At 74.1% G+C, this 56,503-nt stretch carries 53 protein-coding genes and 1 pseudogene (1 of these 54 cut by a window edge); 24 read left to right on the forward strand and 30 right to left on the reverse strand.

The window, feature by feature from the left end:
• Positions 1–58: 58 nt before the first annotated feature.
• The 3 genes and pseudogenes from ACA514_RS39590 to ACA514_RS39600 form a co-directional block, all read right to left on the reverse strand.
• Positions 59–493, reverse strand: coding sequence for a hypothetical protein (locus tag ACA514_RS39590; protein WP_375046443.1), 435 nt, complete (start codon positions 491–493; stop codon positions 59–61).
• A gap of 241 nt (positions 494–734) precedes the next feature.
• Positions 735–1,406: an HAD family hydrolase gene (locus tag ACA514_RS39595; RefSeq protein ID WP_375046546.1), complete on the reverse strand. Its 672-nt coding sequence runs from the start codon at positions 1,404–1,406 to the stop codon at positions 735–737.
• A gap of 75 nt (positions 1,407–1,481) precedes the next feature.
• Positions 1,482–2,534, reverse strand: a pseudogene (locus tag ACA514_RS39600) (homocysteine S-methyltransferase family protein); the annotation flags it as partial.
• A 144-nt stretch (positions 2,535–2,678) separates the two neighbouring features.
• Between ACA514_RS39600 and ACA514_RS39605 the strand changes: the two are divergent.
• The 3 genes from ACA514_RS39605 (at position 2,679) to ACA514_RS39615 (ending at position 4,919) form a co-directional block, all read left to right on the forward strand.
• Positions 2,679–3,137, forward strand: coding sequence for a universal stress protein (locus ACA514_RS39605; RefSeq protein WP_375046444.1), 459 nt, complete (start codon positions 2,679–2,681; stop codon positions 3,135–3,137).
• 179 nt (positions 3,138–3,316) lie between these two features.
• A complete protein-coding gene (locus ACA514_RS39610) occupies positions 3,317–4,159 on the forward strand; it encodes a PAC2 family protein (RefSeq protein ID WP_173093413.1) in 843 nt (280 codons plus the stop codon).
• Positions 4,160–4,385: 226 nt separating this feature from the next.
• The gene (locus ACA514_RS39615) at positions 4,386–4,919 is read left to right on the forward strand and encodes a TrmH family RNA methyltransferase (RefSeq protein ID WP_375046445.1); all 534 of its coding nucleotides are present in this window, start codon (positions 4,386–4,388) and stop codon (positions 4,917–4,919) included.
• Positions 4,920–4,956: 37 nt separating this feature from the next.
• Here the strand turns inward: ACA514_RS39615 and mshC are convergent, their stop codons facing one another.
• The 10 genes from mshC to ACA514_RS39665 all read right to left on the reverse strand — a co-directional run bounded on the left by mshC (position 4,957) and on the right by ACA514_RS39665 (position 15,656).
• Positions 4,957–6,186, reverse strand: coding sequence for a cysteine--1-D-myo-inosityl 2-amino-2-deoxy-alpha-D-glucopyranoside ligase (gene mshC, locus ACA514_RS39620; RefSeq protein ID WP_375046446.1), 1,230 nt, complete (start codon positions 6,184–6,186; stop codon positions 4,957–4,959).
• Positions 6,187–6,301: 115 nt separating this feature from the next.
• Positions 6,302–7,246 (reverse strand): ABC transporter permease, encoded by a 945-nt coding sequence (locus ACA514_RS39625; RefSeq protein ID WP_375046447.1) that lies wholly within the window; start codon positions 7,244–7,246, stop codon positions 6,302–6,304.
• 6 nt (positions 7,247–7,252) lie between these two features.
• Entirely contained in the window at positions 7,253–8,224 is a 972-nt protein-coding gene (locus ACA514_RS39630) for an ABC transporter permease (RefSeq protein WP_375046448.1), read from the reverse strand.
• Positions 8,221–9,333 (reverse strand): ABC transporter ATP-binding protein, encoded by a 1,113-nt coding sequence (locus tag ACA514_RS39635; protein ID WP_375046449.1) that lies wholly within the window; start codon positions 9,331–9,333, stop codon positions 8,221–8,223. The genes ACA514_RS39630 and ACA514_RS39635 overlap by 4 nt, the downstream gene beginning before the upstream one ends.
• A complete protein-coding gene (locus ACA514_RS39640; RefSeq protein WP_375046450.1) occupies positions 9,330–10,589 on the reverse strand; it encodes an ABC transporter ATP-binding protein in 1,260 nt (419 codons plus the stop codon). The genes ACA514_RS39635 and ACA514_RS39640 overlap by 4 nt, the downstream gene beginning before the upstream one ends.
• Before the next feature lie 109 nt (positions 10,590–10,698).
• Positions 10,699–12,465, reverse strand: coding sequence for an ABC transporter substrate-binding protein (locus tag ACA514_RS39645; RefSeq protein ID WP_375046451.1), 1,767 nt, complete (start codon positions 12,463–12,465; stop codon positions 10,699–10,701).
• A gap of 221 nt (positions 12,466–12,686) precedes the next feature.
• Positions 12,687–13,451 (reverse strand): NRDE family protein, encoded by a 765-nt coding sequence (locus ACA514_RS39650; protein WP_375046452.1) that lies wholly within the window; start codon positions 13,449–13,451, stop codon positions 12,687–12,689.
• Between the two features lie 53 nt (positions 13,452–13,504).
• Positions 13,505–14,281, reverse strand: coding sequence for an SCO1664 family protein (locus tag ACA514_RS39655; RefSeq protein WP_375046453.1), 777 nt, complete (start codon positions 14,279–14,281; stop codon positions 13,505–13,507).
• A gap of 90 nt (positions 14,282–14,371) precedes the next feature.
• Positions 14,372–14,920, reverse strand: coding sequence for a DUF3090 domain-containing protein (locus ACA514_RS39660; RefSeq protein ID WP_375046454.1), 549 nt, complete (start codon positions 14,918–14,920; stop codon positions 14,372–14,374).
• 10 nt (positions 14,921–14,930) lie between these two features.
• Entirely contained in the window at positions 14,931–15,656 is a 726-nt protein-coding gene (locus tag ACA514_RS39665; RefSeq protein WP_375046455.1) for a histidine phosphatase family protein, read from the reverse strand.
• A 77-nt stretch (positions 15,657–15,733) separates the two neighbouring features.
• On the opposite strand from ACA514_RS39665, the gene corA reads away from it, so the two are divergent.
• Positions 15,734–16,714 carry a magnesium/cobalt transporter CorA gene (gene corA, locus ACA514_RS39670; protein ID WP_375046456.1) on the forward strand — a complete coding sequence of 327 codons (981 nt, stop codon included), beginning with the start codon at positions 15,734–15,736 and terminating at the stop codon, positions 16,712–16,714.
• Between the two features lie 16 nt (positions 16,715–16,730).
• On the opposite strand, the gene ACA514_RS39675 is transcribed toward corA, so the two are convergent.
• Positions 16,731–17,381 carry a hypothetical protein gene (locus tag ACA514_RS39675; protein WP_375046457.1) on the reverse strand — a complete coding sequence of 217 codons (651 nt, stop codon included), beginning with the start codon at positions 17,379–17,381 and terminating at the stop codon, positions 16,731–16,733.
• Between the two features lie 102 nt (positions 17,382–17,483).
• Positions 17,484–18,302, reverse strand: a complete 819-nt coding sequence (locus ACA514_RS39680; RefSeq protein ID WP_375046458.1) for an undecaprenyl-diphosphate phosphatase — start codon at positions 18,300–18,302, stop codon at positions 17,484–17,486.
• A gap of 275 nt (positions 18,303–18,577) precedes the next feature.
• Here ACA514_RS39680 and ACA514_RS39685 point away from each other — a divergent pair, with 275 nt between their 5' ends.
• The 3 genes from ACA514_RS39685 to ACA514_RS39695 all read left to right on the forward strand — a co-directional run bounded on the left by ACA514_RS39685 (position 18,578) and on the right by ACA514_RS39695 (position 22,402).
• A complete protein-coding gene (locus tag ACA514_RS39685) occupies positions 18,578–19,531 on the forward strand; it encodes an aldo/keto reductase (protein ID WP_375046459.1) in 954 nt (317 codons plus the stop codon).
• A gap of 70 nt (positions 19,532–19,601) precedes the next feature.
• Positions 19,602–21,617, forward strand: a complete 2,016-nt coding sequence (locus ACA514_RS39690; RefSeq protein WP_375046460.1) for a helix-hairpin-helix domain-containing protein — start codon at positions 19,602–19,604, stop codon at positions 21,615–21,617.
• Between the two features lie 143 nt (positions 21,618–21,760).
• Complete coding sequence (locus tag ACA514_RS39695; RefSeq protein ID WP_375046461.1) at positions 21,761–22,402, forward strand: hypothetical protein; 642 nt, start codon at positions 21,761–21,763, stop codon at positions 22,400–22,402.
• A 78-nt stretch (positions 22,403–22,480) separates the two neighbouring features.
• On the opposite strand, the gene fabI is transcribed toward ACA514_RS39695, so the two are convergent.
• On the reverse strand, positions 22,481–23,269 hold the full coding sequence (gene fabI / locus ACA514_RS39700) for an enoyl-ACP reductase FabI (protein ID WP_375046462.1): 789 nt from the start codon (positions 23,267–23,269) through the stop codon (positions 22,481–22,483).
• A 6-nt stretch (positions 23,270–23,275) separates the two neighbouring features.
• Complete coding sequence (locus tag ACA514_RS39705) at positions 23,276–23,980, reverse strand: beta-ketoacyl-ACP reductase (protein ID WP_375046463.1); 705 nt, start codon at positions 23,978–23,980, stop codon at positions 23,276–23,278.
• A gap of 238 nt (positions 23,981–24,218) precedes the next feature.
• Between ACA514_RS39705 and ACA514_RS39710 the strand changes: the two genes are divergently transcribed.
• Entirely contained in the window at positions 24,219–25,718 is a 1,500-nt protein-coding gene (locus tag ACA514_RS39710; RefSeq protein ID WP_375046464.1) for a TldD/PmbA family protein, read from the forward strand.
• Positions 25,719–25,723: 5 nt separating this feature from the next.
• On the forward strand, positions 25,724–27,100 hold the full coding sequence (locus tag ACA514_RS39715) for a metallopeptidase TldD-related protein (protein WP_375046547.1): 1,377 nt from the start codon (positions 25,724–25,726) through the stop codon (positions 27,098–27,100).
• Positions 27,101–27,273: 173 nt separating this feature from the next.
• On the opposite strand, the gene ACA514_RS39720 is transcribed toward ACA514_RS39715, so the two are convergent.
• The gene (locus ACA514_RS39720) at positions 27,274–27,486 is read right to left on the reverse strand and encodes a dodecin (RefSeq protein ID WP_285919753.1); all 213 of its coding nucleotides are present in this window, start codon (positions 27,484–27,486) and stop codon (positions 27,274–27,276) included.
• 64 nt (positions 27,487–27,550) lie between these two features.
• On the opposite strand from ACA514_RS39720, the gene ACA514_RS39725 reads away from it, so the two are divergent.
• From ACA514_RS39725 to ACA514_RS39750, 6 genes are all read left to right on the forward strand, one after another.
• Positions 27,551–27,883, forward strand: a complete 333-nt coding sequence (locus ACA514_RS39725) for a DUF3099 domain-containing protein (protein WP_375046465.1) — start codon at positions 27,551–27,553, stop codon at positions 27,881–27,883.
• Positions 27,884–28,266: 383 nt separating this feature from the next.
• Positions 28,267–29,484 (forward strand): hypothetical protein, encoded by a 1,218-nt coding sequence (locus ACA514_RS39730; protein WP_375046466.1) that lies wholly within the window; start codon positions 28,267–28,269, stop codon positions 29,482–29,484.
• Positions 29,485–29,661: 177 nt separating this feature from the next.
• Positions 29,662–31,674, forward strand: a complete 2,013-nt coding sequence (locus tag ACA514_RS39735) for a substrate-binding domain-containing protein (RefSeq protein WP_375046467.1) — start codon at positions 29,662–29,664, stop codon at positions 31,672–31,674.
• A 148-nt stretch (positions 31,675–31,822) separates the two neighbouring features.
• Positions 31,823–32,974 (forward strand): acyl-CoA dehydrogenase family protein, encoded by a 1,152-nt coding sequence (locus tag ACA514_RS39740; RefSeq protein ID WP_375046468.1) that lies wholly within the window; start codon positions 31,823–31,825, stop codon positions 32,972–32,974.
• A 35-nt stretch (positions 32,975–33,009) separates the two neighbouring features.
• Positions 33,010–33,765 carry a 3-oxoacyl-ACP reductase FabG gene (fabG, locus tag ACA514_RS39745; protein WP_375046469.1) on the forward strand — a complete coding sequence of 252 codons (756 nt, stop codon included), beginning with the start codon at positions 33,010–33,012 and terminating at the stop codon, positions 33,763–33,765.
• Between the two features lie 20 nt (positions 33,766–33,785).
• Positions 33,786–34,406: a TetR/AcrR family transcriptional regulator gene (locus ACA514_RS39750; RefSeq protein WP_375046470.1), complete on the forward strand. Its 621-nt coding sequence runs from the start codon at positions 33,786–33,788 to the stop codon at positions 34,404–34,406.
• Here the strand turns inward: ACA514_RS39750 and ACA514_RS39755 are convergent.
• Positions 34,400–35,197 (reverse strand): helical backbone metal receptor, encoded by a 798-nt coding sequence (locus ACA514_RS39755; protein ID WP_375046471.1) that lies wholly within the window; start codon positions 35,195–35,197, stop codon positions 34,400–34,402. The genes ACA514_RS39750 and ACA514_RS39755 overlap by 7 nt on opposite strands.
• Positions 35,190–38,408, reverse strand: a complete 3,219-nt coding sequence (gene icmF, locus ACA514_RS39760) for a fused isobutyryl-CoA mutase/GTPase IcmF (protein ID WP_375046472.1) — start codon at positions 38,406–38,408, stop codon at positions 35,190–35,192. The genes ACA514_RS39755 and icmF overlap by 8 nt, the downstream gene beginning before the upstream one ends.
• Before the next feature lie 53 nt (positions 38,409–38,461).
• Here icmF and ACA514_RS39765 point away from each other — a divergent pair, with 53 nt between their 5' ends.
• From ACA514_RS39765 to ACA514_RS39780, 4 genes are all read left to right on the forward strand, one after another.
• Positions 38,462–38,998 (forward strand): MarR family transcriptional regulator, encoded by a 537-nt coding sequence (locus ACA514_RS39765; protein ID WP_375046473.1) that lies wholly within the window; start codon positions 38,462–38,464, stop codon positions 38,996–38,998.
• A gap of 143 nt (positions 38,999–39,141) precedes the next feature.
• Positions 39,142–40,413, forward strand: a complete 1,272-nt coding sequence (locus ACA514_RS39770; protein ID WP_375046474.1) for a hydroxyacid-oxoacid transhydrogenase — start codon at positions 39,142–39,144, stop codon at positions 40,411–40,413.
• 82 nt (positions 40,414–40,495) lie between these two features.
• Positions 40,496–41,341 carry a tryptophan 2,3-dioxygenase gene (locus tag ACA514_RS39775; RefSeq protein WP_375046475.1) on the forward strand — a complete coding sequence of 282 codons (846 nt, stop codon included), beginning with the start codon at positions 40,496–40,498 and terminating at the stop codon, positions 41,339–41,341.
• Complete coding sequence (locus tag ACA514_RS39780) at positions 41,331–42,647, forward strand: FAD-dependent oxidoreductase (RefSeq protein WP_375046476.1); 1,317 nt, start codon at positions 41,331–41,333, stop codon at positions 42,645–42,647. The genes ACA514_RS39775 and ACA514_RS39780 overlap by 11 nt, the downstream gene beginning before the upstream one ends.
• Here ACA514_RS39780 and ACA514_RS39785 read toward each other — a convergent pair.
• Positions 42,588–44,066: a DHA2 family efflux MFS transporter permease subunit gene (locus ACA514_RS39785; RefSeq protein WP_375046477.1), complete on the reverse strand. Its 1,479-nt coding sequence runs from the start codon at positions 44,064–44,066 to the stop codon at positions 42,588–42,590. The two genes, ACA514_RS39780 and ACA514_RS39785, sit on opposite strands and share 60 nt — an antisense overlap.
• A 76-nt stretch (positions 44,067–44,142) precedes the next feature.
• Between ACA514_RS39785 and ACA514_RS39790 the strand changes: the two genes are divergently transcribed.
• Entirely contained in the window at positions 44,143–44,370 is a 228-nt protein-coding gene (locus tag ACA514_RS39790) for a hypothetical protein (protein WP_375046478.1), read from the forward strand.
• A gap of 16 nt (positions 44,371–44,386) precedes the next feature.
• Here ACA514_RS39790 and ACA514_RS39795 read toward each other — a convergent pair whose 3' ends face one another.
• From ACA514_RS39795 to moaA, 3 genes are read right to left on the reverse strand one after another with little or no spacing between them, the layout of a single operon-like run.
• Positions 44,387–44,710 carry a DUF6457 domain-containing protein gene (locus tag ACA514_RS39795; RefSeq protein ID WP_375046479.1) on the reverse strand — a complete coding sequence of 108 codons (324 nt, stop codon included), beginning with the start codon at positions 44,708–44,710 and terminating at the stop codon, positions 44,387–44,389.
• Between the two features lie 50 nt (positions 44,711–44,760).
• Positions 44,761–45,363: a molybdenum cofactor guanylyltransferase gene (locus tag ACA514_RS39800; protein WP_375046480.1), complete on the reverse strand. Its 603-nt coding sequence runs from the start codon at positions 45,361–45,363 to the stop codon at positions 44,761–44,763.
• A 3-nt stretch (positions 45,364–45,366) separates the two neighbouring features.
• Positions 45,367–46,356, reverse strand: a complete 990-nt coding sequence (moaA, locus tag ACA514_RS39805) for a GTP 3',8-cyclase MoaA (protein WP_375046481.1) — start codon at positions 46,354–46,356, stop codon at positions 45,367–45,369.
• A 112-nt stretch (positions 46,357–46,468) separates the two neighbouring features.
• Between moaA and ACA514_RS39810 the strand changes: the two genes are divergently transcribed.
• Positions 46,469–46,591 carry a hypothetical protein gene (locus ACA514_RS39810; RefSeq protein WP_375046482.1) on the forward strand — a complete coding sequence of 41 codons (123 nt, stop codon included), beginning with the start codon at positions 46,469–46,471 and terminating at the stop codon, positions 46,589–46,591.
• Here the strand turns inward: ACA514_RS39810 and ACA514_RS39815 are convergent, their stop codons facing one another.
• From ACA514_RS39815 to ACA514_RS39830, 4 genes are all read right to left on the reverse strand, one after another.
• Entirely contained in the window at positions 46,592–47,422 is an 831-nt protein-coding gene (locus ACA514_RS39815; RefSeq protein ID WP_375046483.1) for a hypothetical protein, read from the reverse strand.
• A 4-nt stretch (positions 47,423–47,426) separates the two neighbouring features.
• On the reverse strand, positions 47,427–48,620 hold the full coding sequence (locus ACA514_RS39820) for an RtcB family protein (RefSeq protein ID WP_375046484.1): 1,194 nt from the start codon (positions 48,618–48,620) through the stop codon (positions 47,427–47,429).
• A gap of 114 nt (positions 48,621–48,734) precedes the next feature.
• On the reverse strand, positions 48,735–50,576 hold the full coding sequence (locus ACA514_RS39825; protein ID WP_375046485.1) for a SelB C-terminal domain-containing protein: 1,842 nt from the start codon (positions 50,574–50,576) through the stop codon (positions 48,735–48,737).
• Positions 50,577–50,818: 242 nt separating this feature from the next.
• A complete protein-coding gene (locus ACA514_RS39830) occupies positions 50,819–51,349 on the reverse strand; it encodes a MarR family winged helix-turn-helix transcriptional regulator (RefSeq protein WP_375046486.1) in 531 nt (176 codons plus the stop codon).
• 99 nt (positions 51,350–51,448) lie between these two features.
• Between ACA514_RS39830 and ACA514_RS39835 the strand changes: the two genes are divergently transcribed.
• Positions 51,449–52,891 (forward strand): MFS transporter, encoded by a 1,443-nt coding sequence (locus ACA514_RS39835; protein WP_375046487.1) that lies wholly within the window; start codon positions 51,449–51,451, stop codon positions 52,889–52,891.
• Between the two features lie 109 nt (positions 52,892–53,000).
• Positions 53,001–54,887 (forward strand): propionyl-CoA synthetase, encoded by a 1,887-nt coding sequence (locus ACA514_RS39840; RefSeq protein ID WP_375046488.1) that lies wholly within the window; start codon positions 53,001–53,003, stop codon positions 54,885–54,887.
• A 19-nt stretch (positions 54,888–54,906) separates the two neighbouring features.
• On the opposite strand, the gene ACA514_RS39845 is transcribed toward ACA514_RS39840, so the two are convergent.
• Both ACA514_RS39845 and selD read right to left on the reverse strand, forming a co-directional pair.
• Positions 54,907–55,176 (reverse strand): GlsB/YeaQ/YmgE family stress response membrane protein, encoded by a 270-nt coding sequence (locus ACA514_RS39845; protein WP_375046489.1) that lies wholly within the window; start codon positions 55,174–55,176, stop codon positions 54,907–54,909.
• A gap of 84 nt (positions 55,177–55,260) precedes the next feature.
• On the reverse strand, positions 55,261–56,253 hold the full coding sequence (gene selD, locus ACA514_RS39850) for a selenide, water dikinase SelD (RefSeq protein WP_375046490.1): 993 nt from the start codon (positions 56,251–56,253) through the stop codon (positions 55,261–55,263).
• Positions 56,254–56,428: 175 nt separating this feature from the next.
• On the opposite strand from selD, the gene ACA514_RS39855 reads away from it, so the two are divergent.
• Positions 56,429–56,503 carry the beginning of an AMP-dependent synthetase/ligase gene (locus tag ACA514_RS39855; protein ID WP_375046491.1) on the forward strand. The gene runs 1,770 nt beyond the window's last position, so 75 of the gene's 1,845 nt are visible here — the first part of the coding sequence; it begins with the start codon at positions 56,429–56,431; the stop codon falls past the right edge of the window.

The following is a 56,503-nucleotide window of genomic DNA, read 5'->3' on the forward strand; positions in this document are numbered from 1 at the left end:
CGCGCAGGGGACGTCCCGGCCCGCCGCCGGACCCGGACGGGCGTCCGGGGCACGCGTGTCAGGAGATGCCGCGGTTCCGCAGGATCTTCTCGATCTCCGCCAGCTCGGGGTCGCCGGACGGCTGCGCGCCGCCCACCTCCCCCTTGGGCTTGGCCTTGCCGCCGCGCCCGGCCGCCTTCGGCCCGCCCGCGCCGCCCGCCGCGCCCTTCCCGCCGTCGTCGCCGCCCGCGCGGCGGCTCAGCATGGCGCCCGACGTCAGGTAGAGCAGGACGGCCAGTCCCGCGACCCCCGCCCCGGCCCACTTCACCGGGCTGAACGCCAGATCGACGAAGAACTCGGTCACCCCGGTCATCGCCGCGGCCAGCGGCACCAGCGACAGCGCGGCGCCGCGCATCCCCGACGCCGCGCCGCGGCGCCGGTAGACCCCCCAGCTGATGACCAGCCCGACCAGGGTCACCCCGAGGCTGATCAGGTCGATCGCCGTATCGCTCATGCCGGCCCCTCACTCCGTACGGTGCTGCTGTGCCGCCGCTGTCCTTCCATCGTCACACGTCCGGGGGCCGATCCCGCTCCTCCCGGCGAACGGTTTGCGGACATCGTGGTCTCCTCCTCGGGCGTGACCCGTCCCCTAGGGATCCCCCGGCGGCGTCGATGGAGATCAACATCGCGCAACGGTTGCACGTCGAACCGGTCGAGCGGGCCGCCCGGCGAACCCCTCCGGACGCCGCCGGACCTCACCCGACCAGCGAGGACAGCCGTTCCACTGTCACCTCGCGCAGCGAACCGACCACGGTGCGGCCGGGCGCGAGCGGGATCGGCAGGACGCACGGCACGGCGACGGTGACGCAGCCGGCCGCCTCCGCCGCGGCCACCCCGTTCGGGGAGTCCTCCAGCACCACGCAGCGGCCCGGGACGGCGCCGAGGCGCGCCACCGCGGTCAGGTACGGCTCCGGATCGGGCTTGGTGCGCGCGACCTCGTCGCCCGCGACGCTGAGCACGAAGAACTCCCGTCCGACGGCGTCCAGCACCGGCTCGATGAGCCTGCGGTGGCTGGAGGACACCAGCGCCGTGGTGACGCCCGCGTCCTTCAGCTCCACCAGCAGCTCCTTGGCGCCCGGCATCAGCGGGACGCTCTCGCTCAGCCGCTCGTGCATGCCGTCCAGCATCCGCCGCCCGACCTCCTCGGGCGCGGCGTCCGCCCCGGTCAGCCTCAGCATGTAGTCGGCGGCGACGCTCAGCGAGCCGCCGACCAGCGCCCGCTGGTGCTCCTCGCTCCACTCACCGCCGAGCCACGCCACGACCTCCGCCTCGACTTCGAGCCAGACCCGCTCGGAGTCGACGAGCAGCCCGTCCATGTCGAACAGCACGGCCTGCAGGCCGCCGCGCCCGTCCCCCAAATCGTCCATCCTTCCCTCGTCGCCACCGTCGCGCGCCGGACCACCGCCGCGCGCCGGAATCTCAGGTGTTGAAGTACTTGGCCTCCGGTCGCGGCGCTGGCGCGGGAAGGTGAACCGCTCGCGCCGCGACCCGTCCTCGTTGAGGACGACCAGGTCGTCGCCCTCCGACACGGCCGGAAAGTACCCGTACACGACTCCGGCCTCGATCAGGCCCTCGGTCTGGACACGGTCCAGCCACATCCGCAGCCGGGGCCGCCCCTCGGTCTCCACCAGCTCCTCGTAGGTCGGGCCGTCGCCGCCGCGGGACGGCTTGAGGCCCCACTGGCCCATGAAGGTGGCGCGCTCGTCGAGGAAGGCGGCGTAGTCGGCGAGGGTAACGCCCTTGGCGACCCGGTCGCCCCAGAACGGCGGCTCGGGGACCTTGTTGTCGGTGGCGACGTCGGAGCGGGCGGGCATGTTCTCCGGCTCGGTGACCTTGAGGGTCGCGCCCCGCCGCACCTTCCGCTCGCGCAGCGGCGGCAGGCTCGCGCCCTCCTCGCCGCGCTTGACGGCCATGAACGCGTCCATCAGCCGCAGGCCCTCGAACGCGTCGCGGGCGTAGCGGACCTCGCCGTCGTACAGCGCGGCGAGGTCCTGCTCGACGTAGGCGCGGGTGAGCGCGGCGCCGCCCAGCAGCACGGGCCACTCCCCCGCCAGGCCGCGCGCGTTCAGCTCCTCCAGGTTCTCCTTCATCACCACGGTGGACTTCACCAGCAGCCCGGACATGCCGATCACGTCGGCGCGGTGCTCCCGCGCGGCCTCCAGGATCGCCGACATTGCGGCATCGGCGGACGCGCGGGCGATCCGGGCGCCCGCCTCCGCCAGCTCGAAGATCCGGTCGGTGATGCCGTACTCGCCGAGGTTGGCGCCGAAGGTGTTGGTCTCCACGCAGTCGACGCCCGCCGCGAGGTACGCGTCATGGACGGAGCGGACGATGTCGGGCCCGGTGACGTTGAGGATCTCGTTGCAGCCCTCGTATCCCTGGAAGTCGTCCAGGGTGGGGCCGGCGTCCTGGAGCATCGTCCCCATGCCCCCGTCGGCCACGACGACGCGCTCCTTCAGGGCCTGACGCAGGGAGGGCGGGACGGGAGTGCTCATGGGATGCCAGTTTATCGGCGGGTCCCCGGCGCCCTCCGATCCGTCCACATGGCGGAACTGGACGGGCCGTGCAAGAAGACGGTGACGGATGGGTCACCCGACCGATAACGTGCCCCCAGTTACTACCAACCGGTAAGGAGCGGCATGAGCGCGTACCGCATGATCCTCGTCGGCACCGACGGCTCGGAGACCTCGTTCCGCGCGGTCGACCGGGCCGCGCAGCTGGCCGCCGCGACCGGCGCCACCCTGCTGCTCGCCTCCGCCTACAGCCCGATGCCCGAGCGCGAGCGCGCCAGCGCCGCCGACCGGCTCGGCGATCTGGCCTACAAGGTGCAGGGCTCCACCCCCGCCGACGACGCGCTGCGCGCCGCGCGCGAGCGGGCCGTGGCGGCGGGCGCCCGCGACATCCAGCAGGAGTCCGTCGAGGGCGACGCCGTCGACGTCATCAGCCGCCTCGCCAAGGAGCGCGGCGCCGAGCTCGTGGTGATCGGCAACCGCGGCCTCAACAGCCTCGCCGGCCGCATCCTCGGCTCCGTCCCGGCGAACCTGTCGCACCGCTCCCCGTGCGACGTGCTGATCGTGCACACCACCGACGGCAAGTGATCCGATCGTGACCTCCGTTCCGCCGCGGGCGTACAGCGCGGGGGTCTGGCGGCGGAACGGTGGGGTAGGTCACTGTCAGGACGTAGGCTGACAGCCACCGATCATGAGCGGGGCCCCCGGCCCCGGGAATGAGACCCCCGCCGGTGACGCTGTACCCAGGCGTCGGAAGGAGGCAGCGCGTGATCGAGCTGGAGAGCGTGCCGGAGCTGGTCGAACCGGTACTCGTGGCCGCCTTTGAGGGATGGAACGACGCCGGGGAGGCCGCCAGCGGGGTCATCCAGCACCTGGAGTCCAGCTGGGACGCGGTACCGGTCGCCGAGCTCGACCCCGACGACTACTACGACTTCCAGGTCACCCGCCCGATCGTGGAGATGGTCGACGGCGAGACCCGCGACATCACCTGGCCCACCACCCGGATCTCCTGGGCGCGGCTCCCCAACGGCAAGGACGTCGTGCTGATCCACGGCATCGAGCCGAACATGCGGTGGCGGTCGTTCTGCCGCGAGCTGGTCGGGCTGATGCTGGAGCTGGACGTGCGCAACGTGGTGCTGCTCGGCGCGCTGCTGGCCGACGCGCCGCACACCCGCCCCGTGCCGGTCACCGGCGCCGCGTCCGAGGCCGGGCTGGTCAGCACCCTGCACCTGGAGCCGGCCCGCTACCAGGGCCCCACCGGGATCCTCGGAGTGCTGCAGGACGCCTGCGCGAAGGCCGACCTGGACACCGTGTCGCTGTGGGCGGCGGTCCCGCACTACGTCGCGCAGCCGCCGTCGCCGAAGGCGACGCTGGCGCTGCTGCGCCGCGTCGAGGACCTGCTGGACGTCACCGTCCCGCTGGGCGAGCTGCCCGAGGAGGCGCGGGCCTGGGAGAACGGCGTCAACGAGCTCGCCGAGGAGGACTCCGAGGTCGCCGAGTACGTGCGGACGCTGGAGGAGCAGAAGGACGCCACCGAGCTGCCCGAGGCCAGCGGCGACGCGATCGCCCGCGAGTTCGAACGCTACCTGCGGCGCCGCGACCCCGGCTGACCGGGCGTCACTCCCCGGGCTCGTCGGGGCGCTTGACCGAGGCGAACACCACCAGCGCGACGAGAACGCCCGGCAGCATCAGCACGACCAGTTCCATGCGCATGCCGCGGACTCTACCGGGCTACACTCCCCTGGTTGAGAGACCCGCCGGTGATGGCCCGCGCACGCCGACAAGTGCGCCCACCATGAGCATCAGCGATGTGAGGGGCGCCGCCCTTCGGAGGCGGTGACCCGCCCCTCCCGGCCGCCCGCGATCCGCGTGCGGCCCCCGCGCGAGCTGCGCCGGCAGCGCCGCGGCCGCGCCCATTCCTGCTGGGACCATCTGATCGCCGCGCCGCTGTGGCCGCTGCACGGCGCCAACCTCGGCACCCTGCTGCGGACCTGCGACGCCGTCGGCGCCTGCCTGGCCGTCCCGCGGTTCCCGTGGGTGCCCGCCGCCCTCGAACGCGGCAACACGCTGCGCCGCCCGGCGTGCGTGCACTGGGTGAACGACCCGGTCGGCTGGCTGGAGCGCGCCCGCGGCGCCGGCACCCGGGTGGTCGGGGTGGAGCTGGCCGACGAGGCGGTGCGGCTCGCCGACCTGCCCGCCGCGCGGACCCGGACCGTGGCCGTCCTCGGCCACGAGCGGCACGGGATCCCCGCCGAGGCCCTCGATCTGCTGGACGAGGCCGTCGAGATCCCGATGGTCGGCGACGGCAGCAGCCTCAACGTCGCCGTGGCCGGCTCGCTCGTCCTCTACAAGCTGGCGGGCCTGCTGTGACCGGCCGTGCGCGGGCCCGGCGCATTCGGGGCGCCGGTCACAGGGTGATGCCGAGCAGGGCGTCGGCGAGGGCCCGGACCTGCGCGGGCGACGCCTCGTCGGCGCCCTCGGCGCCGGCCCACGCGTCGATCGCGGCGAGCGCGGCCGGGGTGTCCAGGTCGTCGGCGAGGCGCTCGCGGACCGTGTCGGCGACCGCGCCGGCCGGCGGGCCGGCCGCGCGCGCGGTCGCGGCGCGCCAGCGGTCCAGGCGGGCGGCGGCCTCGCGCAGCTGCGCGTCCGTCCACTCCCAGTCCGCGCGGTAGTGGTGGGCCAGTAGCGCCAGCCGGATCGCCATCGGGTCGACGCCCGCCTCGCGCAGCCTCGACACGAACACCAGGTTCCCGCGCGACTTGGACATCTTCTCGCCGTCCAGGCCGACCATCCCGGCGTGCACGTAGGCGCGGGCGTGCGGGCGCTCGCCCGTCGCGATCTGCGCGTGCGAGGCGCCCATCTCGTGGTGCGGGAACGCCAGGTCCGAGCCGCCGCCCTCGACGTCGAAGCCCATCCCGAGGTACTCGATGGAGATCGCCGAGCACTCCACGTGCCAGCCGGGGCGGCCCTCCCCGAACGGGGAGTCCCAGCCGGGCTCGCCGGGCCGCCGCGCCATCCACACCAGCGCGTCCAGCGGGTCGCGCTTGCCGGGCCGGTCCGGGTCGCCGCCGCGCTCGGCGAACAGCGGCCCCATCTCCTCCCGCGAAAGCCGGCTGACCTGCCCGAACGCGGGGTCGGCGGCGACCGGGAAGTACACGTCGCCGTCGATCTCGTAGGTGGCGTCCCGGCCGCGCAGCTTCTCGATCATCTCGACGATCAGCGGGATCGACTCGACCGCGCCGACGTAGCGGTCCGGCGGCAGGATCCGCAGCGCCGCCATGTCGTCGCGGAACAGCTGGATCTCCCGGTCGGCCAGCTCCCGCCAGTCCTCCCCGGTCTCCCGGGCACGTTCCAGAAGGGGGTCGTCGACGTCCGTGGCGTTCTGGATGTAGTGCACGGTGTGCCCGAGGTCACGCCACACCCGGTTGACGAGGTCGAACGCGAGGTAGGTGTTGGCGTGGCCGAGGTGCGTCGCGTCGTAGGGGGTGATCCCGCAGACGTACATCCGCGCGGTGGCGCCGGGGGCCGTGGGCCGCACCGTGCCCGTTCCGGTGTCGTACAGGCTGAGCCGCCGCGCCGTGGCGGGCAGTCCCGCGTCGGTGAGGCTGGGGACGTCGGAGGCGGGCCACGATCGCATACGGAAAGCTTATCCATGCCCACCTCGCGGAATTACTCCGAGATCGGGTTGACCGTCCCGAGTGTCCGCATCGTGACCGCCCCGGGCGGCCCCCCGTCCCCCGCGCGGGACGGGGTCAGGACAGCCGCACCCGCGGGTCCAGGAACGAGTAGCCGATGTCCACCAGCAGGTTCGCCACGATCACGAAGAACGTCACCATCAGCGTCACCCCGATGATCACCGGGGTGTCGCCGAGCGAGATCGACTGGTAGACCAGCTGCCCCACCCCCTGCAGCCCGAACACCTTCTCGGTGACGATCGTGGACCCGATCAGCGCGCCGAGGTCGATGCCGAACTGGGTGACGACCGGGGTCAGCGCCGCCCGCAAACCGTGCCGGTAGACGACGCGGCGCCGCGACAGGCCCTTGGCGCGGGCCGTCCGGACGTAGTCCTCCCCCAGCACGTCCAGCATCGCGCCGCGCGTCAGCCGGGTGTACGCCGCGACCATCAGGAACGCCAGCGCGATCCACGGCAGGATCATCCGGCGCCAGAAGTGCATCTGCAGCGGCGGCCCCGCCTCGAAGAAGTAGATGCCCGCCTCGCTCAGCTTGGTGGAGAACACGAACAGCAGCACCAGCGCCATCACGAACGGCGGCGTCGACAGCCCGACCAGGACGAACACCGTGACGAACCGGTCGGACAGGCTGCGCGCCCGGGTCGCCGACAGCACCCCGGTGACGACGCCGCCGACGAACCAGATGATGCCGGCGCCGAACACCAGCCACAGCGTGGTCGGCAGCCGGTCCCCGATCAGGGTCGTCACCGGCTCCCCGTTGATGTAGGAGTCGCCGAGGTTGGCGTGCAGCAGCCGGCCGAGGAACTGCCCGTACTGCACGATGACCGGCTGGTCCAGGCCCAGGTTGCGGCGGATCTGCTCGAGGGTGTCGGTGGTCGCGCGCGGCCCGCCGATGACCCGCTCCACCGGGACGGGCGAGACGTGCAGGAACACGAACACCAGCGTGGACACCAGCCACAGCACGACGATCGCGTACAGCAGGCGGCGGATGACGAAACGGATCATCGGCGCTCACTTCCCCCCGGTCGCCCGGTCGCCGCGCGGGTCCAGGGCGTCCCGGATCCCGTCGCCGAGCAGGTTGAACGACAGCGTGGTCAGCAGCAGCAGGACGCCGGGCACCGCCAGCAGCCACCACGCGGTCTGGAACACGTCGCTGCCCTCGCCGAGCATCGACCCCCACGACGGCATCGGCAGCCGCACCCCGACGCCGAGGAACGACAGCGTCGCCTCGAACACGATCGACGTCGGGATCAGCAGCGAGGTCAGCACGGTGACCTGCGCCACCAGGTTCGGCAGGACGTCCACGAACATGATCCGCGCGTTCGAGGAGCCGAGCGAGCGGGCCGCCTCGATGAACTCCTTCTGCTTCAGCGACAGCACCTGGCCCCGGATGATCCGGCCGAACGCGGCGAACGAGAAGAACGCGATCACCAGGATGGTCAGCGTGAGGCTGGCGCCGACCGAGGAGATCTGGAACGTGGTCGCCAGCATGATCGCCACCAGCAGGTAGGGCAGCGCGAGGGTCATGTCCATCAGCCGCGCCAGCAGCGTGTCCATCACCCCGCCGACGAACCCGGCGAGCACCCCGACCAGCGTCCCGACGATCGAGGCGAGCACGGCCGACAGGATCCCCACCACCAGCGAGATCCGCGCCCCGTAGGCGGCGCGGACCAGCACGTCGCGGCCGAGCTGGTCGGCGCCGAGCCAGAACGTCCCGGACGGCCCGCGCGGCTGCCCGTTCACGTCCAGGCCCGTCTTGGGGAACGTCGCGTCGTAGGGGTGGCCGGTCAGGTCCGCCCACACCGGCGCGAGGATCGCGAACAGCGCGATCAGCACCAGCACGACGATGGACACGACCGCGAGCCGGTCGCGCCGGAACCGCGCCCACGCCAGCTGGAACGGGGTGCGGCCCTGCACCCGGGCGGGCACGGTGCCCGCCTCCGGGTCCACCTCCTGCGCCTCGAGATCGGTGTAGCTGCTCATTCCTCGACCTCCGGGAGTTCCGGCTGGGTGGAGACCTGCGCGATCGCCGCCTGCTTGTGGGCGAGGCTCTCGCCCGGCTCGACCGGGAAGTGGCAGGCGGTCACGTGGTCCTCGGGATCGCCCTCGCGCGGGATCAGCGGCGGGTCCTCCCGGATGCAGCGGTCCGCGGCCTTCGGGCAGCGCGGATGGAACCGGCAGCCCGGCGGCGGCTCGATCGGCGACGGGACGTCCCCGGTGAGCACGATCCGCTCGGCGCGCTCCGCCTCGTCCGGGTCGGCGATCGACGCCGCCGACAGCAGCGCCGCCGTGTAGGGGTGGCGGGGCCGCCCATACAGCGTCTCCGCCTCGGCGGCCTCGCCGACCTTGCCGAGGTACATCACCGCGACCCGGTCGCTGACGTACCGGACGACCGACAGGTCGTGCGCGATGAACACGTACGTCAGGCCCATCTCGTCCTGCAGGTCCTTCAGCAGGTTGATGACCTGCGCCTGGATGGACACGTCCAGCGCCGACACCGGCTCGTCGCACACGATCAGCTTCGGCTTGAGCGCCAGCGCCCGCGCGACCCCGATCCGCTGCCGCTGCCCGCCGGAGAACTCGGCCGGGAACCGGTTGTAGTGCTCGGGGTTCAGCCCGACCAGCTCCATCAGCTCCTGCACCCGCCGCTTGCGCTCGGCGCCCGCCGCGATCGAGTGCACCGCGAACGGGTCGCCGATGATGGAGCCGACCCGGCGGCGCGGGTTCAGCGACCCGTACGGGTCCTGGAAGATCATCTGGACGTCGCGGCGGAACGCCTTCAGGCCCGCCCCGCCCAGCCGGGTGATGTCGTCGCCCTCGAACATGATCCGGCCCGCCGTCACCCGGTGCAGCCCGGTGATGCAGCGCGCCAGCGTCGACTTCCCGCAGCCGGACTCCCCGACGATCCCGAGGGTCTCGCCGCGCCGCACCTCCAGGTCGACGCCGTCGACCGCGTGCACGCGGCCGACCTCCTTCTTGAAGACGATCCCCTGCCTGATCGGGAAGTGCTTGTGGACGCCGTCGACCGAGACCAGGACCTCGCCCTGCCCGGCGCCCCTCCCGCCGCTGCGCCCGCTCGCGTCGTGGTTCACCCGGCGCCTCCGTCCCCGCGCGTGCCGTCCCCGCGCGGCCCGTGCCCGCGCGTGCCGTCGTCGTCGCCCGCGTCCGCACCGTCCCGCGGACCGCCGCCGCCCTCGCCTTCCGCGCCCGTCTCCGGGGCCTGCGTCCCGGGGGCCTGCGTTTCCGGGGCGGCGGCGTCGACCGCACCGGACGCCTCGGGCGCGCCGCCGCGCGCGGCCGCCGCCGGGCGCGCCCGCACGCGGCCCGCCTCGACCGCCCGGAGCCGCAGCCGCTCGGCGTCCTCGCCGAGCCCGACCGCCTCGTGCGGCAGCCAGCACGCCGACACGTGCGACGGGTCGTCGTCGCCGGTGACGGGGTCCAGGGCGGGCTCGTCGGTGACGCACCGGTCCATCGCGTACTCGCAGCGCGGATGGAACACGCACCCCGACGGGATGTTGATCAGGCTCGGCGGCTGCCCGGGGATCGGCCGCAGCCGGTCCGCGCCGGCGGCCGCGGACGGCGTCGACTGCAGCAGCCCCTTGGTGTAGGGGTGGTGCGCCCGGTAGTACAGGGGGCGCCGCCGGGCCTTCTCGGCGGCCTTCCCGCCGTACATCACCAGCACGTCGTCGGCCATGTCGGCGATCACGCCGAGGTCATGGGTGATCATGATGAGGGCGGTGTCGTACTCGCGCTGCAGCCGCCGCATCAGGTCGAGGATCTGCGCCTGGACGGTCGCGTCCAGCGCGGTCGTCGGCTCGTCGGCGATGATCAGTTTCGGGTTCAGCACCAGCGCCATCGCGATCATCGCGCGCTGCCGCATGCCGCCGGAGAACTGGTGCGGATACTCCTCGGCGCGCTGCGCGGGCTGCGGGATGCCGACCGTGCCGAGCATCTCCACCGCCCGCCTGCGGGCCGCGCGGCGGTCGGTGTCCGGCTCGTGCGCGCGGATCATCTCCTCGATCTGCCGGCCCACCCGGTACAGGGGATGCAGGCTGGACAGCGGGTCCTGGAAGATCATGCCGATCTCGGCGCCGCGGATCTGGCGCATCCGCCGCTCCCCCGCGGTGAGCAGGTCCGCGCCCTCGAACAGGGCCTGCCCGCTCACCTTCGCGCCCGGCGTCAGGCCCATCAGGGTCTGGGTGCTGACGCTCTTGCCCGAGCCCGACTCGCCGACGATGCCGAGCGTGCGGCCCCGGTCCACCTCGAACGAGACGCCGCGCACGGCGCGCACCACCCCGTCCGGCGTGCTGAAGGAGACCCGCAGGTCGGTCACCTCGAGAAGACTCATCGACGCCCCTTCGCGTCCGCGTTCGCCCGGCCGGCGGCCCGCGCCCGCACGGCGGGGGCGGGCCGGTGCCCGGGCGCGGCGCCGCCGGCGGGCGCCCGGGCGCCGCCGGCTACGAGAGCTTCATCTGGTTGAGGTCGTACGCCTGGTACTGCGGCAGGTACAGCGCGTTCTTCACCCGCGACGAGTGGAAGATCGGGTACTTCTGGTTCATCAGCGGCACGACCGCGGCGTCCTGCATGATCTGCCTGTCGGCCTGCGCCCAGAACCCGGCGGCCGTGTTGACGTCCTTGGCCTTCAGCGCCTGGTCGATGAGCGAGTTGACCTTCGGGTTGTTGTAGTCGCCGTAGTTGGTGGAGTTCGGCCCGTACTGGCGGCCGTCGAACAGCGGCACGATGTTGGTGCGGCCGTTGTTGCCGTACCAGTCCGGCACCCAGCCGGGGCCGGCGATGTCCCACTTGCCGGCCTTGGCGTCGGCGGGGGTCACCAGCGTGGTGTTGTAGAAGGTGCCGTTGGTGTCGGGCGTGAGGTTCGCGGTGATCCCGCACGCCTTCAGGTTCGCCTGCACCGACTGCGCGACCTTCGGGTGGTTGCTGGAGACCCGGTAGGGGAACTTCAGCGTCAGCCCGTTGGGGTACCCGGCCTGCGCGAGCAGCTGCTTGCACTTGTTCGGGTCGCCGGCGTTGCCGGGCGTCGGGTACAGGTTGAACGGCTGGTAGCCGACGCTGCGCGGCGGGATGACCTGGTTGAGCACCTCGCTGACGTCCGGCCCGCCGTAGATCTGGATCAGCGCGGTCTTGTCGACCGCGTAGTTGATCGCCTGCCGGACCTGCGCCTTGCCCAGCGCCTTGCCGTTGTTCGGGCTGAGGGTGTTGAAGACGATGTAGGGGTTGCTGGACGACCCCTCCATGATCTTGAAGTTCGGGTTGGACTTCAGGCTCGGGATCCGGGAGGTCGGCACCGGCTGGTCCCAGGCGAGGTCGGCGGAGCCCTGCTCCATCTGCTGCTGGACGACGTCGGGCGAGTCCTGCCCCATGGTGACCTGGATCCGGTCGGGGTTCTGCGCCCGCGTCGGGTCGGAGGCGGCCTTCCAGTTCTTGTTGCGGTCGAGGACGTACTGCTTGTTCGGCGTGTAGGAGACGATCTGGTACGGGCCGTCGGAGACCGTGTGCTGGCGGAACTGCGGGCTGTCGGGGATGTACCGGTCGTACTCGGCCGGGGCCGCCGCCGCGAACTGCAGCGCGAGGATGTTGGTGAAGTCGCTCGCGGGCTGGACCAGCTTGATGACGAGGGTCTTGTCGTCCTTGGCCGTCAGCCCGGCCACGTCGTGGCCGTTCTGGTAGGCGGCCAGGGCGGACGCGTTCTTCGGGTCGACGTCCCCGTAGCCCTTGCAGAACGAGCTCATCCCGGCGATGGTCTCGGTGTAGTACGCCTTGCCGCCCGACGGCTTGGCCGGGTTGCAGACCCGCTTGACGCCGCGGATGAAGTCCTGCGCGGTGACCTCGCGGGGCGGGCTGGTGTTCCACAGCACGCCGGTGCGCAGCTTGATGGTGTAGGTCTTGCCGTCCTGGCTGAGGCCCCCGTTCTGCGCGGTGGGGATCTCCTGCGCGACGTCCGGCTGCACCTTGATGGCGTCGTCGAAGTCGTTGGCGGCCTTGAACCCGAACAGCGTCCGGGCGAACTGGCGGGCCAGCATGTTGCCCCAGGTCGTGTAGACGCTGGAGGTGTCGAGGTGGTCCACGTCGGAGGACCCGACGACCTTCAGCGTGCCGCCGGCGCTCCCCCCGCCGCCGCCCCCGCCGCCGCCGCAGGCCGCCAGGCCGAGCACGGCCGCGCCGAGCCCGGCGGCGACCGCCGCCCCCCGTCTCCCTGCTGTCATCTGCGCACTCCCCCGTCTGCTGATGACCGACTGCCAGGGCGATCCGCTGGCCGGGCCGGCGCGGCCCCGCCACGAAGATCGCATTAGGTAGTCAAATTAGCACTCAGCGTCATGGTCGCGGGGACACGGGGAGGAAAACGCGGCGGGCGGCGGGTCGCGGGCGGGTCAGAGGCGGCGGGTCAGAGGCGGCGGGTCGGAGGCGGCGGGTCGCGGGTGGCGGGTCAGAGCACGCGCGACCAGGCCGCCCCGTCACCGGGGGCGGCGGAGAAGTCGTAGCGGACACCGCCGGGGGCGAGCGCCGCCAGGCTGACGGAGGTGGTGCCCCATACGCGGCCCTCGCCCATGTCCAGCAGCGGAAGCAGGGCACGGTGGTCGGCGCGGGGCAGGCCGTCGCCCTCCAGCAGCGGCAGCCACGCTCCCCACGCCGTCCGGACGTCCTCCCCCGCGCGCGGCTCGGGCCGGGGGGCGGCGGCCAGCCGCGGCCGGAAATGGGCGAGCCGCGCCCCCATGTAGGCGTCCTCGGTCCCGCCCTCCTGCTGCCCCTCGCCCTCGAGCCCGCTGTTGACGATCATGTGCAGGCCGGGGCCGAGGTCGCGCTCGACGAGTTCGGCGCCGTCCCAGCTCCACAGCCGCACCCGGTCGGGCTCGGCGCCGACGAGATGGAAGGGGTCGAACGCGGGGAGGCCGAGCTCGCCGAGCTTGCCGTCGGCGGCCATCCGCAGCGGCAGCTCGCCGCGCGTGGCGCGGCCGTCCTCGGGCGCCATCCGGCCGCGCCCGTTCAGCACCAGCGCGACGCGCGGCGCCGCGGGGTCCACGGCGAACCAGGTCCCGCCGGCCCGCAGGTCGCGGCCGCCGACCAGGCCGGGCCGGTCCGGCCAGTGCCGCCCCGGCGGCTCCCACTCCCGCGCGACGAACTCGTCCCGGACGCCCGCGAGGAGCACCGGGGCGGCGGCGGAGGGGTCGACACTGATGATCGCCGTACACATGCCCCTCATTGGAGCACTCCCCCCAAACCCACCCGAACGCCGGGGTACGGGACCTACAGGGGCGGCCAGGGGATGGCGGGCCAGTCCTCGGGCGGGTAGGGGTGGATGCGGTGCTTGAGCATGAGCTCGACGCGGCGGCGGGTGGCGTCGACCTCGTCGGCGGTCAGCAGCTCGGCGAGGCGGGCGGCCAGGGGGCCGCCGCGCAGGGCGCGGTCGACGCGGGTGAGGGCCTCGACGGCCTCGGAGGTGAGCGGCTTGCCGCGCCACTGCCACAGCACCGTCCGCAGCTTGTACTCCACGGAGAAGCAGACGCCGTGGTCGCAGCCGTAGACGTGGCCGTCGCCGGGCGGCAGCAGGTGCCCGATCTTGCGGTCGGCGTTGTTGACGACGGCGTCGAACACCGACATCCGGCGGATCGCCTCGTCGTCGGAGCGCGACAGCTCGACGAGGTCGATGTCGGGGTCGGGTTCCACCCACAGCTGGACCATGCCGGGCCCGTAGGGGCCGTCGCGGTGGACGGTCGGCGGGACGGTGCCCCAGCCCATCGCCTTGGATACCTCGTAGGCGGCCACCTCCCGCTCGGCGAGGGTGCCGTCGGGGAAGTCCCACAGCGGCCGCTCGCCCGCGACGGGCTTGTAGACGCACGCGGCGCTGACGCCGTCGTGCTCGATGGTGCAGTACAGGGTGGCGTTGGACGCCTGGACGAGGCGGCCCTCGATGGCCAGCCGGCCGCCGAGCAGCAGCCGCTCGGCGGCGGGGACGTCGCGGGGGGAGACCCGGTCGCCGGACGGGTCTTCGGCGGGGGCACGGTCCCGGGAGGACTGCGTCATGCGCTCATTCTCCCGGCCGCCCCGCCGGTGATCCAGTGCGGGTCCCGGTCCGCGGACGCGGCCGGGCCCGGCGTGCCGACCTCGCGCATCTCAGCCCAGGTATCCGTTCTGGCGGGGGCAGACGTGGCCCTCGGTGTCCAGCGGCAGGCCGCACAGCGGGCACGGCGGCCGCCCGGCCGCGACGACCTGCAGGGCCCGCTCGGCGAACGCGCGGGCCTGCGCGGCGCTGATCCGCACCCGCAGCACCGCGATGGCCGGGTCGTCCTCGCCGACCTCGGCGTCCTCCTCGGTCTCGGTGACCTCCTGCGCCTCGATGACGACGCGCTCGTCGTCGGGGTCCCAGGCCAGCGCCATGGTGCCGACCTTGAACTCCTCCTCGACCGGCTGCTCCAGGGGGGCGTCGTCGCGCAGCTCGGTGGGGGTGACGGCGGGCACGTGCGCCTCGCCGCCGGTGCGCCGCAGCACCTCGTCCAGCAGCTCCTCCAGGCGCTCGGCCAGCAGCGTCACCTGGAACTTCTCCAGGCCGACGCTGGTCACCCGGCGGCCGGCGCGGGCCTGCAGGTAGAAGGCGCGGTCGCCGGGGCGCCCGACGGCGCCGGCGACGAACCGCTCCGGCAGGTCGTAGGAGATGACGGGCATGGCATCGACCCTACGCGCCGCCGCCGACGACCGCGTCACTTGCCCCGGGTCCGGTTTTCCGGTCATCGTCCCCGTCCGGGGCGGGCAGCAGATCGGCGACGTCGCCGCCGGTGTCGTTGAGGCGGACGACGAACGGGCGCAGCTCGGTGTAGCGGATCGCGGTCACCGACGCGGGGTCGGCCTGGATCCGCTGGAACTGGTCCAGGTGCAGGCCGAGCGCGTCGGCGACGATCGCCTTGATGATGTCGCCGTGGCTGCACACCGCGTACAGGGCGCCGGGACCGTGGGCGGCGGTGACGCGCTCGTTCCAGTCGCGGACGGCGGCGACCGCGCGGTGCTGGGCGTCCGCCATCGCCTCGCCGTCCTCGCCGGGGAAGCGGGCGGCGCTCGGGTGGGCCTGCACCACCCGCCACAGCGGCTCCTCGGCGAGCTCCTTGATCGGGCGGCCCGTCCAGTCGCCGTAGCGGACCTCGCCGAACCGCTCGTCGGTCTCCACCTTCTCGACGGCGCCGCCGGCGTCCCGGCCGTGCGGGGCGGCGAGCGTCTCCGCGGTCTCGACGCACCGGTCGAGGGGGCTGGAGACGACGGCGGCGAGCGGCAGCGCCGCCAGCCGCCCGGCGACCGCGGCGGCCTGCGCGCGGCCCCGCTCGTCCAGCCGCACGCCGGGGGTCCAGCCGGCCAGCACCGGCCCGGTCATAGCGGTCAGGCCATGCCTTACCAGGAGAAGCGTCGTCACAACTGGCCACTGTAGGAGATGGGCGGAGCGGATGTGATCACCGGCGCGATTCCGCGCGGCGCCGCGGATGCGCGACAATGCGTGGCGTGATCGTGGACAAGGCCATCTACGCCGGCGGTGTCCGCAGCGATATCGACGGCGACATCAGCGACGCCTTCGACCTCGCCCGGGCGAACGGCGACTGCTTCCTGTGGATCGGCCTGTTCGAGCCCGACGAGGAGGAGTTCGAGCTCGTCAAGGACGAGCTGCAGCTGCATCCCCTCGCCGCGGAGGACGCGGTGTCGGCGCACCAGCGGCCGAAGATGGAGCGCTACGGCGACACCCTGTTCGTGGTGCTGAAGACCCTGTCCTACATCGACGAGACCTCCGACATCGAGGTCGGCGAGATCATGGTGTTCCTCGGCGCCGACTTCGCCGTGACCGTCCGGCACGGGGCGGGGAACCCGCTCGGGCCCGTCCGCAGGCGCCTCGAGGAGGACAAGGACCTGCTCAAGCACGGCGCGACCGCCGTGCTGTACGCGGTGTGCGACGAGGTCGTGGACCGGTACGGGCTGGTCGCGCACGAGGTCGAGGTGGACATCATCGGGCTGGAGCGGGCGGTGTTCGACCCGCGGGCCCGCGACGTCACCGCCGACATCTACTCGCTCAAGCGCGAGGTGCTGGAGTTCCGCACCGCCGAGGACCCCCTCGTCCCCGTCCTGCAGGAGATCGCCAAGGGCCGCGTCTCCGAGTGCGCCGGGACCCGCGAGTACTTCCGCGACGTGCTCGACCACCTGCTGCGGGTGGACGGGCAGGTCGACGCGCACAACGAGCTGCTCAACAGCGTGCTGAACGCGCATCTGGCGCTGCTCGGCAAGCAGCAGAACGAGGACATGCGCAAGATCTCCGCGTGGGCGGCCATCATCGCGGTGCCGACCGCGATCGCCGGGATCTACGGCATGAACTTCACCCACATGCCCGAGCTGAAGTGGTCGTGGGGCTACCCGGTGGTGCTGCTGCTGATGGCGGCCGTCTGCGTCCTGCTCTACCTCAGGCTCCGCAAGAGCGGCTGGCTCTAGCGGGACGCCGCGCGGATCACGGGGCGTCCGGTCCGGGCCTCCCGGCGGAGGCGGGCTCGGGCGGGGGCGCGGCCAGCAGCACCGCCCACAGGTGCGACTCGGCGCCCCGCGACTCCAGCCGGCGGCGGAGCCGCTCGACGCCGCCCGTGGTGGGCAGCGCCAGCCACAGCAGCAGCGGGTAGCCGGTGGCGAACCCGGCGGCGAACACCACCTCGGCATGCCCGATCATCGCCAGCGGCAGCCCCAGCAGGATCACGCCCTCCGCGAGCGCGAACCGCAGCAGCACGCCCTGCCGGAACTGCACGAGCGCCAGCCGCGCCGCGACGGCGGGCGGGGCGCCCGGCGCCATCGGCAGCGGGGCGCGCGGCCCGGCCAGCGCCGCGACCGCCGCCGCCAGCAGCAGCGGCGCGTAGATCCACGGCGGGGCGTCCCCGGCCGCGCCGCCGCGGTTGTCGACGATCAGCGGGGTCAGCGCCAGGATCAGCACCGGCGCGCCGACCAGCACCAGCATCGTCAGGCGCATCCGGCCCAGCACCGTCGCGTCCCGCAGCGAGGCGAGGTAGCCCGGGTCGTCGCCGGGGCCGGCGCCGAACACCGGGCCGGCCGGCGGCCCGCCGGCGCCCTGCGGCGCCTCCGGCGAGTGCATCGAGAACGAGGCTGGGGCCATGGCCCGGCACTTTAGCCCGGCGGCGACCGCCGGAACAGATCCCACCAGGATCTTCACGCCCGTCCGGCCCGGGCGCGGCGCGCGGCCGGGGCCGGCGGCGGCTCAGGTCGCGGAGATCGCGCCGGCCGCGAGCAGGCCGAGCAGGACGCCGCCGAGCGCCACCCGGTAGAACACGAAGACGTTCGTGGAGTGCCGGGTGAGGAACTTCAGCAGCCAGGCGATGCAGGCGTAGCCGACCGCGAACGACACCACGGTCGCGATCGCGGTCGGGACGACCTGCAGCGACCCGTCGAACGCCTTGCGCAGCTCGAACAGCCCCGACAGCACCACCGCGGGGATCGACAGCAGGAAGGAGTACCGGGCGGCCGCCTCGCGGGTGTAGCCGAGGAACAGCGCGCCGGTCATCGTCGAGCCCGACCGCGACGACCCGGGGATCAGCGCGAGCGCCTGGAACCCGCCGATGACCAGGCCGTCGCGCAGGTTCAGGTCGGCGACCTCCCGCTTGCCGATGCCGGCCCACTCGGCGACCATCAGCAGCAGCCCGAGGACGATCAGCGAGGAGGCGTTCAGCCACAGGTTGCGGGCGCCGTTCTCGATGAAGCCGTTGAGGGCGAGGCCGACGACGGCGACCGGGACGGTGCCGAGGCCGATGTACCAGCCGAGCCGCGCGTCCTGCTGGGGGCGCAGCTCCGGCGTCCACAGGCTCTTCGTCCACGTCGTCAGGATGCGGACGAGGTCGCGCCAGAAGTAGATGACGACGGCGGCCATGGTGCCGAGCTGGATGACGGCGGTGAAGGCCGCCCCCGGGTCCTTCCAGCCGAGCAGCTTCGGCACGATGAGCAGGTGGCCGGAACTGGAGATCGGCAGGAACTCGGTGAGCCCCTGGACGACCCCGAGCACGGTCGCTTCCACGACGTTCACGAGCGGCGGGTTCCCTCCGAATGCGAGATCGGCCACGGCGCCCGATCCCCGGTGAAGCGTATCCGCCGCCTGCCGCCTCCCGGTTCCCGGCCGCCTGCTCCGGGACGTCCGCCGCGCCTCCGACCAGCGGGAACACCCTGATCCGTTACTGCCGGGACGCGCCATGCTCATGTTCGCGTCACCTTCCGTCCACCTGCCGCCGCGCCCGTCACCGGGCGGACGCGGGCGGTGGCGGCAGGGTGGGGCCGGCGCGATGCCCGCTACATTGACCGCCTATGAAGGAGCGTCACCTCGGGCGGAGCGGGCTGCTGGTGTCCCGGCTGGGCCTCGGCACCATGACGTGGGGCCAGGACACCGATCCGGACGAGGCCGTCGCGCAGCTCGTGGCGTTCACGGAGGCCGGCGGCACGCTGGTCGACACCGCCGACGTCTACAGCGACGGCGACAGCGAGCGGATCCTCGGGCACCTGCTGCGCGAGGTCGTCGACCGCGACGCCCTGGTCATCGCCACCAAGGCCGCGATCCGGCCGAACGGCCGCTACGACGGCTCCCGCCGGCATCTGCTGCGCGCCCTGGACGCCTCCCTGGACCGGATGGACCTCGACCACGTCGACCTGTGGCAGCTGCACGTCTACGACCCGGCGACGCCGCTGGAGGAGACCCTGTCGGCGCTGGACGAGGCGGTGTCCTCCGGACGGGCCCGCTACGTCGGGGTGTCCAACTACGCGGGCTGGCAGATCGCCAAGGCCGCCGCGTGGCAGCGCGCCTGGCCGGGCCGCGCCCCGGTCGTGTCGGCGCAGCTGGAGTACTCGCTGCTGAGCCGCGACATCGAGCGGGAGGTGGTGCCGGCCGCGCTGGACGCCGGGGCCGGCCTGCTGCCGTTCTCGCCGCTCGGGCGGGGCGTGCTCACCGGCAAGTACCGCACCGGCATCCCCGCCGGGTCGCGGGCCGCCGCGCCGCGCTTCGCCGACTTCGTCCAGCCCTACCTGGACGAGGAGTGCGCGCGGATCGTGGAGTCGGTGGTGACCGCCGCCGAGGGCCTCGGCGTGTCGCCGCTGAGCGTGGCGCTGGCCTGGGTCCGGGACCGGCCGGGGGTGGCGGCACCGATCGTCGGCGCCCGGACCGCGGGGCAGCTGGAGGCCATCCTGGACAGCGAGGACCTGACGCTGCCGAACGAGATCCGGGCCGCGCTGGACGACGTCTCCGACATGTCCCCGGCCCATCCGTGACCGGGCGGGCCGTCCGTGGCACGCTCGGGACGGTCCACCGCCAACCGTGAAAAGCCCCGACGGGAAGCCCGTGACCGACACCCCACCTGACATCTCGCCCGACAGCACGCCTGCCGGCGGCCCGCCCGGCGCGGCAGAGACCCCGCAGGAGCGCGCCGCCCGCGCCGCCGAGGCGCTGCGCGCGGCAGAGGCCGCCGGCGCCCGCGCCGCCGAAGCGGCCCGCGCCCAGCGGCCCGCCGCTCCGGCGGCGCCCGCCGAGGCCGCCGAGGCCCCCAGGCCCGGCCGCCCGCAGGCCGCCGGGAATTCCGCCGCACCGGCCGCGCCGGCGTCCGGGCCCGCGGGCGCCGCCACGCCCGATGACCTGGCCGCGCTCGCCGAGCTGTTCGCCGCGGCCGGCGTCCCCGCCGCGCTCGTCGCGCGGGCGGCGGCGCGGCTGGGGGCCGGCGCCGCCGGGCGGCTGCGCGAGGACCCGTGGCGGCTGCTGCGCGTCCCCGGCCTGCGGCCGGCGCAGGCCGACCACTTCGCGCGCTCCCTGCTCGGCCCGGACGCCCGGCCCGACGACCCGCGCCGCGGCCGCGCTCTCGTCCTGCACCTGCTGACCGAGGCGGCCCGCCGCGGCCACACCGTCACCCCTCTCGCCGACGTCGTGTCCGACCTGCAACGCGCGCAGGTCGCCGACCCCGGCGGGGCCGTCGAGGCGGCCCTGGACGAGGGCGAGGTGCTGCCGCTGACCGAGGAGCCGGATTTCGGCGAGGAGTCGTTCGAGGAGGACGCCGAACCGCCCGAGCCGGAGGAGACGCTCGGCGTGGAGCGCTGGGCGCTGGCGGAGGAGGCCGCGGCCGAGGGGTTCCAGCGGCTGGCGCTCACCGCCGTGCCGCTGCTGGACGACGCCGCCGTCAAGGAGCTGCGCGCCGGGCTGCCCGAGGACCGCTCGCTGGCGCTCACCGCCGCGCTGCGCACCGGCGTCAGCGTCCTGCGCGGCGCCCCGGACGCCCTCGCCGCGACCGCCGCCGGCATCGCCTCGGCCGCCGCGGCGGCCGGCCTGCGCGCCGCGGTCACCGCGCCGACGGAACGGGCCGCCGCCGACCTCGCCGCCGCGCTCCCCGGTGACGGGCCGGCCCCGGTGGTGGCGAGCCTGCACCGCCTGCTGGAGCCGCAGGACGACGCCGCCGCGGCGCCCGGCGCCGTCGTGTACGGGCGCGGCGAGCAGCGGCCGTTCGAGCTGGACCTCCTCGTGGTGACGGAGGCGGCGGCACTCGACGTCGAGCTGTGCGCGGTCCTGGTCGAGGCGTGCCCGGACGGCGCCCACCTCGTGCTGTGCGCCGAGCCCGGCTCGCCGCCGCCCGCCGGGCCGGGCCGCCCCCTGGACGACCTGGAGGCGTCGGAGACCGTCCCGGTCGTCGCGCTGGACGCCGAGCCGCCGTCCGGTCCCGTCGCGGCGCTCACCGAGGCGGTGCGGGGCGGGGAGCTGGTCGCGGTGGACGCGCCGGGACGCGAGGTCGTGATCGTGCCGGCCGCCGACCCGGCGGAGGCGGTGCACCGGGCCGTCCAGCTCGTCACCGACTCGATCCCGCGGGCGCTCGGCATCCCGGTGGAGGACGTCCAGGTCGTCGCGGCGGCGTCGGGCGGCGACGCGGGCGCGGCGGCGCTGAACGCGGCACTGAAGGCGCGGCTGAACCCCGGCCCCGGCGCGTTCGGCGGGATGGACCCCGGCGACCGGGTGGTCGTGGCGGCGCCGCTCCCCCGGGCCGCGGTCGGCGAGACCGGCGTGGTGACCGGCGGCGGCCCGCACGGCCTGGACGTGGAGTTCCCCGGCGGCGCCGTGACGGTCGCGCCCGCGGACGCGGCCCGGCTGCGGCACGGCTGGGCGGTGCCGGTCGCGCAGGCGCGCGGGACGCGCCGTCCGGCGGTCGTGGCGGTGCTGGTGCCGGAGGGGCTGTCGCGGCCGCTGGTGGCCACCGCGTTCGGGCTGGCGCGCCGGCACCTGTCGGTGGTGCAGGCGGCCGGGCCCGCGCTGGCCAAGGCCGTGCGCGAGTCCGGTGCGCGCGAGCGGCGGACCCGCCTGGCGCGACTGGTGATGCGGTAAAGAAACCGCCGTGTCGCGGTTTACGGTTGGGCCCGTATGGGGCACGATCGGACCAATTGGCGCGCGAGTTGACCGTGACCTCCGTGTCCGCGTCTCGTTGGACCGGATGTCAACAACAGCATCACGGCAGGCGGAGGAGCGACATGCCCCAGCGGCTCAGGCGGCTCGGTACGGCTTCGGCCGCGGTCTCGGCGGGCGCCCTGGTCCTGCTGCTGGCCGCGCCCGCGAGCGAGGCGGCGGCGGACACGTGCAAGAAGGGCACCGACCCGGCCAGCACCATCGACAACTGGAAGTGCAACCTCGGCAACCTGCGCAAGGCGCTGACCCCGACGCCCACGCCGACACCGACCCCCACGCCCGGGCCCACCAAGAGCAAGAAGCCCAGCGCCCCGAAGAGCAGCGCCCCCAAGAAGTCCAAGGCCCCGGCCGGCGGCTCGGGCCCGGCGGCCTCGTCGCCCTCGGGCGGGGGCGCCGGACCGTCCACGATGACCGGCGCGGAGGGCCTCAAGCCCTACGACGGGAAGGCCCCGGCGCTCTCCTCCGGCCTGCCGGGCGTGCTGCCCACCCCGGAGATCGCGGCCGACCCGAACGCCTACCGGAACGCGGCCGGCGTGGCCGCGCTGCCGCAGACGCGCCTCATCTCCCCCGTCGCGGCCTCTGAGCACGACGACGGCCAGATGCTGTGGGTCGCCGCCGCCGCGGGCGCCGCGGGCGCCGTGGCCGCCCTCAACATCAGCGTCGCGGGCCGCTCCCTCCGCCGGGCCGCCGCGGCGCGCCGCCGCTGACGCGAACGCGAGAGGCCCCTTCCCCGCGCGGGGAAGGGGCCTCGCCCGCGAAACCGCGGGGACGGCGAACCGCGGCGACTACACGTCCGGGGCGCCGATGGAGTGCAGGCCGCCGTCGACGTGGACGATCTCGCCGCTGGTGGCCGGGAACCAGTCCGACAGCAGCGCCACGCAGGCCCGCGCGGTCGGCTCGCTGTCCTTGATGTCCCAGCCGAGCGGGGCCGCCTTCGGCCACATCTCCGTCATGCCCTCGAAGCCGGGGATGCTCTTGGCCGCCATCGTGGCGAGCGGGCCCGCCGCGACGAGGTTCACGCGGATGCCCTGCGGGCCGAGGTACTTGGCCAGGTAGCGGGCGCACGACTCCAGGCCGGCCTTCGCCACGCCCATCCAGTCGTACACCGGCCACGACTTGGTGGCGTCGAAGTCGAGGCCGACGACCGAGCCGCCGTCCTTCATCAGCGGCAGGCACGCCATCGTCAGCGACTTCAGCGAGTACGTGGAGGCGTGTATCGCCGTCGCCACGTCCTCCCAGGGCGTCTCCAGGAAGTTGCCGCCGAGCGCGGTCTGCGGCGCGAAGCCGATCGCGTGCATCACGCCGTCGAGGTGGTCGAAGCCGTGCGCGCGCAGGTTGCCCTCAAGGGCGTTCAGCTGCTCGGTGTTCATCACGTCGAGCTCGATGACCGGCGGCGGGTTCTCCGGACCCGACGGCAGCCGCTTCGCGGTCCGCGCGGTGAGGGTGGGGCGCGGGTAGGCGGTCAGCACCACCTCGGCGCCCTGCTCCTGCGCGACCCGCGCGACGTGGAAGCCGATGGAGGCGTCGGTGAGGACGCCGGTGACCAGGATCCGCTTGCCTTCGAGGATTCCCATGACGTGTCAGTGCCCCATTCCCAGGCCGCCGTCGACCGGGATCACGGCCCCGGTGATGTAGGCGGCGTCCTCGCTCGCCACGAACCGCACGGCCTTGGCGACCTCCTCGGGCCGCGCGATCCGGCCCAGCGGGATCGCCGCGGTGATCCCCTTCTGCTGGTCCTCGGTCAGCACCGCGGTCATGTCGGTGTCGACGAACCCGGGCGCGACCACGTTCACCGTGATGTTCCGCGACCCCAGCTCGCGGGCCAGCGACCGGGCGAACCCGACCAGGCCCGCCTTCGACGCCGCGTAGTTCGCCTGCCCCGGCGACCCGAGCAGCCCCACCACCGACGACACCAGCACGATGCGCCCCGTGCGGGCCCGCATCATGCCCTTCACACCGCGCTTGGCGACGCGGAACGCGCCGGTCAGGTTCGTGTCCAGCACCGAGGTGAACGACTCCTCGCTCATCACCGCCAGGAGCGTGTCCTTCGTGATGCCGGCGTTGGCGACGAGCACCTCGACCTTGCCCTGCTCCGCCTCCACCTTGGCGAACGCCGCGTCGACGTCCTCGGCGCTGGTCACATCGCACCGCACGCCGAACAGCCCCGCCGGGGGCTCGCCCGACCGGTAGGTGACGGCGACGGCGTCGCCCGCCGCGGCCAGCTCGCGGGCGATGGCCAGGCCGATGCCCCGGTTCCCCCCGGTCACGAGGACAGAGCGACTCATCACGACCCTCTCGTAGGCTGCTTGTAGGTGCGTCCTCCGGTGCGCGGCTCGCCGTGCGCGCCGATCCGCCCGCGGCCGGGCACCGGGCCCGGAGCCGTCGTCCCGGGACGACATCGCCTGACCCTAGCGGGCCCCCGCGGCGAAGAGGATGTGCCTTCCCGACAAGATCCGTCTCCCCCGCTTTGTTCGCCGCCGCACGGGTGGGGCGGGAGGCGGCCCCCGAGGTAGGTTGCCAAGGGTGCATGACATCGATCCCGCCTTCACCGCGCTGCCGCTGCGCACGCTGGCCGACGCGGCCCTCGCCCGGGCCAGGGAACTCGGCGCCGAGCACGCCGACTTCCGCCTCGAACGCATCCGCAGCCAGACGCTGCGGCTGCACGACGCCGCCCTGGAGACCGCGCTGGACGCCGACGACCTCGGCCTGTCGGTCCGGGTCGTCAAGGACGGCACCTGGGGGTTCGCCGCCGGCATCGACCTGACCCCCGCCGGCGCCGCCCGGGTCGCCGAGCAGGCCGTCGAGGTCGCCGCCGTCGCCCGGCCCGTCAACCGCGAGCCCATCGAGCTGGCGCCCGAGCCCGCGCACGGCGAGCGCACCTGGGTGTCCGCCTACGAGACCGACCCCTTCGACGTCCCGACCGCCGAGAAGGTCGCGCTGCTGGCCGACTGGAGCCGCGGGCTGCTCGCCGACGCCCGCGTCGACCACGTCGACGCCACCCTGCTGCAGGTCAAGGAGAACAAGTTCTTCGCCGACCTCAACGGGACCGTCACCACCCAGCAGCGCGTCCGGCTGCACCCGGTCCTGGACGCCGTCGGCATCGCCGACGGCGTCTTCGACACCATGCGCACCCTCGCGCCGCCCGCCGGATACGGCTGGGAATGGCTGACCGGCGCGCACTGGGACTGGGACGGGGAACTCGCCCGCATCCCCGAACTGCTCGCCGAGAAACTCGCCGCGCCCACCGTCGAGGCCGGCGCCTACGACGTCGTCGTCGACCCGTCCAACCTGTGGCTGACCATCCACGAGTCGATCGGGCACGCCACCGAGCTGGACCGCGCGCTCGGCTACGAGGCCGCCTACGCCGGCACCTCGTTCGCCACCCCCGACAAGCTCGGGAACCTGCAGTACGGCTCCAAGGTCATGAACATCACCGGCGACCGCACCACCGAGCACGGCCTCGCCACCATCGGCTACGACGACGAGGGCGTCGAGACCCAGTCGTTCGACATCGTCTCCGGCGGGCTGTTCACCGGCTACCAGACCGACCGGCGCATCGCCCGGCTGACGGGCGCCGAGCGCTCCAACGGCTGCGCGTTCGCCGACGCCCCGTCCAGCATGCCGATCCAGCGGATGGCGAACGTGTCGCTGCGGCCCGCGCCGGACGGGCCGTCCACCGACGAGCTGATCTCCGGCGTCGACCGCGGCATCTACATCGTCGGCGACAAGAGCTGGTCGATCGACATGCAGCGGTACAACTTCCAGTTCACCGGGCAGCGGTTCTACCGGATCGAGAACGGCCGGCTCGCCGGCCAGCTCCGCGACGTCGCCTACCAGGCCACCACCACCGACTTCTGGAACTCGATGGAGGCCGTCGGCGGCCAGCAGACCTACGTGCTGGGCGGCGCGTTCAACTGCGGCAAGGGCCAGCCCGGGCAGGTCGCGCCGGTCAGCCACGGCTGCCCGGCCGCGCTGTTCCGCGGCGTCAACATCCTCAACACCGTGCAGGAGGCCGGGCAGTGAGCGTGATCAGGCCGCAAGAGGCGGTGGAGCGGGCGCTCGCCCTGTCGCGGACGGACGACTGCGTCGTCATCGCCGACGAGTCCACCACCGCGAACCTGCGCTGGGCGGGCAACACCCTCACCACCAACGGGGTCACCCGCTCCAGCCGGCTGACCGTGATCGCGCTGCGCCGCACCGGCGACGGCGTCGCCGCCGGCGTCGTGTCGCGGTCCGCGGTCGGCGCCGACGGCATCGAGGACCTGGTGCGCGCCGCCGAGGCCGACGCCGCCGGCAACGAGGCCGCCGAGGACGCCGCGCCGCTGGTCGCCGGCGGGCCCGCCGCGGCCGGCTGGGACGACGCGCCCGCCGAGACCGGGATCGGGGTGTTCGAGGGCGTCGCGCCCGCGCTCGGCGAGGCGTTCGGCGTCGCGCAGGACGCCGGCAACCGGCTGTACGGGTTCGCCAACCACGTGCTGACCTCGACGTTCCTCGGCACCTCCGCGGGCGTGCGGCTGCGCCACGACCAGCCGACCGGCCTGCTGGAGCTGAACGCCAAGGGCGCCGGCGGCTCGGCCTGGGCCGGCGCCGGCACCCGCGACTTCGCCGACGTGGACGTCCCCGCCCTCGCGGCCGGGCTCGCCCGCCGGCTGGACTGGGGCGCCCGGCGCGTCGACCTGCCCGCCGGCCGCTACGAGACGATCCTGCCGCCGTCCGCGGTCGCCGACCTGATGGTCTACCTGTACTGGTCGGCGGGCGCGCAGGACGCCGCCGACGGCCGGACGGTGTTCAGCGCCCCCGGCGGCGGCACCCGCGTCGGGGAACGGCTGGCGAGCCTGCCCGTCACCCTGTCCAGCGACCCCGCCGCGCCCGGCATGGAGTGCGCGCCGTTCGTCGTCGCGCACGCCTCCAGCCGCGAGGCCTCCGTGTTCGACAACGGCCTCCCGCTCGGCGCCACCGACTGGATCTCCGGCGGCACCCTCACCTCGCTCGCCCAGACCCGGCACTCCGCCGACCGGACCGGGCTGCCGCTCACGCCGTCCATCGACAACCTGTCGATGACGGGCCCGGACGGCGGCGCGTCCCTGGAGGAGATGATCGCCCGCACCGACCGCGGGCTCCTGCTGACCTGCCTGTGGTACATCCGCGAGGTCGACCCGCAGAGCCTGCTGCTGACCGGCCTCACCCGCGACGGCGTCTACCTCGTCGAGAACGGCGAGGTCGTCGGGGCCGTCAACAACTTCCGGTTCAACGAGAGCCCGGTCGACCTGCTGTCCCGGCTCACCGAGGTCGGCGAGACCGTCCCGACGCTGCCGCGCGAATGGTCGGACTACTTCACCCGGGCGGCGATGCCCGCGGTGAGGGTGGGCGACTTCAACATGTCGACGGTGTCCCAGGCGAGTTAGGTGTGGGGGGGCGACCCCCCACACCCCCCGATGCGGGGGCGACCGTCGCCTTGCGCTCCGCTGGCGCTCCGCTGGCGCTCCGGTCACCCCCGGTGGGGGGCCAGCCCCCCACGCCCCCCGGTGGGGGGCACCCCCACACCCCCGCTTGCGCGCGGGGGTGCGGGGCGGGGATGTCAGGCGTCCTCCAGGCGGAAGCCGACCTTGATCGTTACCTGGTAGTGCGCGACCTCGCCGTCCTCGATCTGGCCCCGCACCTCCTTCACCTCGAACCAGTCGAGGTGGCGCAGGGTCTGGGAGGCGCGCCTGATGCCGTTGCGGACGGCGCTCTCCACCGACTCCGGGGAGGTGCCCACGATCTCCGTCACCCGGTACGTGCGATCCGTCATGCCCGGTCTCCCATCTCTTGACCGTCCTGCTGTCGCCTATCGGACTCCATGGGCTTACCGTGGAATGGTGAAGGTCAATCACCGCCGGGGGCCGGAGGTCTACACGGTCACCGACGCTCCCCGCCCGATGTCCGAGGACATCGGCTACCGGCAGCGGCGCTACCTGTGGTCGATGGGGGTGCGGACGGTCTGCTTCGTCGGCGCGGTGGTGAGCGTGGTGGCCGGGGCCCCGGTGTGGCTGGCGGGGCTGCTGGTGGTCGGCGCGCTGCTGCTGCCGTACGTCGCGGTGATCTTCGCGAACGGCGGCCGGGAGCCGACTCCGTCGGCGCACTTCGAGGATCACGAGGGCGCCGAACAGAAGCGGGTTTCCGGACAGCGACCGGAAATCGGGTCGTGACATTCTCTTGACTAACCGCGGGGGGTTTCGGTGTACGATTTGTACCGGCGCTCTGGTCCCCCGTCGGGGCGCCCGTGCCGGTGTTCCGGGCCCCCGTCGGAACACCGATGATGCGGCGCCGGGTGGGTTGCCCCCGTATCCACCCGGCGCCGCTTTTCATGTCCGGGGGTCCGCGCACTACCGCCCCGATGCCTCCCCTTGACCTCCGGCCGGCGGCCCCAGCAAGATCTCCGCGCTTCCGCAAGTCCCGGTGCTGGCCTGCTTCGGCCACGCGCCGAAATCAGGCGGATCCGAACTTTTTCCGTTCCCGTCCGTCCCGATCCGGGCCGTGGTGCGTACTGCACCGTGGGTGAACGCCATCCCCGCGCCAGAGGGGAGGTCCCGTGGACCCGGGCTTTCGGCTGGACGGCCGGTACCGCATGGAGCGACGCCTTGCCCGGCACGGCCGCGCGCAGGTGTGGCGCGGGCGCGACGAGCTGCTCGAGCGCCGCGTCGCCCTGACGTTCGTCCCCGTGCCGCACCGGGAGGCGGCACTGCGCGAGCGGATCGGGGACGCGATGCGGGCCCCTGCGCCGGCGCATCCCTGCGCTGTCACCACTTTCGACTGCGGCGAGGCCGAAGGACCGGACGGCGACCCGCTGCTGTACGTCGTGACGGAGTTCCCCGGCGGCGAGACCCTCGCCGCCCGCCTGGCGCGGGGCCTGCCGCCGCCTCAAGAGGCCGTGGCGGTCTGCGCCCGGGTCGCCGGGGTCCTGGCGGCGGCCCATGACTGCGGGGCCGTGCACGGCGCTTTGACGCCCGCCGAGGTCCTCCTCACCGCGGACGGCGTCAAGCTGCTCGGTCTCGGCCCCGCCGGTGCGGTCATCCGCGCCGGCGGCGACGTCGGCGACCCGGGCGACGACGTGCGGGCGCTCGGCCGGCTGATCGCCGAGTGCCTGACCGGGGACCCCGGCGGGCCGGTGGACGGATCGGCGGGCCTCGGCGGGCTGGTGGCGCACTGCCGGGACGGGGACGGCGCCGGCAGTCCGTCGGCGGCGGAGGCGGCGCACATCCTCGCCTCCTGGGAGCTGCCGCCGGCGTCGCCCGCAGGGGCCGAGCGCACCGCCGGGCGGCCCCGTGTGCGGCGGGCGGCGCGCCTCGGTGGGGTCTGCGCCGCAGTGCTGGCCTTGGCCCTTCTGCCTCTGCTGACGACCCTGTCCTCCCTGCGGGACGCCCCTGCGGACGTGGTGGTGCCGCTGCCGGGCGGGCCGGTGCGGGCGACGGCGAGCCGGCCGGCGGCCGTGGAGCCGCCCAGTACGCCGGCTGTTCGCGTGGTTCCGGCCGGAGCGGTCCGTGCCGCGGCGGTGAGCGCGCTGGCGCGGATGCGGCGCTCACTGGACGTCGGCATGGCGGTGGGCGAAGTGCGGCCGGGGTTCGGCACCGAGCTGGCGACCCTGGTGACCGCGCTGCTGGACGAGGTGGGCGGCGGCGCGCCGGTCGACCTCGGGCGGCGGATCGCGGGGCTGCGCTCGGCGCTGGCGGGCCGGGCGCCCGGAGACGTCGCGCCGGCCCGCGCGGCCGGGCTGGGCTCCCTGCTCGCCGAGGTCCCCGCGTCCTCCTGATCGCGGTGCCGCCCAGTCCGGTGCCGGCGAAACCCTTGACGGGGCCGGCCGGCGAGACGAACATCACACCCGACCGACTGAGACACATTGATGATCTGTCTCACGCTCCGCGAGGAGGCGAGTCATGGCACGGCGCGCCGCGGCCCGATGCGTCCGCCCGGTGGACGGAGGCCCGCGATGAGCGGACCCGACGACGACGTGCCCGACTGGGCGCCGCGCAACCCGTCCGACTCGGGCGGCTATGCGGTGCCCCGCGACTTCCTCGGCGCCTCGGACCCCGGCGGGGCGAACCCCGCCGCGCGGGTCCCGCGGCGCGATCGGGCACGGCCGCCCGGGGAGCCGGCGTTCGGGCCGCCCCCTCCCCCGCCGCCGAGGGCGGGAGGGCCGGCGCACGCCGCCGGCAAGGGGGGCGGGCACGGGCGGCACGGCGCGGTGCGCGCACCGCGGCGGCGCCCGGGGATCATGCTCGGCCCGCTGGCGGCCGCGGCCGGGCTGGTCGTCCTCTCGGGCCTCGGCGTGTACGCGCTCGCCGCGCAGGGCGGCGGCTGCTCGGGCGGCGACGCGGTGACGGTGTCGGTCGCGGCGGCGCCCGACATCGAGCCGGCCGTGGCGAAGGCGGCGGGCCGCTTCAACGACGACCGGCACGAGGTCGGCGGCCGGTGCGCGCGGGTGCGGGTCGGGGCGGCGGACCCGGCGGCGGTGGCGACGCTGCTGTCCGGCAAGGGGTCGACGGGGGTGACCGAGCGGCCGGACGTCTGGATCCCGGACTCCTCGCTGTGGATCAGGCTCGTGCAGGGCGCGGGCCGGCCGGGGAACGGGGCGTCGTTCACCGGGCTCGGCGGGATCGCCTCCAGCCCGATCGTGGTGGCGATGCCGAAGACCCTCGCCGGGCAGTTGCGCCAGGCGGGCGTGCCGGCCCGGCCGTCCTGGCGGGACCTGCTCGTGGCCGCCGGGACGGCGGACGACGCCGGGGCCCCGGCGGCCGGGGCGGGCGGCGGCGCCATCCCGGCGCACCTGCTGAGGCTGCAGGTGCCCGACCCCGACCGCAGCGCGACCGGCATGGGGACCCTGATGCTGGCCGGTGCGCTGATGGGCGGCTCGCCGGACGGCGAGGCCGTGTTCACCGGCGTGGTGCGGACGATCCGGGAGGGCGTCGCCGCATCGGTGAACGCCGAGTTCACCGCCTTCCGGGGCGGCGCGGAACAGCCCTATCCCGTCGCCCTCGCGCCCGAGCGGGCCGTGTACGCCTACAACGCCGGGCGCCCGGCCGATCCGGCCGTCGCGGTGTATCCGGCGGAGGGCTCGGTGTTCCTCGACTACCCCGTCACCGTCCTGGACAAGGACCCGGCGAAGCTGCGCACCGGCAGGCTGTTCCAGAAGGCGCTCGCCTCGAAGGCCTTCCGCGCCCAGGTCCACGGGCTCGGCCTGCGGACGCCGGACGGCGCCGCGCCCGCGTCGTTCACCGCGCGGGCGGGCGTGGACCCGCAGGTCCCGCACGCGCTGGCCGCCCCGCCCGCCGCCACGGTCGCGCAGACCATGCAGGCGTGGGCGCAGCTGTCGCTGAGCATCCGGATGCTCAGCATCATGGACGTCTCCGGTTCGATGGCCGAGCCGGTCGCGCCGGGGGTGTCGCGGCTGCAGTCGACGATCCGGACGGCCCAGGGCGGCCTGTCGCTGCTGCCCGACGACAGCGAGCTCGGCCAGTGGGAGTTCTCCACCGACCTGCCGGGCGGCCGTGACTGGCGCGAGCTGGTGAGCGTGGGGCCGCTCGGGGAGCGGCTCGGGTCGTCCACCCGCCGGCAGCGGGTGCTGAGCGCCTTCGCGCAGATGCAGGTGAAGCGGCACGGCGACACCGGCCTGTACGACACGGTCCTGGCGGCGTTCGACTCCATGACCCGCTCCTACAAGCCCGAGTTCGTCAACTCGATCCTGGTCTGGACCGACGGCCGCGACGAGGACCCGGACGGCCCGACCCTGGACGAGACGCTCGCCGAGCTGCGCCGCACCTACGACCCGGAGCGGCCCGTCCAGATCAACATGCTCGGCTACGGACCCGACGTCGACGTCCGGGACCTGCGGCGCATCGCGCACGAGACGCACGGGGAGGTCTACGTCGCCGAGACGCCGCAGCAGATCCAGGGGATCTTCCTCAAGGCCGTCTCTCGGCGCGTCTGCGAGCCCGGCTGCTGACGCCCTCCAGGCGAACGGAACGCTAGATTCCGCCATCTGCTCCGGCGGGGTGGTCCGGCCTCGGCTCGCGCTTCGGCGGTATTTGCTGCTAGAACGAGATTCGAGCTAAGTTAGCGTTCTGATAGTTACGCACCGAAAGGGGCAGAGCGTGCGCCGCACCCTGTTCAACGAGGACCATGAGGCGTTCCGGGAGACCATCCGGGACTTCATCGAGGCCGAGGTCGCTCCGGTCTACGAGGAGTGGGAGCAGGCCGGGCACCCGCCCCGCGACTTCTACAACAAGCTCGGCGAGCTGGGCGTCTTCGGCATCCAGGTGCCCGAGGAGTACGGCGGCGCGGGCGAGACCAGCTTCAAGTACCAGGCGGTGATCTCCGAGGAGTGCGCCCGCGCCGGGGTGAGCTTCGGCGGCTACGGCGTGCACGTCAACCTCGTGCTGCCCTACCTGCTGAAGTACGCCTCCGAGGAGCAGAAGAAGCGCTGGCTGCCGCCGTTCATCAGCGGCGACATGATGACGGCCATCGCGATGACCGAGCCGGGCGCCGGCTCCGACCTCGCCGGCATGCAGACCACCGCCAGGCGCGACGGCGACCACTACGTCCTGAACGGCGCCAAGACCTTCATCACCGGCGGCGTCCTCGCCGACCGGGTGCTGGTCGTGGCCCGCACGGCGCCCGCGACGCCGGAGAACCGCCGCGCCGGCCTGTCGATCCTGGCCGTGGACACCAAGAGCGAGGGCTACTCGGTCGGCCGCAAGCTGGAGAAGATCGGGCTGCGCAGCTCCGACACCGCCGAGCTGTCGTTCGTCGACGTGAAGGTGCCCGTCGAGGACCTGCTCGGCGAGGAGGGCGCGGGCTTTGGCTACCTGACCCACAACCTGGCCGAGGAGCGGCTCGGCATCGCCACCAGCTCCTACGCGTCCGCGGCCGCCGCCGTCGAGTTCGCCCGCAAGTACGTGCAGGAGCGCACGGTCTTCGGCAAGACCGTCTCCTCGTTCCAGAACACCAAGTTCGTCCTCGCCGAGTGCGCCACCGAGGTCGAGGCGGCCCGGTCGCTGGTCGACCGGTGCATCGAGGCCCTGGACGCCGGCGAGCTGACCCCGGCCGACGCCGCCGTCGCCAAGCTGTTCTGCACCGAGGTGCAGCAGCGCGTCGTGGACAAGTGCCTGCAGCTGCACGGCGGCTACGGCTACATCCTGGAGTACCCGATCGCGCGCCTGTACACCGACGCCCGGGTCTCCCGGATCTACGGCGGCACCAGCGAGGTGCTGAAGACCATCATCGCCAAGGACATCCAGGTCTGAGACCCCCGGGTTCGACAGAGGGCAGGGAGCACGACATGACCGACACCAGGGTCGCCATCGTCACCGGTTCCGCGCGGGGCATCGGCGCCGCCACGGCCGTCCGGCTGGCCCGCGAGGGCTTCGCCGTCGCGGTCTGCGACCTCGACGAGGCCGCCTGCGCGGGCACCGTGGAGACCATCGAGAAGAACGGCGGGAAGGCGCTCGCCGTCGGCGTGAACGTCGCCGACTCCGGGCAGGTCGCCGCCGCCGTCGCGCGGATCGCCGCCGAGCTCGGCCCGCCGGTGGTGCTGGTGAACAACGCCGGCATCACCCGCGACAACCTGCTGTTCAAGATGTCCGACGACGACTGGGACTCGGTCCTGTCGGTGCACCTGCGCGGCTCGTTCCTGATGAGCCGCGCCGCGCAGGAGCACATGACGAAGGCCGGCTGGGGCCGCATCGTCAACCTGTCGTCGACGTCGGCGCTCGGCAACCGCGGGCAGGTGAACTACTCGGCGGCCAAGGCGGGCATGCAGGGCTTCACCAAGACCCTGGCGATCGAGCTCGGCAAGTTCGGCGTGACGGCGAACGCGATCGCGCCCGGCTTCATCGAGACCGAGATGACCGCGGCGACCGCCGAGCGGGTCGGCGTCGGCTTCGAGGACTTCAAGAAGGCCGCCGCGCAGCAGATCCCGGTCCGCCGGGTCGGCCGCCCCGAGGACATCGCGGGCGTCGTGGCGTTCCTGGTGAGCGAGGACGCCTCGTTCGTGTCCGGCCAGGTGATCTACGTGGCGGGCGGCCCGAAGGACTGACCGGCGCTTCCGAGGAGGCCATGGTGACCAGCCCGCGCACGGCGCGCCGGGACGAGCGGCCCCGCGACCGGGACGCGACCGAGGAGTCGCTGCGCGCCGCCGCGATCGCGCTGCTGCGCCGCGGCGGCGTGCTCGCCGGCCTCAACCTGCGGCAGGTCGCCGACGAGGCGGGCGTCAACCGCGGGCTGGTCTACCAGTACTTCGGGTCGCGGCGGGCGCTGCTGCGCTCGGCGCTGTTCCACCGGTCCCGCCCGAACGCCGAGGACGCGGCGGGCGCCGCCGGGCTGCCGCTGCGCAAGCGGCTGTCGCGGCTGTTCTGGACGAGCCTGCGCAACCCGGAGCCGGTCGTCCTGGCGACGCTGCTGGTGCTGGACGGCGACGACCGGCCCCGGGTGCTGCTGAACCACGGCGAGGGCCGCCGGGACCTGGCCGCCGAGGCGGCGGCGGGCGAGCTCCCGATCGACGACGTGGAGGCCGTGCAGGCGGCAATCGCGTCCACGATCTACGGGTACACGCTGCTGCGCGAGCACCTGGCGCGCGAGATCGACGTCCCGGCGGAGGAGCTGGACGGGCGGATGGCGCGCTGCTTCGAGGCCATGTTCACCCACCGCTCGCCCGGTGGCGGGGAGCCCGGTCAGTAGGGGCGGGCCGCCGCGAGCGCTTCGCGCAGCGCGGCGGGCGCCTGGACGAGCGACGGGCCGTACCAGGTGAGGTACCGGCCGCTGACCAGCGCGATGTCGTGGCCGGGGAACGCCTCCGGGCCGTCGTCGACGGTGAAGAGGTACGGCTCGTCCGGCAGCACGACGAGGTCGGCGCCGGCGGCGTTCAGCTCTCGCAGCGGGATCTTCGGGTACCGCTCGGGATGGCCCGCGTAGACGTTGGCGACGCCGAGGCGGGAGAGCACGTCACCGGTGAAGGTGTCGCGGCCGACGACCATCCAGGGACGCCTCCAGATCGGGACGACGGCGGCGCGCGGCGTGCCGGGCGCCGCGTCCGCCCAGGCCCGCGACGCCTCCTCCAGCCAGGCCGGGACGGGGACGCGGCACGCCTCGGTGAGCATCCGGCGCAGTGATTTCAGGGCCTCGTCCACGGTGCGGATCTCGGTCATCCACACCGGGACGCCGGCGGCGCGCAGCGCCTCGACGTCGGCCGGACGGTTCTCCTCGGTGTTGCCGAGGACGACGTCGGGCCGCAGCCCGATGATCCGCTCCACGTCCGGGTTCTTCGTCCCGCGCACCCGGGGCACGTCGAGACCGGCCGGGTGCGTGCACCAGTCGGTGGCGCCGACCAGCAGGCCGGGCGCGGTCTCCGCGACGCTTTCGGTGAGCGACGGGACGATCGACACCACCCGCCGCACCCGCTCCGGGACCGGGACGGGCGCGCCGGTGTCGTCCAGGCCCCCCACGCCCCCGGGTTCGCTGCGCTCAGACATTGCGGCGGTACTGGCCTCCGACCTCGAAGAACGCGTCGGTGATCTGCTGGAGGCTGCACACGCGCGCCGCGTCCATGAGCACCGCGAACACGTTCTCCCCCGTCCTCGCCGCCTCCTGCAGCGCGGCCAGCGCGGTCTCGGCCTCGGTACCGTGCGCGGACTGGAAGGAGCGGACCCGCCGCAGCTGGGAGCGCTTCTCGTCCTCGGTGGCGCGGGCGAGCTCGATCGTGTCGGGCGTGCCGTCGCCGGCGTCCGGGAGGCGGAAGGTGTTGACGCCGACGATCGGCAGCGACCCGTCGTGCTTGCGCTGCTCGTACAGCATCGACTCGTCCTGGATGCGGCCGCGCTGGTAGCCGGTCTCCATCGCGCCGAGGACGCCGCCGCGCTCGCTGATCCGGTCGAACTCGGCGAGGACGGCCTCCTCCACCAGGTCGGTCAGCTCGTCGATGATGAACGACCCCTGCAGCGGGTTCTCGTTCATCGCCAGGCCCCACTCGCGGTTGATGATGAGCTGGATCGCCAGCGCCCGCCGCACCGACTCCGCCGTGGGCGTGGTGACGGCCTCGTCATAGGCGTTGGTGTGCAGGCTGTTGCAGTTGTCGTAAATGGCGATGAGCGCCTGGAGCGTCGTGCGGATGTCGTTGAAGTGCATCTCCTGCGCGTGCAGGGAACGGCCGGACGTCTGCACGTGGTACTTCAGCTTCTGGCTGCGCTCGTTGGCGCCGTAGCGGTCCCGCATGGCGACGGCCCAGATGCGGCGGGCGACGCGTCCGAGCACGTTGTACTCGGGGTCCATGCCGTTGGAGAAGAAGAACGACAGGTTGGGCGCGAAGTCGTCGATGTCCATGCCGCGCGCCAGGTACGACTCGACGTAGGTGAACCCGTTGGCGAGCGTGAAGGCGAGTTGGCTGATGGGGTTCGCCCCGGCTTCGGCGATGTGGTAGCCGGAGATGGACACCGAGTAGAAGTTGCGGACCTTGTTGGCGATGAACCATTCCTGGATGTCGCCCATCATCCGCAGCGAGAACTCGGTGGAGAAGATGCAGGTGTTCTGGCCCTGGTCCTCCTTGAGGATGTCGGCCTGCACGGTGCCGCGCACCGTGGACAGCACCCGCGCGCGGATATCCGCGGCCTCCTCGGCGGACGGCTCGCGCCCGTTCTCCTCGCGGAACCGGTCGACGCCCTGGTCGATGGCGGTGTTGAGGAAGAACGCCAGGATCGTCGGGGCGGGCCCGTTGATCGTCATCGACACCGACGTGGTCGGCGAGGACAGGTCGAACCCGTCGTAGAGCGCCTTCATGTCGTCCAGCGTGGCGATCGAGACGCCGGACGTACCGACCTTGCCGTACACGTCGGGACGCTCGTCGGGGTCGCGGCCGTAGAGGGTGACCGAGTCGAACGCGGTGGACAGGCGGGTCGCGGGCTGGCCCTCCGACAGCAGCTTGAAGCGGCGGTTGGTGCGGAACGGGTCGCCCTCCCCCGCGAACATGCGGGCCGGGTCCTCGTTGTCGCGCTTGAACGGGAACACCCCGGCGGTGAACGGGAACTTCCCGGGCAGGTTCTCGGCGCGCAGGAACCGCAGCAGCTCGCCGTGGTCGGTGTAGCGGGGCAGCGCGACGCGCGGGATGCGGCTGCCCGACAGCGACTCGCGGGTCAGCGTGGTCCGCAGCTCCTTGTCGCGGATCCTCACGACCTGCTCGTCGCCGGAGTAGGACTCGACGACGGCGGGCCAGCCCGCGATCAGCTCCGCGTTCTCCGGGGCCACGTCGCGGCGGGCCTTCTCCAGCAGCGCTTCGACCTCGGACGCGTCGGTCAGCTCGGCGCGGACCTCGTCGAGGCGCTGCACCCGCCGGACGGCCTCGGCCTGCGCGGCCGTGTCGGCGTGGTAGCCGCGGACGGTCTCGGCGATGCCGGACAGGTACCGCACGCGGCCCGGCGGGATGATCGTGGCGGCGCCGGTCGAGACCTTGGTGTCGACGTGCGGCAGCGCGCCGTCCTCCAGGCTCAGGCCGTGCTCGGCGAGCATGGGGCCGAGGTGCTGGTAGAGCGCGGTGACGCCGTCGTCGTTGAAGGTGGCGGCGCTGGTGCCGAACACCGGCATGTCCTCGGGCCGCTGACCGAACGCCTCCCGGTTGCGGACCAGCTGGCGGGACACGTCGCGGCGGGCGTCCTCGGCGCCGCGCCGCTCGAACTTGTTGATCGCCACGACGTCCGCGAAGTCGAGCATGTCGATCTTCTCGAGCTGGGACGCGGCGCCGAACTCCGGCGTCATCACGTACAGCGAGACGTCCACCAGCGGGACGATCGCGGCGTCCCCCTGCCCGATGCCGGGCGTCTCCAGGACGACCAGGTCGTACCCGGCGGCCTTGACCGCGGTGATCATGTCCTCGACGTTCTCGGGCAGCTCGCGGGCGCCGCGGGTGGCCAGCGAGCGGAAGAAGACGCGGTCGCCGTCCAGGGAGTTCATCCGGATGCGGTCGCCGAGCAGCGCGCCGCCGCCCCGGCGCCGCGTCGGGTCGACGGCCAGCACCGCGACCCGCAGCCGGTCGCCCTGGTCGACGCGCAGCCGGCGGACCAGCTCGTCGGTGAGCGACGACTTGCCGGAGCCGCCCGTCCCGGTGATGCCGAGGACGGGGACGCGCCGGCCGGACGCCGCGTCGGCGAGGGCGGCCCGGTCGGCGTCCGCCAGCTTCCCGGCCTGCAGGCAGGTGATCGCCCGGGCGAGGGCGCGCCGGTCGCCGGCGACCACGGCGTCCGCGGGGACGGGCTCGTCCGCCAGGTCGACGTCGCAGTCCCGGACCAGCTCGTTGATCATCCCGGGCAGGCCGAGCCGCTGCCCGTCCTCCGGGGAGAAGATCCGCACCCCGGCGTCCGCGAGCCGCGCGATCTCCTCGTGCACGATCACGCCGCCACCGCCGCCGAACACCCGCACCTGCTCGGCGCCGGCCTCCTTGAGGCTGCGCGACAGGTACTCGAAGTACTCGACGTGGCCGCCCTGGTAGGAGCTGATCGCGACGCCCTGGGCGTCCTCCTCCAACACGGCGTCGACGACCTCGCGGACGGACCGGTCGTGGCCGAGGTGGACCACCTCGGCGCCCTGCGACTGCAGGATCCGCCGCATGATGTTGATGGCCGCGTCGTGCCCGTCGAACAGCGCGGCGGCCGTCACGAAGCGCACCGGGTGCACCGGCTTGTGGAGCGTTCCGGACACGTCCCCCACCCCAACCCTTGGACATCCAATATTTGGAAGTTAAAATAGTTTCCGTGCGCGACCAGGTCAAGACCGCATACGGTGGGGCGGTGCCCGACACCCCCGACCCCATCGCCGAGGCCCACCGCCAGTGGAGCGTCCGCTGGCCCGAGCACGCCGACCACATGGCCGCCGTCACCTCGGTGATGCGGGCCCAGCAGCTGCTGCTGAGCCGGATCGAGGTCGTGCTGAAGCCGCACGGGCTGACCTTCGCCGCCTACGAGGCGCTCCGGCTGCTCGCCTTCACCCGCACCGGCACGCTTCCGATGGGCAAGATGGGCACCCGGCTCATGGTGCACCCCGCGTCCGTCACCAACGTCATCGGGCGCCTGGAGCGGCGCGGCCTCGTCGGCCGCGCCCCCTCCCCCGACGACCGCCGCGTCGTGCTGGCCACGATCACCCCCGCCGGGCGCGATCTGGCCGAGGACGCCACCGCCGCGCTGAACAAGGCCGGCTTCGGGATCGCCGCGCTGCCCGCCGAGCGCGCCGCCGAGATCACCGCGGCGCTGCGCGCCGTCCGGGTCTCGGTCGGCGAGCTCGCCGACGGCTAGCGTCCGGCCCGCCCCGCAGCGGGCCGCACGGGACGCCGGCGATCTTCGCTGCCGGCCCGGAAACCCGACCCCGCCCTTGTCCGGCCCGTCCGCACGGTGACACCGTGGGGAACGATCACGTGTACCGGCATCGAGGGGCGGACATGGGCGATGAAACGGTCTTCACCTACGGCGCGCCGCAACTGAAGTTCGGCACGGGCGCGGCCGACGAGATCGGCTACGACCTGGCGCAGTACGGCGCCCGCCGGGTGCTCGTCGTGACGGACCCGGGCGTCGCCGCGACGGGCGGCCCGCAGCGGGTCGCCGGCGCGATGAAGGCGTACGGGATCGAGGCGGCGGTGTTCGACCGCGTCCGCGTCGAGCCGACGGACGCGAGCATGCGCGAGGCGGTCGAGCACGCGCGGGACACCGGGCCCTACGACGCCTACGTCGCGGTCGGCGGCGGATCCACCATCGACACCGCGAAGGCCGTGAACCTGCTCACCACCAACGACGGCGACCTCGCCGAGTACCTGAACCCGCCGGTCGGCGCGGGACGGGCCCCGGAGCGGCCGCTGCTGCCGCTGGTCGCCGTCCCCACCACGACGGGCACCGGCGCGGAGAGCACGACGGTGTGCGTGCTGGACGTCCTGGACCTGCGGGTCAAGACGGGCATCAGCCATCCGCGGATGCGCCCGGCGCTGGCCGTCGTCGACCCCGACTTGATGGTGACGCAGCCGGCCGAGGTCACCGCGTCGGCCGGGATGGACATCGTGTGCCACGCGCTGGAGAGCTACACCGCCAAGCCGTACGACGCGTACGAGCGCAAGCGGCCCGAGCAGCGCGTCCCGTACTGCGGCGCGAACCCGGTGTCGGACATGTGGTCCGAGCGGGCGCTCGGCCTGATCGCCCGGTCGTTCCGCGCGGCCGTCCGGGACGGGGAGGACCGGCGGGCCCGCGCCGACATGGCGCTGGCCGCGACGTTCGCGGGGCTCGGGTTCGGCAACGCGGGCGTGCACATCCCGCACGCCAACGCCTACCCGATCGCCGGGCGGGTCAAGGGCTTCCATCCCGCCGGGTATCCGGACGGGGAGCCGATGGTGCCGCACGGCATGTCGGTGTCGCTCACCGCGCCCGAGGCGTTCCGGTTCACCTTCCAGGCCCGGCCGGAGCGCCACGTCCGCGCGGCCGAGCTGCTCGACCCGGGCATGGACCGCCCGGACGACCCGGCCGAGCACCTGCCGCGGGCGCTGCTGAGCCTGATGCGCGACATCGGCATCCCGGACGGGATCGGCGGCGTCGGGTACGGCGAGGCCGACGTCCCCGGCCTGGTCGAGGGGACGATGAGGCAGCAGCGGCTGCTGGTGGCGTCGCCGCGCCCGGTCACCGAGGACGACGTCGCGGGGATCTTCCGCCGGTCGCTGCGCCTGTGGTGACGCAGCCGGACTGGCGGGCCGGACCGGCGGGAACGATCCAATATGCTGCGGCTCGCATCCGTTCTGTCGCAAGGAGGCGGTAATGACGGATTCGCCGACGATGACGTACGGCGGGTACCTGCGGCTCGACCGGCTGCTGTCCTGCCAGGAGCCGAAGACCGAGGCCCACGACGAGCTGCTGTTCGTGATCATCCATCAGGTCTACGAGCTGTGGTTCAAGCAGATCCTGCACGAGGCGGCGCTGCTGCAGCGCCGGCTGGAGGCGGGCGGCAGCGCGGGCGCGCTGCACACCGCGCGCCGGATCGCCAAGATCCTCAAGACGGTGGTCGGGCAGCTGGACGTGCTGGAGACGATGACGCCTCGGCAGTTCGCCGCGTTCCGGGACGAGCTCGGCACCTCCAGCGGGTTCCAGAGCGACCAGTTCCGCGAGATCGAGGCGGTGCTCGGGCGGCGCGGGTTCCCCGCGTCGGTGCTGCGCGGCGACGAGCGGCTGCGCGCCGCGGTGTCGCGGCCGTCGATCTTCGACTCGCTGCTGCGCTACCTCGCCGTCCAGGGCCACCCGGTGCCCCGCGAGGCGCTCGAGCGCGACACCGCGCGGCAGTGGGAGCCGGACCCCGGCGTGCAGAAGGTGCTGCTGGCCGTCTACGCCGACGAGAACGGGCCCGCCGCCGAGGTGTGCGAGGCGCTCGTCGACGTCGACGAGGGCGTCCAGGAGTGGCGGTACCGGCACCTGAAGATGGTCGAGCGGACGATCGGCGCCAAGCTCGGCACCGGCGGGTCCGCGGGCGCCGACTACCTGCGCTCCACCCTGTTCGCGCCCGCGTTCCCCGACCTGTGGGAGGTCCGGTCGCAGACAGAGCAGCCCACCACGGAGCAGCCCACCACAGGGCAGCCCACCACCGGGCAGGAGCCCGTCCATGGCGGCTGACCAGGGGGGCGAGCGCGTCGCGATCGTCGGCGCGGGCCTGGCGGGATCCCTGCTGGCGGTGCTGCTCGGCCGCCGCGGCATCGAGGTGACCGTCTACGAGCGGCGGCCCGACCCCCGGATCGCGGGGGCCGAGCGGGGCCGCTCGATCAACCTGGCGATCTCCGCCCGGGGCCTGGCGGCGCTGGAGCAGGTGGGGCTGCGCGACCGGTCCCTCAAGCAGGCGCTGCCGATGCACGGCCGGATGGTGCACCCGCTGGGCAAGGAGCAGAACTTCCAGCCCTACAGCGCCGACGGCGCGCGCGCCATCAACTCGATCAGCCGGGCGCAGCTCAACGAGTCGCTGCTGGACACCGCCGAGGCCACGCCCGGCGTGACGCTGCGCTTCTCCCAGCGCGTCACCGGTGTGGACGTCGAGGCGGGCGCGCTGCTGCTGGAGGACGGCGGCACCGAGCCCGCGGACGTCGTGCTGGCCGGGGACGGCGCCTACAGCCTCGTGCGCCGGTCCCTCGACCTCAACGAGGACGCCGACTTCCTGGAGCACGGGTACAAGGAGCTGACCGTCCCGCCGCGCGGCGGCGACTTCGCGCTGGACCCGGACGCGCTGCACATCTGGCCGCGCGGCACGTCCATGATGATCGCGCTGCCGAACCTGGACCGCTCGTTCACCTGCACGCTGTTCTGGCCCAAGTCCGACCTCGCGGCGCTGGACGCGCCCGAGAAGGTCACCGCGTACTTCGCCGAGCACTACCCGGACGTCGCGGACCTGATCCCGGACCTGGTCGAGGACTACGCGCGCAACCCGGTGGGGTCGCTGGTGACCGTCCGGTGCCGGCCGTGGACGCGGCGGGGCGACGGCGCGATCGTCGCGCTGCTCGGCGACGCCGCGCACGCGATCGTCCCGTTCTTCGGGCAGGGCGCCAACTGCGCGTTCGAGGACTGCATCGAGATCGACCGGTGCCTGACCGAGACCGGCGGCGACTGGGCCCGCGCGCTGGCGCTCTACGAGGAGCGCCGCAAGCCCAACACCGACGCGATCGCCGAGATGGCGCTGGACAACTTCATCGAGATGCGCGACCGCGTGTCGTCCCCGGTCTACCGGGCCAAGCAGGCGGCGACGCACGCGCTGGAGCGGCGCCTCGCCGGACGCTACGTGTCGCGGTACGAGCTGGTGTCGTTCTCCACGATGCCGTACGCGCGGATCCCGGCCCGCATCAGGCGGCAGAACCTGGCGCTGGCGGGCGCGGCGTCAGCAGTTCTCGCGGGCCTGGCCGTGGTCCTGCGCGTCGCGCTGCGCGAGCGCCGCTGACCGGGCGCGGCGGCCGGCGGCCAGGTCGGCGACGGCCGCCGCCAGCGCCAGTACGACGAACGCCAGGATGACGACGAGGCCGCGGCGGAACGCCCCGGCCCAGTCGCCGTGCGTGCTCGCGATGGCGGAGAAGAACACCGACCCGACGGCGGCGATCCCCATCGCGGTGCCGACCCGCTGCCCGGTCTGCAGCACGCCGGCGGCGCTCCCGCCCTGCGTGAAGTCCACCTCCGACAGCGTGATCGTCTGGTTCGGGGCGATGACGAGCCCGCTGCCGCAGCCGGCGAACAGCAGCGGCAGCGCGGTCGCGAAGCCCACGCCCCGTCCCGGTTCCAGCTCGACGGCGAGCCACGCGGCGGCCAGCCCCACCGTGACCGCGGCGAGCCCGATGGCCACCAGCGGGCGCCCGTACCTGGCCACGACGCGGCCGCCGACCGCCGCCGCGACCCCCGACCCGAGGGCGAACGGGGTGATGGCGAGGCCGGCCTCCAGCGCGCTGTAGCCCAGCCCGTTCTGCAGGTACAGGGTGAAGATGAAGAAGATCGCAGTGAACCCGGCGAAGTAGAGCAGGGCGATCGCCGATCCGAGCGCGTACGAGCGGAGCCGGAACAGCCCGAGGTCGACCATCGGCGCGCGGGCCCGCCGCTCCCACCAGACGAACGCCGCGATGAGCAGGGCGCCCACCAGGATCAGCAGCCACTTGCCGTTGCCGTGCCACTGCTGCTCCTGGGCGAGCGGCAGCAGCACGCACACCACGCCCGCGCCGAGCAGCAGCACGCCGGGCGGGTCGAGGCCCTGCTGCTCCCCGCGCACCGGAGCGGGCAGCAGCCGCCATGCCAGGAACAGCGCCACGACGCCGACCGGAATGTTGACGTAGAACACCCACCGCCAGCCCTCCTCGGGGCCGGCGAGCGCGATGATGCCGCCGCCCAGCAGCGGGCCGGCGGCCGTCGCGATCCCGATCACCGCGCCGAGCGCCCCGAACGCCCGGCCCCGCTCGCCGCCCTGGAAGAGCTGCTGGATGAGGCCCGCGACCTGCGGGTTGAGGATGCCGCCCGCGACGCCCTGCACCAGCCGGGCCAGCAGCAGCCACGTCATGGTCGGTGCGATGCCGGCCACCGCGCTGGACGCGGTGAACAGCGCCAGGCCCGACATGAACACCGCGCGGCGGCTGCGCGCGTCGCCGAGCCGCCCCGCCGGGACCAGCACCAGCCCGAAGGTCAGCGCGTAGCCCGACAGGATCCACTGCAGCTCCGCCTCCGAGGCGTGCATCCCCTGCTTGATCGACGGCAGCGCGACGTTGACGATGCTGACGTCCAGCAGGGTCATGAAGGCGGCGACGAGGCAGACCGACAGCGCCCGCCAGGGACGCTCCGCCCGGCCCTCCTGGCCGGCCCCCGCCGTGGCCTCCGTCCGCACGAGCGATCTCCTTTCCGGAGATCACCGGGCCAAACCCGGCGCCCGGGCGGCCGGGCCGCTGTGCCACAGTTGCCCGGTGACCGAATCCGCGCAGAACCCCGGCCCCGACGAACCGCAGTGCTCCGCCAAGGGCTGCCGCGCCGACGCCGTGTGGGCCCTGCGCTGGAACAACCCGAAGATCCACACTCCGGACCGGCGGAAGATCTGGCTCGCCTGCGACGAGCACCGCGAGAGCCTGTCGGCGTTCCTGGACCGCCGCGACTTCCTCAAGGACGTCGTGCCCATCGAGGACCGCGATACCTGAGCGTCGCGCCCGGCCGCTAGGCCTCGTCGAGGACGCGCTCGCCGGCCTGCTCGGGAACCTCGCCCGCGGCGGGCTCCCCGTCCGAGGCGGGCTCCCCGTCCGCGGCGGGTTCGGTGTTCCAGGCCTCGGCCATCTCGGTGAGCCGGGCCGCGGCGTCCCGGGCCGGCGCGCCGCGGCCGACCGCGAGGCCCAGCAGGTAGGCGGTGAGCGGCGCGCCCGGACGCGCCACCCCGTGCGCGACGTCCCGGGCCAGGTCGAGCACGAGGTCGCGGTCGATGTCACCGCGTTCCAGGCCGAGCTCGTCACAGACCGCGCTCATCCAGTCCTCGAGTACCGACATGGGCGTCCCCCTTCAACGCGTCGACGTACGCGATGCCCACTCTCGCACGGTCAAAGCGCGTCCGGCCTGGCGAGGCCGTCGGCGCGCGCGAGATCGTCCGGCGTGTCGCAGTCGTACCAGGGCGGCCGGTCACCGGCGGGAAGCACGACCGCGGCGGGGTCCAGGGGGCCGAGGACGCCGCGCAGCGACGCGCCGGTGTACGCGGCGAGGGCATCGCGCAGGCGGCCGGTGCGCCAGCATCCGGCGAGCCACTGCTCGCGGCCGTCGTCGTCCACCAGCACGGCTCCGGCGCGCTCCCCCGCCGCGTCCAGCAGGGCGGCGATGTGGGCGGGACGCAGGAACGGCAGGTCGGCGGCCAGCAGCGCGACCCACGGCGCGCGGACCTCGGCCAGCCCCGCGCGCAGCGCGGGCACCGGCCCGGAGCCCGGCGGATCCTCCCGGACCCGGATCGCGTCCGGCAGCACGTCGCGCGGCGGCCCGACCACGATCGTCCGGGACGCGCCCGACACGGCGGCGGCGACCCATTCGATCAGCGTGCGGCCGCCGACCGGCGCGGCGGGCTTGTCGGCGCCGCCGAGCCTGCGGGCCCGGCCGCCCGCGAGCAGCACCGCGTCGAACGACAGCGCATCGGACGACAGCGCGCCGACCGGCACCGGTCAGCCGCCGATGGCGGACATCGGCCGGGCGGGCTGCAGGAACGACGGGTCGTCGATGCCGTGCCCGGCCCGCTTGGCCCGCACGGCCTTCCGCCAGCGCTCGGTGATCTCCTCGTCGGTCGCGCCGCCGCGCATCGCGTCGCGCAGGTTGGACTCCTCGGTGGCGAACAGGCAGTTGCGGACCTGCCCGTCGGCGGTGAGCCGGACCCGGTCGCAGGCGCCGCAGAACGGCCGGGTCACCGACCCGATGACGCCGACCGTCTCCGGGCCCGCGCCGACCACGAACGACTCGGCAGGCGCGCTGCCGCGGTCGTGGCCGGCGTCGGGGGCGAGGTCGAACTCGGCCGACAGCCGGTCCAGGATCTCGTCCGCGGTGATCATGTCGTCGCGGGTCCAGCCGTGCTGGGCGTCCAGCGGCATCTGCTCGATGAACCGCAGCCGGTAGCCGTGCTCCAGGCAGAACCGCAGCAGCGCGGGCGCCTCGTGGTCGTTGATCCCCCGCATCAGCACCGCGTTGATCTTGACGGGCTCCAGGCCCGCCGCCCGCGCCGCCTCGAGACCGGCGAGGACGTCCTCGAACCGGTCGCGGTGCGCGAGCCTCTCGAAGGTCGCCCGATCGAGGGTGTCGAGCGAGACGTTCACCCGGTCCAGGCCGGCGTCGGCCAGCGGCGCGGCCAGCCGGGCGAGCCCGATCCCGTTGGTGGTCAGGGAGATCTCCGGGCGCGGTGACAGCGCCGCGGTGCGCCGCACGAGGTCCGGCAGCCCGCGCCGCAGCAGCGGCTCGCCGCCGGTGTAGCGGACCTCGGTGACGCCGAGTTCGCCGACCGCGAGGCCGACGAGCCGGACCACCTCGTCGTCGGTGAGCAGTTCCGGCTTCGGCAGCCAGTCCAGCCCCTCGGGCGGCATGCAGTACGAGCACCGCAGGTTGCACCGGTCGGTGAGCGAGACACGCAGGTCCGTCGCGGTACGACCGAAGGTGTCGACCAGCACGGGCGCCCCTTCCTGCCGGGCGGACGGCGCGCGGGGCGGGCCGTCCGGGTTACGGTCGATCAGCCCAGCCTATTGCGGCGATCGCCGATTCGTCGCATCACGGGCGGCGGGCTTGGCCGGTGAGGACGAGGGAGGCACCGGTGACGGCGGCACGGGAGGAGGAGTTCGCGGGGACGCGGGGCGCGACGAGGCGCGCGCCGACGTCACCGTGTTCATCGACCGCGTCCTGGCCTGATCAGCGGCGGCCGGCCCGCCGGCGGGCCGCCTCCCGCTCGGCCCAGGTGATCTCGCCGTGCCGGTCCCAGACGAGCGGCCGCAGCTCGGCGGGGTCGGCGGGAGCGTCCGGGCGGGCGAGGACGTCGGCGCGGGCGCGGCGGGCGACGCTCACCCGCCGGTGGAAGTCGCGGAAGATCTGGATCTCGCCGGACGCCCACCGGCACTGCCCGTCGAGGTAGTCGTGGTCCATGCCGTGCGGATTGGCGGCATCGAGCCATCCCGCCTGCACGGCCCACTCCCGCGCCTCGGCGGGACGGGCGGGCAGGAGCGCGACCAGGCCGTGCGTCCGCTTCACCCGGCCCCGCTCGGGCCGGTCCGTCGGCGGGCGGTCGCGGAACCAGGCCCGCGGGTCGGCGAGGGCGCCGTCGAGGCCGTGCGTTCGCCACCGGACGGTGCCGTCCGGCGCCCGCCGCAGCGGGAGCCGCCGCGCCAGCTCGCGGGCGGTCGCGGCGGTGAACGGGGTGTGCCAGGACGGGACGAGGACGATCGGGTCGGCCGGGTCCGCGTCGAACGGCGTCGGGGCGAGGAACGGCCGGTCGATCACCAGCAGCGTGCCGGGCCGCGACTGGTAGGCCAGTCCCCACAGCAGCCGCGCGAGGACGCGGGCGCCGTGCTGGTCGGACAGCACGTGCCAGGTCTCGTGGAAGAGGTTGGTGCTGAACCGCGCCCGGGTGGCCGGCCGCAGCCCGATGACGGTGTGGTCCCGGCCGCCGAGCCGGACCGTCCGGCGGTGCAGCTTCATGCCGTCGCCCGCGCCGCGCGCGTTCGCCGGCCGCTGCACCGCCGTCACGTCCTCAGCCCTTCACACAGACGAGCTGCCGCAGGTGCGCGACCACCTCGACGAGGTCGGACTGCGCCTCGATCACCGTCTCCAGGTCCTTGTAGGCGCCGGGGATCTCGTCGATGACGCCGCTGTCCTTGCGGCACTCGACGCCCTTCGTCTGCTCGACCAGGTCCTCCACGGTGAAGTTCTTGCGCGCCTTGTTGCGGCTCATCCTGCGGCCCGCGCCGTGCGAGGCGGAGTTGTACGCCGTCTCGTTGCCCAGGCCGCGGACGATGTAGGTGCCGGTCGCCATCGAGCCCGGGATGATGCCGAGGTCGCCGGCGCCCGCGCGGATCGCGCCCTTGCGGGTGACGAGCAGCTCCTCGCCGCCGTACTCCTCCTCCGCCACGTAGTTGTGGTGGCAGGAGATGACCTGGTTCCACTTGCAGCGCTTCTCGCCGAACTGCCTGGTCACGACGTTCTGCGCGAGCGCCATCATGACCGCGCGGTTGCGCCGCGCGTACTCCTGCGCCCAGAACAGGTCGTGCCGGTAGGCGTCCATCTTCACGGTGCCGCTGAGGAACACCGCGAGGTCGGTGTCCGGAAGGTCCTGGTTGTGCGGGAGCTTGCGGGCGGCCTCGATGTGGTGCTCGGCGAGCACGTTGCCGATGTTGCGGGACCCGGAGTGCAGGACGAGCCAGATCGCGCCGCCGTCGTCCGCGCACAGCTCCAGGAAGTGGTTGCCGCCGCCGAGCGTGCCCATCTGGGCGCGGGCCCGCCCGAGGCCGGCGCGGACGGCGGGGTGCAGGTCCTCGAACGCCTTCCAGAAGTCGTACCAGCCGCGTTCCTTGAGGTTCGGCAGCGCGGCCGGGTCGACGGCGCTCTTGTGCGAGCCGCGGCCGACGGGGATCGCCCTCTCCAGCCGGTGCCGGACGCCCGACAGGTCGTCCGGCATGTCCTCGACGGTGAGCGAGGACTTCGCGGCGGTCATCCCGCAGCCGATGTCGACGCCGACGGCCGCCGGGGACACCGCGTTCTTCATCGCGATGACCGAGCCGACGGTCGCGCCCTTGCCGTAGTGGACGTCCGGCATGACCGCGAGCCCCTCCACCCAGGGCAGGGCGGAGACGTTGCGGAGCTGGTCGAGCGCCTGGTCCTCGACGGTGGCGGGGTCGGTCCACATGCGGATGGGAACGCGGCCGCCCTTCAGAGTCTGGTACGGCATGCCTTCTCCTTGTCGACGGGATCCGAACCGTGATCTATGAGGCCAGAGGCGCCCGCCCCGGTTCAACCGGTTTTCCCGTCCCGCGCGGTCCGTCCCCGACTCGCCGGCGGGCCGTCAGCGGCGGCGCTCGGTGAGGCCGAGGGCGTCCAGGTGCTCCAGCAGCGCGACGGCGACGCGGCGGCTGGTGGACAGCGCGTCGCCCGCCTGCCCGGGGGTGAACGGCTGCGGCAGCGCGGACAGGATGCGCAGCGCCTCGTGGTCGGCGCCGGGCAGCAGGACGACGCCGTCGCGCAGCCGCAGCAGCGCGCCCGCGCGTTCGGCGGCGGCGAGGGCGCCGCCGGTCAGGCCGAGTTCGGCGAGGCGCTCCTCGGCCGGCGCGTGGAACGGGGCGCGCGCTAGGTCGGCGCGGAGGCTTTCGACGGCGGTGGCCAGCCCCGGCGGCATCGCCGGCCGCTCCGGCGGACGCGGCGCCGCCTCGGCCTCCGCCGGGACGGACGGACCCTCGGCCGCCGGGGCAGGCGGAGTCTCGGGCGCAGGGGCAGGCGGAGCCTCGGCCGCCGGGGCAGGCGGTGCCGGGGCGGGCGGAACCTCGGGCGCCGGTTCGGGCGCCGGGCCGTGCACGCGGCCGCCCTCCAGCCGCAGCGGGGACCGGACGAGCGCGGCGACGAGCTGCCGGGAGGGCAGCCCCAGGCGCAGCCGGGCGTTCTCCAGCGGGAGGCCGGGCGCCTGCGGGGTCGCGGCGGCGTGCCGCGCCGTCTCCTCGGCGAGGCGCTCGCGCAGCGCGGCCCAGTGCGCGGGGTCGGCGAGCCAGCCTCCGTCCAGCGTCACGGCGCCGTCCGGCGGGGCGCAGCCCATCAGGGTCAGCTCGGCGGCGCGCAGCACGCCGTGCCGGCCCAGCACGAGCGCGCCGTCCGGACGGTCGGGCCAGGTCGCCAGCTCGCGGGCGCGGGCGGCGCCCGCGTCGCGCCGCACGAGGGTCGGCGGGCGCACGTCCAGGACGCTGACCCCGGCGATGGCGCGCCGCTCGGGGTCGCGCAGCAGCGCGGTGTCGCCGATGTGCAGGGCCAGCCGGGCGTTGAGGGTGAGCCGGGCGGTGTCGGGGCCGAGCGGGCGCAGCCGCACCGGGACGGCGGCGGCGCCGATGTGCAGGGTCATCCGCCGCGCGAGCCGGCCGGACGCCGCGCCGAACCGGGTCCGCACGTCCACGCAGGTGGTGAGGGACCAGCGGTCGGGCGCGACCAGCGCCATGCCGGCGGCGACGCGCCCGGCGTCGCGCAGCGTGAGCACGACGCGGGAGACGCCGGTGGCGCTCTCGCGGGGGCCGCCGGTGCTGCCGATCGTCCGGACGCGGACGCGGCGCCCCTCGGGCATGAGCAGCAGCTCGTCGCCGACGGCGATCCGCCCGGCGGCGAGCGTGCCGGTGACGACGCTCTGCCGGCCGGCGGTGAAGGCGTGCTCCAGCCACAGCCGCACCGGCGCGTCCGGGTCGGGCACGGGCAGCCGCCCGGCGAGCCGGTCCAGGGCGGCGGCCAGCTCGTCCAGCCCGGTGCCGGTGACGCTGCTGACCGCGACGGCCTCGACGCCGCGCAGCGCGGTCCCGGCGAGGCGGTCGCGGGCCTGGCGCAGCGCGAGCTTGGGGTCGGCGACGTCGGAGCGCGTCACCGCGAGCACGCCGGCCCGGACCCCGAGCGCGGCGAGCGCGTCCAGGTGCTCCTGCGACTGCGGCATCCAGCCCTCGTCCGCGGCCACCGCGAACAGCACGGCGGGCACGGCCCCGGCGCCGGCGAGCATGGCCGGGACGGACCGTTCGTGCCCGGGGACGTCCACGAACGCCAGCCGGCGGCCGGAGGGCAGCTCGGTCCAGGCGCCGGGCTCCTCGGGCTCCATGCCGGTCAGGGCGCGCACCAGGGCGGACTTGCCGTGCCCGTGGTGGCCGGCGGTCGCGACGACCTGCATCAGCGCCCTTCCCGGATCGCGGCGCGCGGAGCCGCGGGGAAGGGGGCGGGCACGGCGGGCAGGAGGGAGACGCCGGCGCGGACGTCATTGCGGGGGTAATGCAGACGAAGGTCCACGGAAGGCAACCCTAAGGACGCCGGGCCCCCGAGCGAAACCCGATCGGGCCCACACCGCGTGATCATAAATCTCACTAACCTCGCGTAAACCGCAAGCGGCAATGAATCGTCGGCGCTGGGGCCGCCCTACTCGCCGCCGCGGCCCTCGCAGCGGGCGAGGTGCTCGGAGTGCGCGAGGAAGTCGTCGACCATCCGGTGCACCAGACCGGCCAGCTGCGAGCGCTCCTCCGGCGACCAGCCCCCGAGGGCCTCGGCCATCCACTGGCGGCCGGCCGCGCGGACCCGCTCGACGGCCTCCAGCCCCGCGCCGGTGATCCGGACGCGCTGGGCGCGGCCGTCGTCGGGGTCGGGGACGCGCTCGACGTAGCCGGCCCGTTCCAGCCGCTGCACCTGGCGGGTGACGTGCGGCGCCTCCACCGCCAGCCGGACGGCCAGCTCCCCCGGCCGCAGCGGGCCGGGCGCGTCGGCGAGGGCGCCCAGCAGCGGCACGGCGGCCCGGTCGACCGGGACGCCGGCCACGGCCACCGTCCGGTCGTGCTGCTTGGCGCGGGTGAGCATGTGGGCGACGCGGCTGAGCGCGCGCTCGATCTCCACGATGTCGCGCGGCGCCGCGGCGCCGGTCTGCGGGTGGGCGGCGGACCGCGGCGGGGTGGACATGTGATCCATTGTACGATGCAGTTACTTAACTTAAGTAAGTAGACTTTCCGCGCACTCCCGAGCTCCCACCGATCGGGACCTTCCCCCCCAGGAGGCTTCATGACCGGCGCCCAGACGGCGGCCGCCGCCACGACCGGGCGGCAGGCCGCCGGCCCCCCGCGCACCGGCCTCACCCTGTTCGCGCTGGCGATCGCCGGCATGGTGGTGTCCGTCCAGCAGACGCTGGTGATCCCGCTGCTGCCCGAGCTGATGGGCCACTTCCACGTCTCGGTCACCGCGGTGACGTGGGTGTTCACCGCCTCCCTGCTGGCGGGCGCCGTCGCCACCCCGCTGCTGTCGCGGTTCGGCGACATGTACGGCAAGAAGAAGATGATCCTGCTGGTGCTGGTGCTCCTGTTCGTCGGCTCGGTGATCTGCGCGGTGTCCGGCTCGCTCGGCGTGCTCATCGCCGGCCGCACCCTGCAGGGCGTGTCGTCCGCGATGATCCCGCTCGCCATCGGGATGATCCGCGACACCTTCCCGCGCGAGCGGATCACCACCGCCATCGGCATCGTCAGCGCCACCATGGGCGTCGGCGGCAGCGCCGGCATGATCGTGACCGGGCTGATCGCCGACCGCACCACCAGCCACCACCCGGTGTTCTGGATCACCGCCGCGCTCGCCGCGGCCGGCCTCGTGCTGGTCGCGGTCACCGCGCACGACAGCGGCACCCGCGCGGGCGGGCGGCCCGACCTGGCCGGCGCGCTCGTGCTGGCCGGCTGGCTGGTCTGCCTGCTGCTGGCGATCAGCGAGGGCAACGACTGGGGCTGGACGGCCGGCGGGACGATCGGCCTGTTCGCCGCCGCCGCCGTGCTGTGCGCGGTGTGGGTCGCCGTCGAGCAGCGGGTGCGCGAGCCGCTGGTGCGGCTGAACCTGCTGGTCGGCCCGAAGTCGCTGTCGGCCAACCTCGCCTCGACGCTGCTCGGCTTCGCCATGTTCGCCGCGTTCACCCTGATCTCCGGCTTCGTCCAGTCCCCCGCCGGCAAGGTGGGGTACGGGCTGAGCGGCTCGGTGCTGGACGTCGGCCTCTACATGCTCCCCAGCACCGTCACGATGCTCGTCGCGTCCGCGATGTCCGGCAACGTCGCCCGGCGCATCGGCCCGGCCTACACGCTCGCGCTCGGCTCGGTCTTCGCGGGGCTCAGCTACACCTGGCTGGCGCTGTCGAACTCGCACGGCTACGACATGCTCGCGTTCAGCGCGATCCAGGGCATCGGCTTCGGCATCGCGTACGCCGCGCTCGGCACGCTCGCCGTCCAGCACGTCCCGATGGACCAGAGCGGCATCGCCAGCGGCATCAACTCGCTCGTCCGCACCACCGGCGGCAGCGTCGCGGGCGCCGTCACCGCGTCGATCCTGGCCGGGAAGGTGATCGCGGGGACGCAGGTGCCGACGCTCGGCGCCTACGAGCTGTGCTTCTGGATCGTCGCGGCCGGTGCCGTCCTGGCGGCCGCGGTCGCCGTCGTGCACGGCGCCCGGCACCCGCACGAGCGCCCGGCCTGACCGGGAGACGGCGGCGCGGGGCCTTGACGAAAGGCACCCGCGCCATGCCCTATAGGGGTGCGCCCCGAAACGCGGATCGGGGCCGGGCCACCGCCACCGGGAGGACGAAATGGGCGCCTACGCGGCCGCGTACGAACGCAGCATCGCCGATCCGACCCGGTTCTGGGGCCTGGCGGCACGCGACGTGCGGTGGCTCGTCCCGCCCGACCGGGTGCTGGACGACGGCGCGCCCCCGTTCTACCGCTGGTTCACCGGCGGCGAGCTGAACACCTGCGACAACGCCCTGGACCGGCATGTCGACGAGGGGCGCGGCGACCAGGCCGCGCTGATCTACGACAGCCCCGTCACCGGGACGGTCCGCACCCACACCTACCGGGAGCTGCGGGACCTGGTCGCCCGGTTCGCCGGGGCGCTGCGCGCGCAGGGCGTCGAGCGCGGCGACCGGGTCGTCATCTACCTGCCGATGATCCCCGAGGCCGTGATCGCGATGCTGGCGTGCGCCCGGCTCGGCGCGGTCCACTCGGTGGTGTTCGGCGGCTTCGCGGCGCGCGAGCTCGCCGTCCGGATCGACGACGCCCGGCCCAAGGCGGTCGTGTCGGCGTCCTGCGGGATCGAGGGCGGCCGGGTCGTCCCCTACAAGCCGCTGCTGGACGAGGCGCTGGGGCTGGCCAAGCACAAGGTCGAGCGGTGCGTGATCCGCCAGCGCGAGCAGCTGCACGCCGACCTCGTCCGGCCGCGGGACGTGGAGTGGGACGAGGCGGTCGAGGCGGCGCGTCCGGTCGAGTGCGTGCCCGTCGCCGCCACCGACCCGCTCTACATCCTCTACACCTCCGGGACGACCGGGCGGCCCAAGGGCGTCGTCCGCGACAACGGCGGGCACGCGGTGGCGCTGCGGTGGTCCATGGAGAACGTGTTCGGCGTCGGGCCGGGCGATGTGTTCTGGGCCGCGTCCGACGTGGGCTGGGTCGTCGGGCACTCCTACATCGTGTACGCGCCGCTGCTCACCGGCTGCACGACCGTGCTGTACGAGGGCAAGCCGGTGGGGACGCCGGACGCGGGCGCGTTCTGGCGCGTCGCCGCGCAGCACCGCGTCAAGGTGCTGTTCGCCGCCCCGACCGCGATACGCGCCGTCAAGAAGGAGGACCCGGACGGGGCGCTGCTCGCCGGGCACGACCTGTCGGCGCTCGACACGCTGTTCCTCGCCGGGGAGCGGCTCGACCCCGACACCTACCACTGGGCGTCGCGGGTGCTGGACCGGCCGGTCATCGACCACTGGTGGCAGACCGAGACGGGCTGGCCGATCGTGGCGAACCTGCGCGGCCTGGAGCCGATGCCCGTCAAGGCCGGGTCGCCGTCGGTCCCGGTGCCCGGCTACGACGTGCGGGTCCTCGGCCCGGACGGCGCGCCGGTCCCGCCCGGCACCGACGGCGACATCGCGATCCGGCTGCCACTGCCGCCCGGCACGCTGCCGACGCTGTGGCAGGACGACGAGCGGTTCGTCGAGTCGTACCTGACCCGCCACCCCGGCCACTACCTGACCGGCGACGGCGGCCACGTGGACGAGGACGGCTACGTGTGGGTGATGGGCCGCACCGACGACGTCATCAACGTGGCCGGGCACCGGCTGTCCACCGGGACGATGGAGGAGGTCATCGCCGCGCACCCGGCGGTGGCGGAGTGCGCGGTCATCGGCGTCGCGGACCCGCTGAAGGGCCAGGTGCCGCGCGGTTTCGTCGTGCTGAAGAGCGGCGTCCTCGCCGAGCCCGGGGAACTCGGCGCGGAGCTGGTGCGGATGGTGCGCGACCAGGTCGGCCCGGTCGCGGCGCTGAAGCGGGTCGAGGTCGTCGCGGGGCTGCCGAAGACGCGGTCCGGGAAGATCCTGCGCGGGGTGATGCGGGGCATCGCCGACGGCGCGGAGGTGACGGTGCCGTCCACCATCGAGGACGCCGCGGTGCTGGACGAGCTGCGGCCCGTCCTGCGCCCGCCCGCGCCCTGACGGCCGGCCGCGGGCTCGCCTAGCGGTGGCTCCTCGGCGGCCAGAACGCCGCGACCGCGCACACGCCGGCGGCGGCGACGCCGACCTGGAAGATCGTCTCCCAGAAGTTCCAGCCGGACGTGCGCAGCCCGACCATCGCGCACAGGCCCGTCCCGGCGAAGGCCGCCACGATGCCGACCAGGACGGTCAGCCAGGCGGGCATGCTCTGCCGGCCCGGCACGATCAGCCGGCCGAGCGCCCCGACGACGGCGCCCAGCACGACGGCGGAGACGATCCCCCCGATGGTCATGCCCGCTCCCTGGAAACGAAGGCGGTCTCCCCCGCCCTACCCGCCCCCGGGGTCCCGACACGGCGGCGCCCACCGCGCGGTGGGCTAGCGGACGACGAGGTGGCGCCGGCCGAGCGGGACCAGCTCCCCGATCACCGGGGCGCCGGGGATCTCGCCGGCCACCAGCAGCCCGCCGGAGGTCTGCGCGTCGGCCAGCAGCAGCCGCTCCTCCTCGGCGATCCGGCGGAACTCGGTGTGCGGGGAGACCCACGCGAGGTTGCGGCGGGTGCCGCCGGACACGAAGCCGTCCCGGACGGCGGCGCGCGCCCCGTCCAGGTACGGGACGGCGGCGGCGTCCACGACGGCGGTGACGCCGCTGGCCCGCGCCAGCTTGTAGAGGTGGCCGAGGAGCCCGAACCCGGACACGTCGGTGGCGCAGACGGCGCCGCGTTCCAGGGCGGCCACCCCGGCCGCCGCGTTCAGCGCCGTCATCGTCTCGACGGCCTCGGCGAACACCTCGCCGGTGGCCTTGTGCCGGGCGTTGAGGACGCCGAGCCCGAGCGGCTTGGACAGCGACAGCGGGACGCCGGGCCGCCCGGCGTCCAGCCGCAGCAGCCGGTCGGGGTCGGCGACGCCGGTCACGGCGAGGCCGTACTTGGGCTCGGGGTCGTCGGTGCTGTGCCCGCCGGCGATGACGCAGCCGGCCAGGTCCGCCACGTCCCGGCCGCCGCGCAGCACCTCGCGGGCCAGCTCGGCGGGCAGGGCGTCGCGCGGCCAGCCGAGCAGGTTCAGCGCCATCAGCGGCTCCCCGCCGACGGCGTACACGTCCGACAGGGCGTTGGCGGCGGCGATCCGGCCCCAGTCGTAGGCGTCGTCGACGACGGGGGTGAAGAAGTCGGCGGTGGACACCACCGCGCGCCCGCCGGCGAAGCGCAGCACCGCCGCGTCGTCGCCGTCCGCGCCGCCGATCAGAAGCGGGTCCCCGGCGCCGGTGAGGCCGGCCACGATGCCCTCCAGCTCGCCGGGCGGGATCTTGCCCGCGCAGCCGCCGCCGTGGGCGTACTGGGTGAGGCGGGCTGCTCGGACGAGACGGGTCACCAGGAGATTTAACGCACAACTACCACAAATGATCAACAAACGGACTGTACGGGTCCGGTCACCCAGGGGTCGCCCGCGGCGCGACCAGCGGAAAATGCCGGAAGGGCTTGTCCGAACGCCGTTCGGCATGGTGCGATCCTGTTCTGCAAGTCATCACTTACTCAAGGGGCGCCATATGGGGATCCAGGAGCAGCGGGACGAGCCGGACCGGGCCGTCGAGGGGCAGACGGTCTGCACCGGCCTCGCCGCC

It is taken from the genome of Actinomadura sp. NTSP31 (assembly GCF_041951385.1).
Classification (GTDB): Bacteria; Actinomycetota; Actinomycetes; order Streptosporangiales; family Streptosporangiaceae; genus Spirillospora; species Spirillospora napierensis.

What these genes read in the sequence shown, in the direction of transcription:
- ACA514_RS39590 (WP_375046443.1), bottom strand. Translation starts at nt 493, where the DNA reads ATGAGCGATACGGCGATCGACCTGATCAGCCTCGGGGTGACCCTGGTC.
- ACA514_RS39595 (WP_375046546.1), bottom strand. Translation starts at nt 1,406, where the DNA reads ATGGACGATTTGGGGGACGGGCGCGGCGGCCTGCAGGCCGTGCTGTTC.
- ACA514_RS39605 (WP_375046444.1), top strand. Translation starts at nt 2,679, where the DNA reads ATGAGCGCGTACCGCATGATCCTCGTCGGCACCGACGGCTCGGAGACC.
- mshC (WP_375046446.1), bottom strand. Translation starts at nt 6,186, where the DNA reads ATGCGATCGTGGCCCGCCTCCGACGTCCCCAGCCTCACCGACGCGGGA.
- ACA514_RS39625 (WP_375046447.1), bottom strand. Translation starts at nt 7,246, where the DNA reads ATGATCCGTTTCGTCATCCGCCGCCTGCTGTACGCGATCGTCGTGCTG.
- ACA514_RS39630 (WP_375046448.1), bottom strand. Translation starts at nt 8,224, where the DNA reads ATGAGCAGCTACACCGATCTCGAGGCGCAGGAGGTGGACCCGGAGGCG.
- ACA514_RS39640 (WP_375046450.1), bottom strand. Translation starts at nt 10,589, where the DNA reads ATGAGTCTTCTCGAGGTGACCGACCTGCGGGTCTCCTTCAGCACGCCG.
- ACA514_RS39645 (WP_375046451.1), bottom strand. Translation starts at nt 12,465, where the DNA reads ATGACAGCAGGGAGACGGGGGGCGGCGGTCGCCGCCGGGCTCGGCGCG.
- ACA514_RS39650 (WP_375046452.1), bottom strand. Translation starts at nt 13,451, where the DNA reads ATGTGTACGGCGATCATCAGTGTCGACCCCTCCGCCGCCGCCCCGGTG.
- ACA514_RS39655 (WP_375046453.1), bottom strand. Translation starts at nt 14,281, where the DNA reads ATGACGCAGTCCTCCCGGGACCGTGCCCCCGCCGAAGACCCGTCCGGC.
- ACA514_RS39660 (WP_375046454.1), bottom strand. Translation starts at nt 14,920, where the DNA reads ATGCCCGTCATCTCCTACGACCTGCCGGAGCGGTTCGTCGCCGGCGCC.
- corA (WP_375046456.1), top strand. Translation starts at nt 15,734, where the DNA reads ATGCGTGGCGTGATCGTGGACAAGGCCATCTACGCCGGCGGTGTCCGC.
- ACA514_RS39675 (WP_375046457.1), bottom strand. Translation starts at nt 17,381, where the DNA reads ATGGCCCCAGCCTCGTTCTCGATGCACTCGCCGGAGGCGCCGCAGGGC.
- ACA514_RS39685 (WP_375046459.1), top strand. Translation starts at nt 18,578, where the DNA reads ATGAAGGAGCGTCACCTCGGGCGGAGCGGGCTGCTGGTGTCCCGGCTG.
- ACA514_RS39695 (WP_375046461.1), top strand. Translation starts at nt 21,761, where the DNA reads ATGCCCCAGCGGCTCAGGCGGCTCGGTACGGCTTCGGCCGCGGTCTCG.
- fabI (WP_375046462.1), bottom strand. Translation starts at nt 23,269, where the DNA reads ATGGGAATCCTCGAAGGCAAGCGGATCCTGGTCACCGGCGTCCTCACC.
- ACA514_RS39705 (WP_375046463.1), bottom strand. Translation starts at nt 23,980, where the DNA reads ATGAGTCGCTCTGTCCTCGTGACCGGGGGGAACCGGGGCATCGGCCTG.
- ACA514_RS39720 (WP_285919753.1), bottom strand. Translation starts at nt 27,486, where the DNA reads ATGACGGATCGCACGTACCGGGTGACGGAGATCGTGGGCACCTCCCCG.
- ACA514_RS39725 (WP_375046465.1), top strand. Translation starts at nt 27,551, where the DNA reads ATGGTGAAGGTCAATCACCGCCGGGGGCCGGAGGTCTACACGGTCACC.
- ACA514_RS39735 (WP_375046467.1), top strand. Translation starts at nt 29,662, where the DNA reads ATGAGCGGACCCGACGACGACGTGCCCGACTGGGCGCCGCGCAACCCG.
- fabG (WP_375046469.1), top strand. Translation starts at nt 33,010, where the DNA reads ATGACCGACACCAGGGTCGCCATCGTCACCGGTTCCGCGCGGGGCATC.
- ACA514_RS39750 (WP_375046470.1), top strand. Translation starts at nt 33,786, where the DNA reads ATGGTGACCAGCCCGCGCACGGCGCGCCGGGACGAGCGGCCCCGCGAC.
- ACA514_RS39755 (WP_375046471.1), bottom strand. Translation starts at nt 35,197, where the DNA reads ATGTCTGAGCGCAGCGAACCCGGGGGCGTGGGGGGCCTGGACGACACC.
- ACA514_RS39770 (WP_375046474.1), top strand. Translation starts at nt 39,142, where the DNA reads ATGGGCGATGAAACGGTCTTCACCTACGGCGCGCCGCAACTGAAGTTC.
- ACA514_RS39775 (WP_375046475.1), top strand. Translation starts at nt 40,496, where the DNA reads ATGACGGATTCGCCGACGATGACGTACGGCGGGTACCTGCGGCTCGAC.
- ACA514_RS39780 (WP_375046476.1), top strand. Translation starts at nt 41,331, where the DNA reads ATGGCGGCTGACCAGGGGGGCGAGCGCGTCGCGATCGTCGGCGCGGGC.
- ACA514_RS39795 (WP_375046479.1), bottom strand. Translation starts at nt 44,710, where the DNA reads ATGTCGGTACTCGAGGACTGGATGAGCGCGGTCTGTGACGAGCTCGGC.
- ACA514_RS39820 (WP_375046484.1), bottom strand. Translation starts at nt 48,620, where the DNA reads ATGCCGTACCAGACTCTGAAGGGCGGCCGCGTTCCCATCCGCATGTGG.
- ACA514_RS39825 (WP_375046485.1), bottom strand. Translation starts at nt 50,576, where the DNA reads ATGCAGGTCGTCGCGACCGCCGGCCACCACGGGCACGGCAAGTCCGCC.
- ACA514_RS39830 (WP_375046486.1), bottom strand. Translation starts at nt 51,349, where the DNA reads ATGTCCACCCCGCCGCGGTCCGCCGCCCACCCGCAGACCGGCGCCGCG.
- ACA514_RS39835 (WP_375046487.1), top strand. Translation starts at nt 51,449, where the DNA reads ATGACCGGCGCCCAGACGGCGGCCGCCGCCACGACCGGGCGGCAGGCC.
- ACA514_RS39840 (WP_375046488.1), top strand. Translation starts at nt 53,001, where the DNA reads ATGGGCGCCTACGCGGCCGCGTACGAACGCAGCATCGCCGATCCGACC.
- ACA514_RS39845 (WP_375046489.1), bottom strand. Translation starts at nt 55,176, where the DNA reads ATGACCATCGGGGGGATCGTCTCCGCCGTCGTGCTGGGCGCCGTCGTC.